This window comes from Calditrichota bacterium, assembly GCA_016867835.1.
Classification (GTDB): Bacteria; Electryoneota; AABM5-125-24; order Hatepunaeales; family Hatepunaeaceae; genus VGIQ01.
In genome coordinates, this window is the sequence record VGIQ01000009.1 from 1 (window position 1) to 42,353 (window position 42,353).

The 42,353-nt window shown below is 58.1% G+C and carries 35 protein-coding genes; 28 read left to right on the top strand and 7 right to left on the bottom strand.

All coding sequences use genetic code 11. The annotated features are described in order from the left end of the window. Positions 1-1,217: 1,217 nt before the first annotated feature. From FJY67_01960 to FJY67_02070, 23 genes are all read left to right on the top strand, one after another. Positions 1,218-1,727, top strand: a complete 510-nt coding sequence (locus FJY67_01960) for a hypothetical protein (GenBank protein MBM3328223.1) — start codon at positions 1,218-1,220, stop codon at positions 1,725-1,727. Between the two features lie 9 nt (positions 1,728-1,736). Further along, positions 1,737-3,260 carry an acetyl-CoA carboxylase biotin carboxylase subunit gene (locus FJY67_01965; protein MBM3328224.1) on the top strand — a complete coding sequence of 508 codons (1,524 nt, stop codon included), beginning with the start codon at positions 1,737-1,739 and terminating at the stop codon, positions 3,258-3,260. Then, on the top strand, positions 3,257-3,763 hold the full coding sequence (locus FJY67_01970; protein ID MBM3328225.1) for an acetyl-CoA carboxylase biotin carboxyl carrier protein subunit: 507 nt from the start codon (positions 3,257-3,259) through the stop codon (positions 3,761-3,763). Before FJY67_01965 ends, FJY67_01970 begins: the two co-directional genes overlap by 4 nt. Beyond that, positions 3,663-4,997 carry a (Fe-S)-binding protein gene (locus FJY67_01975; protein ID MBM3328226.1) on the top strand — a complete coding sequence of 445 codons (1,335 nt, stop codon included), beginning with the start codon at positions 3,663-3,665 and terminating at the stop codon, positions 4,995-4,997. Before FJY67_01970 ends, FJY67_01975 begins: the two co-directional genes overlap by 101 nt. A 142-nt stretch (positions 4,998-5,139) precedes the next feature. Next, the gene (locus tag FJY67_01980) at positions 5,140-6,276 is read left to right on the top strand and encodes an acyl-CoA dehydrogenase (GenBank protein MBM3328227.1); all 1,137 of its coding nucleotides are present in this window, start codon (positions 5,140-5,142) and stop codon (positions 6,274-6,276) included. Then, positions 6,273-7,049 carry an MBL fold metallo-hydrolase gene (locus tag FJY67_01985; protein ID MBM3328228.1) on the top strand — a complete coding sequence of 259 codons (777 nt, stop codon included), beginning with the start codon at positions 6,273-6,275 and terminating at the stop codon, positions 7,047-7,049. Before FJY67_01980 ends, FJY67_01985 begins: the two co-directional genes overlap by 4 nt. An 80-nt stretch (positions 7,050-7,129) precedes the next feature. After that, on the top strand, positions 7,130-8,326 hold the full coding sequence (locus tag FJY67_01990; GenBank protein ID MBM3328229.1) for an acetyl-CoA C-acyltransferase: 1,197 nt from the start codon (positions 7,130-7,132) through the stop codon (positions 8,324-8,326). A gap of 97 nt (positions 8,327-8,423) precedes the next feature. Beyond that, a complete protein-coding gene (locus FJY67_01995; GenBank protein ID MBM3328230.1) occupies positions 8,424-9,275 on the top strand; it encodes a 3-hydroxybutyryl-CoA dehydrogenase in 852 nt (283 codons plus the stop codon). A 26-nt stretch (positions 9,276-9,301) separates the two neighbouring features. Continuing rightward, the gene (locus tag FJY67_02000) at positions 9,302-10,447 is read left to right on the top strand and encodes an acyl-CoA dehydrogenase (GenBank protein ID MBM3328231.1); all 1,146 of its coding nucleotides are present in this window, start codon (positions 9,302-9,304) and stop codon (positions 10,445-10,447) included. 75 nt (positions 10,448-10,522) lie between these two features. Continuing rightward, entirely contained in the window at positions 10,523-11,476 is a 954-nt protein-coding gene (locus FJY67_02005; GenBank protein MBM3328232.1) for a branched-chain amino acid transaminase, read from the top strand. After that, entirely contained in the window at positions 11,445-11,990 is a 546-nt protein-coding gene (nusB, locus tag FJY67_02010) for a transcription antitermination factor NusB (protein ID MBM3328233.1), read from the top strand. The genes FJY67_02005 and nusB overlap by 32 nt, the downstream gene beginning before the upstream one ends. Then, a complete protein-coding gene (locus tag FJY67_02015) occupies positions 11,987-12,676 on the top strand; it encodes a metallophosphoesterase family protein (GenBank protein ID MBM3328234.1) in 690 nt (229 codons plus the stop codon). The genes nusB and FJY67_02015 overlap by 4 nt, the downstream gene beginning before the upstream one ends. 100 nt (positions 12,677-12,776) lie before the next feature. Beyond that, a complete protein-coding gene (gene secA / locus FJY67_02020) occupies positions 12,777-15,776 on the top strand; it encodes a preprotein translocase subunit SecA (protein MBM3328235.1) in 3,000 nt (999 codons plus the stop codon). A 25-nt stretch (positions 15,777-15,801) separates the two neighbouring features. Beyond that, on the top strand, positions 15,802-16,275 hold the full coding sequence (locus tag FJY67_02025) for a DUF494 domain-containing protein (protein MBM3328236.1): 474 nt from the start codon (positions 15,802-15,804) through the stop codon (positions 16,273-16,275). A gap of 131 nt (positions 16,276-16,406) precedes the next feature. Beyond that, a complete protein-coding gene (gene topA, locus FJY67_02030) occupies positions 16,407-18,641 on the top strand; it encodes a type I DNA topoisomerase (protein ID MBM3328237.1) in 2,235 nt (744 codons plus the stop codon). Further along, positions 18,634-19,587, top strand: a complete 954-nt coding sequence (locus FJY67_02035; GenBank protein MBM3328238.1) for a tyrosine recombinase XerC — start codon at positions 18,634-18,636, stop codon at positions 19,585-19,587. Before topA ends, FJY67_02035 begins: the two co-directional genes overlap by 8 nt. Continuing rightward, positions 19,584-19,874, top strand: coding sequence for a ribosome-associated translation inhibitor RaiA (raiA, locus tag FJY67_02040; protein MBM3328239.1), 291 nt, complete (start codon positions 19,584-19,586; stop codon positions 19,872-19,874). The genes FJY67_02035 and raiA overlap by 4 nt, the downstream gene beginning before the upstream one ends. A 57-nt stretch (positions 19,875-19,931) precedes the next feature. After that, complete coding sequence (gene hprK, locus FJY67_02045; protein ID MBM3328240.1) at positions 19,932-20,894, top strand: HPr(Ser) kinase/phosphatase; 963 nt, start codon at positions 19,932-19,934, stop codon at positions 20,892-20,894. Positions 20,895-21,191: 297 nt separating this feature from the next. Further along, positions 21,192-22,916 (top strand): adenine deaminase, encoded by a 1,725-nt coding sequence (gene ade / locus FJY67_02050; GenBank protein ID MBM3328241.1) that lies wholly within the window; start codon positions 21,192-21,194, stop codon positions 22,914-22,916. Between the two features lie 17 nt (positions 22,917-22,933). After that, on the top strand, positions 22,934-24,334 hold the full coding sequence (gene glmM, locus FJY67_02055) for a phosphoglucosamine mutase (GenBank protein ID MBM3328242.1): 1,401 nt from the start codon (positions 22,934-22,936) through the stop codon (positions 24,332-24,334). Next, positions 24,321-25,919, top strand: coding sequence for a diguanylate cyclase (locus tag FJY67_02060; GenBank protein MBM3328243.1), 1,599 nt, complete (start codon positions 24,321-24,323; stop codon positions 25,917-25,919). Before glmM ends, FJY67_02060 begins: the two co-directional genes overlap by 14 nt. A gap of 94 nt (positions 25,920-26,013) precedes the next feature. Beyond that, positions 26,014-26,478 (top strand): rhodanese-like domain-containing protein, encoded by a 465-nt coding sequence (locus FJY67_02065; protein MBM3328244.1) that lies wholly within the window; start codon positions 26,014-26,016, stop codon positions 26,476-26,478. Then, positions 26,453-29,089, top strand: a complete 2,637-nt coding sequence (locus FJY67_02070; GenBank protein ID MBM3328245.1) for a T9SS type A sorting domain-containing protein — start codon at positions 26,453-26,455, stop codon at positions 29,087-29,089. Before FJY67_02065 ends, FJY67_02070 begins: the two co-directional genes overlap by 26 nt. On the opposite strand, the gene FJY67_02075 is transcribed toward FJY67_02070, so the two are convergent. The 3 genes from FJY67_02075 to FJY67_02085 all read right to left on the bottom strand — a co-directional run bounded on the left by FJY67_02075 (position 29,077) and on the right by FJY67_02085 (position 31,447). Continuing rightward, positions 29,077-29,844 carry a TatD family deoxyribonuclease gene (locus FJY67_02075; protein MBM3328246.1) on the bottom strand — a complete coding sequence of 256 codons (768 nt, stop codon included), beginning with the start codon at positions 29,842-29,844 and terminating at the stop codon, positions 29,077-29,079. The two genes, FJY67_02070 and FJY67_02075, sit on opposite strands and share 13 nt — an antisense overlap. After that, on the bottom strand, positions 29,841-30,653 hold the full coding sequence (locus FJY67_02080) for a 1-acyl-sn-glycerol-3-phosphate acyltransferase (GenBank protein MBM3328247.1): 813 nt from the start codon (positions 30,651-30,653) through the stop codon (positions 29,841-29,843). Before FJY67_02080 ends, FJY67_02075 begins: the two co-directional genes overlap by 4 nt. A 152-nt stretch (positions 30,654-30,805) precedes the next feature. Continuing rightward, positions 30,806-31,447, bottom strand: coding sequence for a CPBP family intramembrane metalloprotease (locus tag FJY67_02085; GenBank protein ID MBM3328248.1), 642 nt, complete (start codon positions 31,445-31,447; stop codon positions 30,806-30,808). Positions 31,448-31,527: 80 nt separating this feature from the next. Between FJY67_02085 and FJY67_02090 the strand changes: the two genes are divergently transcribed. From FJY67_02090 to FJY67_02110, 5 genes are all read left to right on the top strand, one after another. Next, positions 31,528-32,190, top strand: coding sequence for a sigma-70 family RNA polymerase sigma factor (locus FJY67_02090; GenBank protein ID MBM3328249.1), 663 nt, complete (start codon positions 31,528-31,530; stop codon positions 32,188-32,190). Beyond that, complete coding sequence (locus tag FJY67_02095; protein ID MBM3328250.1) at positions 32,187-32,711, top strand: hypothetical protein; 525 nt, start codon at positions 32,187-32,189, stop codon at positions 32,709-32,711. Before FJY67_02090 ends, FJY67_02095 begins: the two co-directional genes overlap by 4 nt. A 14-nt stretch (positions 32,712-32,725) precedes the next feature. Further along, positions 32,726-33,760 carry a serine protease gene (locus FJY67_02100; GenBank protein MBM3328251.1) on the top strand — a complete coding sequence of 345 codons (1,035 nt, stop codon included), beginning with the start codon at positions 32,726-32,728 and terminating at the stop codon, positions 33,758-33,760. A gap of 107 nt (positions 33,761-33,867) precedes the next feature. After that, positions 33,868-34,929 carry a hypothetical protein gene (locus tag FJY67_02105; protein MBM3328252.1) on the top strand — a complete coding sequence of 354 codons (1,062 nt, stop codon included), beginning with the start codon at positions 33,868-33,870 and terminating at the stop codon, positions 34,927-34,929. 29 nt (positions 34,930-34,958) lie between these two features. Then, on the top strand, positions 34,959-38,645 hold the full coding sequence (locus FJY67_02110) for a T9SS type A sorting domain-containing protein (GenBank protein ID MBM3328253.1): 3,687 nt from the start codon (positions 34,959-34,961) through the stop codon (positions 38,643-38,645). A gap of 52 nt (positions 38,646-38,697) precedes the next feature. On the opposite strand, the gene lpxB is transcribed toward FJY67_02110, so the two are convergent. The 4 genes from lpxB to FJY67_02130 all read right to left on the bottom strand — a co-directional run. Next, a complete protein-coding gene (gene lpxB, locus FJY67_02115; protein ID MBM3328254.1) occupies positions 38,698-39,843 on the bottom strand; it encodes a lipid-A-disaccharide synthase in 1,146 nt (381 codons plus the stop codon). Further along, a complete protein-coding gene (locus tag FJY67_02120) occupies positions 39,824-40,495 on the bottom strand; it encodes an isoprenylcysteine carboxylmethyltransferase family protein (GenBank protein MBM3328255.1) in 672 nt (223 codons plus the stop codon). Before FJY67_02120 ends, lpxB begins: the two co-directional genes overlap by 20 nt. Further along, positions 40,413-41,417 (bottom strand): Gfo/Idh/MocA family oxidoreductase, encoded by a 1,005-nt coding sequence (locus FJY67_02125; protein MBM3328256.1) that lies wholly within the window; start codon positions 41,415-41,417, stop codon positions 40,413-40,415. Before FJY67_02125 ends, FJY67_02120 begins: the two co-directional genes overlap by 83 nt. 137 nt (positions 41,418-41,554) lie before the next feature. Then, the coding region (locus FJY67_02130; GenBank protein ID MBM3328257.1) for a sigma-70 family RNA polymerase sigma factor at positions 41,555-42,353 on the bottom strand (799 nt) is incomplete at its 5' end.

The following is a 42,353-nucleotide window of genomic DNA, read 5'->3' on the forward strand; positions in this document are numbered from 1 at the left end:
GCGGTGATGGGGGTGATGACAATAGCATCGCTTATAGTCACGCTCTCCTGCATCATTGACCCAAAGACCTGCTTCGGTTCCTGTCCAACATTCTATTTTGAAGCAGACAGCAGGGGGGGCATTCTTGCTGAAGGCTTTTCGTCGAGCATCGCCCGACCGCTTGAGGCTACCGATGTCGATGCCTTGACCGGTGTGCGTCGAAGCGGAGGAGATTTTGGACTGGTGATGACTAACGAAGCGCTCGAGACGCACCGCGTAAGGGCGCTGAATCTTCTGGCAGTGCCGGTTGAGGAAGGTGAATCTGCCTATCACGCGACTGACAGAAGGTTCTATCTGGCGGGTGCTGGAACTTCGCCGGCATCATTTGACGGACCTCTAAAGAATGGCCTCGAACTGCTGTCAAGCCTTGACGGCGAAGAGTATTTCACGCTGGCAAATGAGCGCGATCTGCTGGCTAAGGAAGAATTGTGCGTGACCTTTCCTCCGATGGAGGGTGCAGTAGGACTGGTGATCTCAACCCGCAACACCCTGCTCAATACCTATCTCTTCTATCAGGGACTGGCGCATCTGGGTTGGAGCGCCGGGGAGTTCTTTGCGCAACTGGAACGCGAGCCCCAGTCACTGAAGGCCGAATTGATGCCCCTGCACGATCTTTTCGGCCGAATTGAGGTATATGCCAGGGATTCTGAGGGCATGTGGGTCCGGCAAGGATTTGCCGGTGAGACCGGACCCATAGCCAGGGAGGTCGCACTAGTGCCGCTCTCAGGTGTAACAGGTGGCGATTCGCTACGCATCAAACTGGTCTTGTCCCAGGGATTTTGGCGCATCGACCATCTAACTGCCGTTCCCCTTCGGAGAGAGATAACACCGATTCGGTTGTCACCGGTTTCAGTGCTGTATAAAGGCGAACCCGATGACCGGGCGCTGGCATTACTCCATGATCCGAATGTCTTTCTCGATACCTATCCGGGTGATACCTATCGAATCGGGTTCGACGTTCCGGAGCGGGAAGGTGACTACGAATACTTTCTCGAAGCAACCGGCTATTACCTTGAATGGATGCGCGAGTCATGGCTCGCCGAGACCGACCTGTCGAAAGCCGGAATGATTCTGACCGATCCCCGCCGGGCGGTTCAGGATATGGCTGCTGGATTTAAAGCCATCGAATATAGAATGGAAGAGGATTTCTGGAGCAGCCGCTTTGGGAGGAACGAACGATGACCATCGCGACTATGATTGCGGCACTTCTGCTTACAGCTACGCCCGATAAGTCTGCGACGACCGGCTATGCGGTCGGAGAAGTGCCGGTGAAAGGGCGGATCATAGAAGTTACATACCATGGTTATTACGGCCGGACGTCACGCAAAGGTGAACTCCTGGCGGTAACTTCCGATTCACTCTACTTTCTGCTTAACCGCTATGTAACGGCTTTACCGCAGACGTCCATAACGAAGATCGAGATGCAGGTGCATAACATTACCGGCAGCAAGATCATGCTCTGGACGCTTGGAGGTATGCTCAGCACGGTGTCCCACGGCTTTGTGCTTGGCTTGACAGCGCCGTTATGGCTCATCGTCGGCAGTTTCTCCGCGGTCAGTGCTGCGCATGGTAGTTGGAAGGCTTACAAACTTGCGGACTGGGACAATCTTCGAGCCTTTGCCCGGTATCCGCAAGGACTCCCGGAAGGGTTTAACATGCCTCGTGGCCGGCTGCGTGTAAGGGAATAAGGGGGGAGAATTCTGGAATATCCGCCACCTGTGTCCATTCTGATTGCCAATCGCGGTGAGATCGCTGTCCGGGTGATCCGCGCCTGTCACGAACTTGGTCTAAAGGCTGTCGCTGTCTATTCGGACGCTGACCGGACTGCAATGCATGTCCGTGAAGCCGATGCCGCCTACCCCATTGGCCCGGCGGCGGCGACCGAAAGTTACCTCCGGCCGGAGGTGCTGATCGATGTCGCCCTAAAATCTAACTGCAAAGCCGTCCACCCCGGCTACGGCTTCCTGGCTGAAAACGCGGAGTTCGCCCGGCAGGTCATCGAAGCGGGGCTTGTCTATATCGGCTCTTCACCGGAATCGATCCGTCTCCTCGGCGACAAGGTTAAGTCGCGAGCGCTTATGGCAAGGGCCGGCGTCCCGCTCACGCCTGGCATCACCTCTGGCGAAGACCTCACAGACGAACGCCTCGCTGTAGAATCCGAACGGATAGGCTTTCCGGTGCTCGTTAAGGCCGCCGGCGGCGGAGGCGGCAAGGGAATGCGGATCGTCCACCACCCCGACGACCTCATCTCCGCGATCGCCGGTGCTCGTCGCGAGGCTCTGGCTGCCTTCGGCAGCGGCGCGGTTTATATAGAGAAGTTCATCACCCGACCGAGACACGTCGAGTTCCAAGTCTTCGGCGACCAGCATGGCCACCGCGTCCATCTCTTCGAACGTGAATGCTCGATTCAGCGCCGCCACCAGAAAATCATCGAGGAATCGCCATCCCCAGCCTTGGACGACGACCTTAGGCACCGGATGGGAGCGGCGGCTGTTCAGGTCATCACCGCAGCCAACTATACTAACGCGGGGACGGTCGAGTTCCTCCTCGACGAAGATCGCAGTTTCTACTTCCTTGAAGTCAACACCCGCATTCAGGTCGAGCACCCGGTTACGGAGATGGTAACCGGCATCGATCTGGTCGCCGAGCAGATCCGCGTTGCCTTCGGGGCGGAACTCTCCTTCGGCCAAAACGATCTCCATCAGCATGGCCATGCCGTCGAAGCCCGCATCTATGCCGAGGATGCCCGCCACAATTTCCTGCCTTCGGCCGGGCCGGTGCATTATCTGAAAGAACCTCGCGGCCCTGGCATTCGCTTCGACGGTGGTGTCGAATCCGGCGACGAAGTGACAGTGCACTATGACCCGATCGTCGCCAAGTTGATCGCCCATGCTCCGACCCGCAAAACCGCTGTGAACCGCCTCTCATTCGCATTGAAAGAGACCGCCATTCTTGGTCTGACAACCAACATCGACTTCCTGCTGGCTGTCCTTGAGCATCCCGCCTTCCGGAGCGGCGACCTGACGACGAATTTTATCGCCGAACACCTTGCCGGCTGGAAACCGCCGGTTTCTTCAGGCGACGAGCGGAATATAGCCCTTTTGCTGGCAGGACTTGCGGCGTCGAAGCACCTCCCTTCCGAAGTAACCGCATCGGACAGCACCCTTCCCGATCCTTGGGCTGTCCTTGGCCGGTGGGAGATAGCCTCAGGTGCACGGTGAAACTGCACCTTTCCCACTTTGGAGACCTGTTTGAAGCGACCTTCAAGCGCGATGGCGAGCGGCTCACTATCAACTCGAATGACAAAAGTCTTGAAGCGCGGCTTGTTCTTGCGCGTGATCCGCAATTCATCCTCGATGTAGGGGGACGCCTTCTAACCGGTTATGCCTTAAAACGTAACGGCCGGACCTTTGTGTCGTTTGAGGGACGAACCTGGCAGTTTGATGAAGCGACTCCCGGCACACGTTCCACAGGTGCTGCCGGAACCGGCGATCTTTCGGTGGTCTCGCCGATGCCGGGAACGGTGATTAAGGTGCACGTTTCCATTGGCGACCGGGTCGTTCGAGGGCAATCCCTTGCCATCGTGGAGGCGATGAAGATGGAAAACGAGGTTCGTTCACCCGGTGATGCATTGGTGCGGAACATCCTCGTGGCTCCCGGCCGTCAAGTCGGCTTCGGCGAAACACTGCTGGAATTGGTTCCGCCGGAGGAAGCGGTTGGCTAAACCGCTCCCGTTGGCCGAAAGCGCTGCAGTGGCCGGGGAATTGGCCAAGTGCGTAAACTGCGGACTGTGCCAATCGGTATGCCCGACCTATATCGTCGATGGTCACGAAGGCAAGACCGCGCGTGGAAAGATCGAACTTATGAAGGGGATGCTAAGCGGACGGGTCACACCGTCAAGCAGCATTGCCGACCTATTCGACGACTGCCTCACCTGCTATGCCTGCCAAAGCGTCTGCCCGGCAGGAGTCCGCACAGAAGCCCTCTGGACTGCCGCGCGTCAGGACCTTGCGCCGATCGCTTCGACACGCTCGCGCAAACACCGCCTGCTTAAGTTTACCGTAGGCTCGCCTGCATTGCTGAACGTAACGGCCCGGTTGGGAGGGTTCGCTGCCGGCTTTTCGCGCAAACATCCCGAGCGCGCCCGACTTGGCCGATTCGGTTTGCCCCTCTTTCGTGGCGCACCCTACCTACCCCGCTTACCCGATGTTGTAGAACCGGAAGGCGAGACCATTGGAACAGTTGGGCTGCTGCTCGGCTGCAGTACCAACTTTAGCGCTCCATGGGCCGCCGATGCCGCCATAAGTCTTCTTACCCGAGCCGGCTGGAGAGTCGTCATTCCCCATACACAAGGCTGCTGCGGGGCGCCGGCAATCAACAATGGCGAATGGCCACTGGCGCGTAAACTCGCGCAGCGCACTATCGCGCTATTCAGCGATCCCTCCTTCGACCGCATCACTTCCCCCGACGCCACCTGTCTGTCGGCCATTAAATCCGATTATGGTCATATCTTTGCAGGATGCGATGACAAGCCCGAGGATCTCTCCATTCTGCAAGGCAAAACCCGGCAACTTGGCAACATCGTTGCGGATGCAGCATATGGTCGCCAACTCAATTTCGGAAGGGTGCGGGCGAAGGTTACCATTCACGACTCCTGCCACGCAACGCATCTCGGCGAGCCTGCCCGGTGGCGCGAAGTCTTAGCCCGCGTGCAAGGCTTGGAACTTATCGAGATGGAGGCGAGCCGACACTGCTGCGGCTTCGGAGGAAGTTACGCTCTCTTTCACCGCGAGGTATCGACCCGCATCGCCGGTCGTAAGATGGATCAGGCCCGGGCAACCGGCGCAGCGACACTGCTCGTCGGATCGCCGGGTTGTCAAATTCGCCTGCAAAGCCTCGAAGGCGAACGGCTTGAAGTACGCTATGCCGGGGAGTTTTTAGCCGCGACTATCGTCTGAATCGAATGCCTGCCTTGCGAGCCGTGTAGGGGCAGGTTAACTTGAAATGCGGTCTTCCGGTTTCGACATTCGATGCAACCGGCCCGCAAGAGCCTCGAAAACCGTTCGAGCCTCCTTCCTGACAATCCCAACCCGAGGCCTTATGTTCCTGACCGATGAACAGCAGATGCTCCGCGACATGGTGCGTGATTTCGCGCAGAGTGAAGTGAAGCCGATCGCCGCGGAGATCGACGAAACGTGCCGGTTTCCGATGGAGAATGTCAGGAAAATGGGAGAGTTGGGCTTGCTGGGCATCGTCTTTCCCGAGCAATACGGCGGCGCCGGGATGGACTATGTCTGTTATGCTATTGCCGTGGAAGAAATTTCCCGCGTCTGTGCTTCAACCGGCATCACCCTCGCTGCGCACGTCTCGCTCGGCGTCTATCCTATCTATGCCTTTGGAAGCGAACTCCAGAAGCAAACCTGGCTGCCCCGGCTATGCACCGGTGAAATCCTCGGCGCTTTCGGCTTGACCGAACCGAATGCCGGGTCCGACGCCGCCGGAACCGAGACGACGGCGCTTCGAGGCAGCAGCGGATGGACCGTTAACGGCGCCAAGCGGTTCATTACCAACGCCTCTGTCTCCGACATCTACTCCTTAACCGCGGTAACCGATCGCGCCAAGAAAACCCATGGCATCAGCGCCTTTCTCGTGCCGCGCGGAACGCCCGGTTTTGCCGTCGAACGCAAGGAGAACAAACTTGGCATTCGCGGTTCCGACACTGCCGGACTCTCCTTTACCGACTGTCAACTGCCGGACGATGCCATTCTTGGCACCGAAGGCGAGGGCTTCAAATACTTCATGGACACCCTCAACGGCGGGCGTATTTCGATCGGGGCTATGGCTCTCGGTATTGCACAGGGCGCTTTCGATCAAGCCCTCAAGTTTTCCCAGGAGCGGCACGCCTTTGGCAAGCCGATCAGCGAGTTTCAGATGACCCAGTTCAAACTGGCCGATATGGCGACTTGGATCGAAGCCGCCCGGCATCTGATCTACCATGCGGCGGAACTAAAGCAGCGCGGCCTGCCTTTCGTCAAAGAGTCGGCAATAGCAAAACTCTACGCCTCCGAAGTGGCGACCAAAATCTGCGAAATGGCCATTCAGATTCACGGCGGTTATGGCTATTGTCAGGAGTATCCCGTCGAAAGGATGTGGCGGGACGCGAAACTGTGCGAAATAGGCGAAGGAACGAGTGAAATCCAACGGCTCGTCATCGCGCGCGAACTTCTGAAGGCATAGCGCGGTTGATTCAAGAGGGGGAGTTTGCCGTAGTCGCCGATGGCTGGCTGAAAATCGTAGCCGATGACTTTAGGGTCGGCTTGCCTGTTGGACAGAAAAGTCGGCTGTTAATCGGTCTGAATCAAGTCGTTTTGCGCTTGGCCGGTAAGGTTGTCTTAATCGACACGGGACTTGGTGACTGGCGCCGACCCGAGGATGTTGGATTGCTCGACTTTGAGCGACCTCGTAAGTTGATTTCAGGTCTTGCTGCAAATGGAGTTACCGCCTCCAGCATAGACCTCGTGATCTTCAGCCACTTGCACTACGACCACTCCGGCGGCGGCGTGAGATGGGCGGGCGACCGCTTCGTTCCGACCTTTCCAAATGCCGATTACCTGGTTCAGAATAATGAATTTCGCTTTGCGCTTGAACCCGATGATGCCCGGCGGGACGATTATTGCAAGAGCGATGTTGAGACCCTTGTCAATAATGGAAGACTTCGCATGTTGAAGGGTCCATCGGAGATCCTACCCGGTCTTGAAGTGCACCCGACAGGAGGGCATTCGCCCGGGCATCAGATTGTCGTCGCCCACCTTCCGGGCGGGACGCTTTTCTGTCCCGGCGACTTGATTTCTACCCGGCAGCATGCCAACCTGCAGGTTACGATGATCTATGACCAGGATCGGGAGCAAGTCTTGTCCGAGCGCCGAAGGTGGATTGAGAAAGCGAAAGCCGGGCGGTGGCAGGTGATCTTTTGCCATGCCCATCGCAATATGGTAGGCTGCCTGGCTTGACCCTTGCTGCTTCAACTTTGCACAAGTCCAACTGCTAATCAATCGATCGACACAATTACAATAACACATCGGATTCTCAAATGAACGACGTCGTCATTACTGCAGCCAAACGAACCCCGATCGGCTCTTTCGGAGGTGCCTTCGCGTCGCTTCCCGCCGTCCGGCTCGGTGCCGCCGCCATCAAAGGTGCGCTTGCCCAGAATAGTGTTGCTCCCGGTGAGGTCGATGAGGTCTTGATGGGAATGGTCCTGCAAGGCGGAACCGGCCAGGCGCCAGCCCGTCAGGCGGCGATCTACGCCGGGCTGCCGCATTCGGTTCCCTGCACGACGGTGCATAAGGTGTGCGGCTCGGGCTTGAAGGCGGTTATGCTCGGAGCCGACAGCGTTCGCCTTGGCCGTGCCAAGGTCGTCGTCGCCGGGGGAATGGAGTCTATGTCCAACGCGCCTTACTACCTATTGCAAGCCCGTTCCGGCTACCGGATGGGGGATGGCAAGGTGATCGACGGGATGATTTATGACGGCCTCTGGGATCCTTACGGCGATATGCATATGGGGATGTGTGGCGAGATCTGCGCCGCCGATATGAACTTCAGTCGCGCCGAGCAGGATGACTATGCAGTGCTCTCCTACAACCGGGCTATCGAAGCCCAGAAAGCCGGGAGGTTCGCCGCAGAACTGACAACAGTTGAGATCCCCCAGCGTGGAGGTGATCCGATCGTCGTCAGCGAAGACGAGGAACCGAAAAAAGTCCGCTTCGACAAAATCCCGATCCTTAAGCCCGCGTTCAAGAAGGATGGCACAATCACCGCTGCCAACGCCTCCAAACTCAACGATGGCGGTTGCGCACTGGTCTTGATGACTTCCAACGAAGCAGTGCGGCGCGGCATTAAACCGCTCGCCCGGGTTCATGGACAGGGTGGATTCGCGCAGGCGCCGGAGTGGTTTACCACAGCCCCCGATCAAGCAATACGGCGGGCTGTCGAAAACACTGTCAAGGCTGACGGCTCGCATCTAAGCCTCGACGAAGTCGATCTCTTCGAGATCAATGAGGCATTCGCTGTGGTTGCGCTGGCGAATATCAAACTGCTTGGCATCGATGCCGGGAAGGTGAATGTGAACGGCGGCGCGGTAGCGCTCGGGCATCCGATCGGCGCTTCCGGAGCGCGCATCCTGACGACACTCATCTATGCTCTGGCTGACCGAGGTAAGACCTGGGGCGTCGCCGGCATTTGCCTCGGCGGCGGCGAAGCCGTGGCATTAGTAGTGGAGAGGCTATAGGTTGACTTCTGATTTGCGACTATAGGTCACTGCGTGAGACAAGTTCGTCCGCGACCGAAATAGAACCACCGACCGATACAATTACACAGGGCTTTCAATGGACATCAAACAGATCGCCGTCATCGGAGCCGGAACGATGGGCAACGGCATTGCCCATGTCGCCGCCGCCAGCGGTATCGACGTCACACTGATCGACGTCAAGCCTGAGTTTCTCGACAAGGCACTCAAGACCATCACCGGGAATTGCGACCGGATGATCAAGAAAGGAGCCCTTACCGAGGATGATAAGAGCGCACTCCTCAGCCGGATCAAAACTGCGACCGGCCTCGACGAAACTGCCTCGGCTGATCTCGTGATCGAAGCCGTCAGTGAAAACGAATCGCTTAAACTTGGCATCTTCAAACATCTCGATGCCATTTGTCGTCCCGAGGTGATGCTCGCAAGCAACACCTCGTCGATTTCTATAACCGCCCTCGCAGCGGCGACCGGGCGCCCCGACCGGGTCATTGGGATGCACTTCATGAATCCCGTCCCGATGATGAAACTGGTTGAAGTGGTGCGCGGCATAGCCACTTCTGAGGAGACGACCGGACAGATTGCCGCCCTTTCCGAACGTCTCGGCAAGACGCCGGTAGTCGTCGAAGACTATCCCGGATTCGTCGCCAATCGCATCCTGATGCCGATGATCAACGAAGCGATATACTGCCTGATGGAAGGGGTTGCCGACGCCGATGCCATCGACACCGTGATGAAACTCGGTATGGCGCACCCGATGGGACCCTTGGCGCTCGCCGACCTGATCGGCCTCGATGTCTGCCTGGCAATCCTTGAAGTGCTCCACGACGGGCTGGGCGACGACAAGTATCGGCCCTGCCCCTTGCTGAAGAAGATGGTAACCGCCGGTCACCTTGGGCGTAAGTCCGGTCGCGGCTTCTTCGCATATAACTGATCGCTATCTCTACAGCAACACTGACGATGGACTTCACCTACACCCCGGAACAGCAGATGGTGCGAGACACCATCCGCGACTTTGCACTGGCCGAATTAGCCGCCGGTGCGGCTGAACGTGACGAAAAGGAAATCTTTCCCCACGAAGCCATCAGGAAGTTGGGCGAACTCGGCTTTATGGGCGTCACTGTGCCTCCCGAAGAAGGCGGGTCGGGTCTCGATATGATCTCCTATGCCATTGCCGTCGAGGAGTTGGCGCGAGTCGATGCCTCGTGCGCCATCATCGTATCGGTCAACAACTCGCTGGTCTGTTACCCCCTCGAAAAGTTCGCTACTCCGGAGCAGAAAGAACGCCTCCTGAAGCCCCTCGCTTCGGGAGGCAAATTGGGCGCTTTCGCCCTCTCCGAGCCAGGCTCGGGCTCCGATGCCGGGGCTATGAAGACAACTGCGGTCCGCGACGGCGATGACTACATCCTTAACGGCACCAAGAATTTCATCACCACCGGAGCAAACAGTGACGTGATGATAGTCTTTGCCGTGACCGATGCCAACAAAGGCTCACGCGGGACATCGGCCTATCTCATCGAAAAGGGGATGAAGGGGTTTGAGGTAGGAAGACATGAGAAGAAACTCGGCATCCGGGCGTCCGACTGCGTGCAGATTTCTCTGGTCGATTGCCGGGTGCCGATCGCCAATCTGCTTGGCGGCGAGGGTATGGGCTTCAAGATTGCCCTTACGACGCTCAACTCCGGCCGGATCGGAGTCGCCGCTCAGGCCCTCGGCATTGCACAGGCATCGCTCGACGAAGCCGTAAAATACAGCCAGGAGCGCAGGCAATTCGGGCAGCCGCTTTCAGCTTTCCAGATTACCCGTGCCAAGATCGCCCGGATGGCAATGGAGATTGAAGCCGCTCGATTGCTGCTTCATTCGGCTTGTGCAAGGAAGGATCGCGGCGAGTCCTTCATCAAAGAGGCAGCGATGGCCAAACTCTACTGCTCGGAATTGGCTGTCCGCACTGCGCTTGAAGCCGTCCAGATTCATGGCGGTTACGGCTACATCAAGGAGTATCCGGTCGAGCGCTATCTGCGCGATTCCAAGATCACCACGATCTATGAAGGCACCAACGAGGTGATGCACCTCGTGATTGCGGAACAGATTCTCGGGCGGGAGTGATTCCGCGCTGAACGATCATCTCATCAGGGGCGGAAGGGGCAGGCAAGGTCTGCCGTGCCGCCGGGAGGAACGCTAATGTCCGGCTTCGACGAAAGCCTTAAGATATGGTATTCGGGGCGGTGGATTGACTGGCACGAGGCAACCGTCCACGTGATGTCCCACGTCGTCCACTACGGTTCGTCCGTCTTTGAAGGCATGCGCTGCTACTCGACGCCGCAGGGATCGGTTATCTACCGCTTGGGCGACCACATCCGACGCCTCTTCAACTCAGCCAAGATCTACCGGATGGCAGTGCCCTACACCGAAGCCGATGTATGCAACGTCTGCGTCGAACTGCTTAAGGTGAATCATCAGCCGGAGTTCTACCTGCGGCCGGTGATCTTCCGCGGCTATGACAGCCTCGGTGTGGCACCCGGAAACTGCCCTATCGAGGTCGTTGTCGGCGGTTGGCGCTGGGGCAAGTATCTTGGCCCCGAAGCGCTTGCAAGCGGGGTCGATGTCTGCGTCTCGTCGTGGACTCGTATCGCGCCGAATACCCTGCCGGCGCTGGCCAAGTGCGCCGCAAACTACATGAATTCACAGTTGATCAAGATGGAAGCCCTCGCCGATGGCTACGCCGAAGGCATCGGCCTCGATGCGCAAGGCTATGTCAGTGAAGGTTCCGGCGAGAATCTATTTGTCGTCTTCAATGGTAAGATACTAACGCCTCCACTGGGCGCCTCAGTCCTACCCGGCATAACCCGCGACTCGGTCCTGGCCCTCCTGCGCGATCTCAAGGCAGAAGGGAAAATCCATCACGACATTCAGGAGTCGCTCATTCCGCGGGAAATGCTCTACATTGCCGATGAGGTCTTCTTCACCGGATCGGCAGCCGAGATCACGCCTATTCGCTCGGTCGATCGTATCACTATTGGAGGCGGTCGCTGCGGGCCGGTCACAGCGATGCTCCAGGAACGGTTCTTTGCCGTGGTGAACGGCGAGGTTCCCGACCAGCACAATTGGCTCACCCGCATTGCCTTCGACGACTAAACGCGTTCCGCCGGACCCGGCTCTGCTCCTTGAAGATGATGACGACGACGGCCTCCCGGCAGCGACCTGTCACCCCGGCGATAAGCCTACGCGTCGTTATTCCCGTGAGATCGCTCTTCGGGCCCTCTATGCACGGGAACTGAAGGGAGACAGCGCTGGCGATCTCCTTACCGACACGCTGGTAAATGCCGGCCAGCCGACCCCCGACTATGCCGTGCGACTGATTGAACTCGTGGCTGCACATCAGGTGCAGGTTGACGACTGGATCCGGAGCCGGGTCGAAAAATGGGAATTTCACCGCATCGCATTACTTGACCGCTTGATCCTAAGGCTGGCGATTACCGAGATGCTTTTTGTTCCGGATGTTCCCTTAAAGGTAGCGCTTGACGAAGCCATCGAACTGACCAAATTCTATTCGACAGACCAGAGCGGCCGTTTCGTTAACGGTATCCTCGATACACTCTCAAAGGAAGCCCGGGAAGGCAGGCTGATCACTTCTGGAGGCGCCGCATAGCCGGATTGAGACTCGCCATCATTTCAGACGTTCACAGCAACCTCCCGGCTCTCGAGGCGGTCCTTGACTCTGCTTACCGGGAAGGCTGCCAAAACGTTGTCTGTCTCGGCGATGTTGTCGGCTATGGCGCAAGTCCCATCCAATGCCTCGATCTTCTTGAAGAAAAAGGCATCCCGGTTATTTTAGGCAATCACGATGCCGCCGCCGCCGGACGCCTTAGTCTCGACTACCTTAACGAGCATGCCCGAACAGCGATCGAGTGGACGATTCATGAGATCGGTCCGGCTCGCCGGGAGCGGCTCGCCCGGTTGCCGGCAACTCTCGAAAGGGAGGGTATGCTCTTTGTTCACGCTTCCCCCTTTGAACCGCTCAACTGGCATTATATCTTTAACCAGTCTGAAGCCCGCGTCGCTTTCCGCGAGTTCGTCCAGCCTGTCTGTTTTGTCGGACACACCCATTTCCCCGTCAGTTTCCAGAATCCGTCGGACGGCCGGCGTCTCATCAACGTCGGCTCGGTCGGACAGCCGCGCGACCGCGATAACCGGGCTTGCTACGGTATCTTCGATACAACAACCGCGACTTTTCGCTGGGAACGTGTCGAATACGACATCGGAACGGCTGTCAGGGCAATAATCCAGGCTGAACTGCCTCGCTATCTGGCTGATCGGCTCCGGATGGGAGTATGATTCATTATTACCGGGACGTTGTCCTTTCAACTTTATTGTCGAAACCAGTTAAAAAATCAGGCCGCTTGCTCTCTTCTCTACTTACTCACGTGACCGCTGAATGCTGACCGGCATCTTCTCATCCCTCTTCGGTTCCAAGTACGACCGGCAGTTGAAGAAGATCTGGCCGATGGTGGCGGACATCAACCGCCACTTCGAGCACTTCCGGACGACGCTTTCCGATGACGATCTGCCGCGCCGGACTGAGGAGTTTCAGCAGCGCATTAAGGCGGGCGAGACTTCCGACGACCTCCTCCCTGAGGCGTTCGCTCTCGTGAAGGACGCCTGCCGGCGCGCCCTCGGGCGGCAATGGCTCGTCGTCGGTCAGCCGGTCGTTTGGGATATGGTGCCTTACGATGTCCAGTTGATCGGTGGAATCGTCCTCCACGAGGGCAAAATCTCCGAGATGGCGACCGGTGAAGGCAAGACCCTCGTCGCGACGATGCCGCTCTATCTGAACGCCCTTGAAGGCAGGGGCGCGCACCTGATCACGGTCAACGACTACCTCGCCCAGCGCGACTCAGACTGGATGGGCGGGATATTCCAGATGCTCGGGCTTTCGGTCGGCTGCATCCTGAACTCGATGAACTCCGCTCAGCGCAGAGCAGCCTACGCGTGCGATATCACCTATGGCACCAACAACGAGTTCGGCTTCGACTACCTGCGCGACAATATGGCAATAGCGGTCGAAGACATCGTCCAGCGAGGCCATCACTACTCAATCGTCGATGAGGTGGACTCAGTCCTGGTCGACGAAGCCCGGACGCCGCTCATCATTGCCGGTCCGGTTCGTCAGTCCACTCAACTCTACGAGCAATTGAAGCCGTCGGTTGAACGGCTGGTCCGGGCTCAGCGCGACCGCATCAGCGAGATTGTATCCGAAGCCGAGAAATTGCTCGCGAGCGACAAGGACGAAGACCAGTATGAACTGGGCCGCCTCGTCCTGAAGGCTTACCGCGCCCAACCGAAGCATAAGCGCCTCACCAAACTGACCGCCGAAGAGGGCGTCAAGGCTCTGATGCGTTCGGTAGAAAACGACTACCTGCGCGATAAAGTTCTCCACGAACTCGACGAAGAACTGCTCTTCGTCATCGACGAAAAGCAGCACACCATCGACCTGACCGATGAAGGCCGCCAGTTGCTCGCCTCCTACGAAGGTTCTGACGCCGACCTCTTTCTGCTGCCCGACCTCGCCGAAGAAATCCACGCCATCGAGAGCCGTGACGACCTCGAACCTGCCGAGCGTGAAAGGCAGCGTGACGAACTGAACGCCTCCTATGCCGTGAAAGCGGAGCGGATCCAAAACATCAGCCAGTTGCTCCGGGCCTATTCACTCTACGAAAAGGATGTCGAATACGTTGTCCAGGATGGCAAGGTCTTGATCGTCGATGAGTTCACCGGACGGCTGATGCCGGGCCGTAGATATTCGGACGGTCTGCATCAAGCCATCGAAGCCAAGGAAGGCGTCAAGATCGAGGGCGAGACCCAGACCATCGCCACCATCACCCTGCAGAATTACTTTCGCCTCTACGGCAAACTGGCTGGAATGACCGGCACCGCAGAGACTGAGGAAGGCGAGTTCTGGGACATCTATAAACTCGAAGTGGTCGTCATCCCGACCAATGAGAAGGTGCGGCGGGTCGATCAGGACGACGTCATTTTCAAGACCAAGCGCGAGAAGTTCAACGCCATCATCGAGGAGATTAAAGCCCTCCACGACGATGGCCTTCCAGTGCTGGTCGGAACAACGTCGGTCGATGTCTCCGAAACGCTCTCGCGGATGCTTCGTCGTCAGGGCATTCCGCATGACGTCCTGAACGCCAAACAGCATCAGCGCGAAGCCGAGATCGTAAAAAATGCGGGACAGCCCGGTGCAGTGACGATTGCCACAAATATGGCCGGACGGGGAACCGATATTAAATTAGGTGCCGGGGTGGTCCGCTTACCCGAGGGTAACGCGAGTCGCGACGCCGCTGAAGGCGGCTTGCAGATCATCGGCACCGAACGCCATGAATCGCGCCGGATCGACCGCCAGTTGCGAGGCCGCGCTGGACGCCAGGGCGATCCGGGGGCGTCGATCTTTTTCCTTTCGCTCGAAGACGACCTGATGCGCTTGTTCGGATCCGAACGTATCGCGGGCATTATGGACCGCCTCGGCGTAAAGGAAGGCGAAGTGATCACCCACCCGATGATCACCCGCTCCATAGAGAAGGCGCAAAAGCGGGTCGAAGCCTATCACTTCGGCATCCGCAAGCATCTCCTCGAATACGACGACGTGATGAACCAGCAGCGCGAAGTGATCTACGGACGCCGGCGGTCGCTGCTGTTCGATCCCGACATTCGGAATGTCATTTCGGATCTGGTTTCCGAGCATCTCGAGGCGATGTTCGAAGAATGCGCCAATCCCCGCGAAACGCCGGACCTTTGGAATCAGGAGGAACTTCACCACCGCCTCCGGCGTAATTTACAACTGGAGACCCCGCCGCAGAGCGAGTGGGGGAGATTCACCAAGCCGGCCGACTGGGTCGAGTATCTGACCGAAAGGGCGCTCCAGGCCTTCGACCGAAGGCGCGACCTCTATGGAAGAGAGCGGTTTGAGCCGTTCGTCAGGTGGGTGGCGCTGCGGACGGTCGATGAGAAATGGAAAGATCATCTCTATGATATGGATCGCCTTAAAGAGGGCGTCGGCCTGAGGGCTTACGGACAGCGCGATCCACTTATCGAATACAAGAAAGAGGGCTTCGAACTCTTTGCCGCGCTCCTCGAGTCGATCAACGAGGAGACGCTTCGTATTGTTTATAATGCCGTCATCCAGGAACCGGCTGCCGTCCGGCCGGTCGCACCGACGCGGGTTTCCTACCTGAAGCCTGAAGCGGTTGCAGCGCCGGTTGGAGGCGCGGGAGAAACGGATGACGACGGAGAAGGCGAACCGGTTGCCGCCGGTCCGGCCCGAAGACCTCTGCCCCGCCGCGAACCGGTGCGGGTAGTCGCTACGGTCGGCCGCAACGACCCCTGCCCCTGTGGCAGCGGGAAGAAGTTCAAAAAGTGTCACGGTGCCTGATCTCTCATCTTCACTAAGGGACAGGATGGAACGTCATATCGTCGAAATACTCGTTATCCTCATGCGCGAATACCCGGAAGGCGCTATTCGCCCCGAGGAGTTTGAACCCTTGGCCAACAACCTCATCGGCCTCGGATATACCCAAAATGAAATCGAATCGGCGCTCTTCTGGTTCTACAATCGTCAGGAAGTGAACCGCTCGACGCCGACCCAGGCCCATGGCCTAATGCCTGGTGCTGTGCGAATGCTGCACGAGGTCGAACGTTCGGTGATCACTCCCAAAGCTTACGGCTATCTCATCGAACTGAACCAACTGGGGCTGATCACTCTCGAGGAAATGGATTCCATCATCGAGCGCTCGGTTGTAATGGGTGGGCGCAAGGTCGATATCGATGACATGAAGATGTTCATAGCGGCACAGATTCTCGACCGCAGCAACGAAGCCGGATTCGTTGCACCGGGCAATTTCGCCAAAAACCCAACCGAAACCGTGCATTGAGTCCTGCCGGATCGCCGAAGAGCAAAGCCTCCCGAACCACATCGGGCCGCAGTCGCAACTCAGCCGGCCCTGCTTCAACTTCGACTCCGCCGTCGCGCCGCCCGGCTGCAACCCGGGACGGAGCGCTCGTCATTGTCGAATCGCCGACCAAGGCGCGCACGCTGACTCGCTACCTGGGGTCCGGTTATACCGTCCTAGCCAGCGGCGGGCACGTTAGAGACCTCCCGGAACGGGAGATCGGTGTCGATATCGCGCGCGGCTTCGAGCCGAAGTATGTCGAACTGCCCGACCGTGCCAAGATCGTCGGGACGCTGCGAAAAGCCGCACGGGAAGCCAAACAGATCCTGCTCGCCACCGACCCCGATCGCGAAGGCGAGGCTATAGCCTGGCACCTCTCAGAGTTGATCGGAAGGCCCCTGTCCGACTTCGGCAGAGTGCAGTTTCACGAGATTACCCGCCATGCCGTCGAAGAGGCTATAAATCACCCCGGTGCTATCGATATGCAAAAAGTCGATGCGCAGCAGGCTCGCCGGGTAATGGATCGCCTCGTCGGGTATCAAGTAAGCCCGATCCTCTGGAAGACTGTCACCGGAGGTCTCTCGGCTGGACGGGTGCAATCGGTCGCTCTGCGTATCCTCTGCGAGCGGGAAGCCGAGATCGAGGCTTTTGTTCCGACTGAGTTCTGGACCATCGATGGTCGATTCAAAGGCGGGGGGGGGGTGCCCTTCCTCGCCCGGCTCAGCGAGTTTGACGGTAAGAAGGTCGAGATCGGCGAGGAAGGGGCTGCCAAATCCGTCGTCGATCGCCTGAAGCCGCAGACTTACTCGGTCGAATCAGTCAAGAAGGTGCGCCGCAAACGTGCCCCCTATCCTCCCTACACTACCAGCACCCTTCAGCAAGATGCCGGCCGGCGGCTCGGCTTCAGCGTCAAGCGGACGATGGCGGTTGCACAACGGCTCTACGAAGGCGTCGAACTCGGCAGTCGCGGTGCCGTCGGGCTGATTACCTACATGCGCACCGACTCGATGCGCGTCTCAAGCGAAGCCATCGCTGCCGCTCGCGACTACATCGCATCGCACTTTGGAACTCCAGCGGTATCGCGCGAACCGCGGGTCTATCGCAACAAGAAAGGTGCGGTACAGGATGCTCACGAAGCGATCCGGCCGACCGACGTCAGACTTTCGCCGCAGGAACTAAAAGGGCTTCTTGGCGGTGACGAAATGAAACTCTATGACCTCATCTGGCGCCGCTTCGTAGCCACCCAGATGAAGGATGCCGAATACGACCAAACCACAGTTCGAATCCACGGCAGCGAAGGCGCCCTTTTCAAATCTACCGGCCAGGTGCTGATTCTGCCCGGATTCCTGCAGGTGATGGCCGATCTAAAGGTTTCGGATGATAAAACGGATGAGGCTGACAAGTCGGGAGAGCCTCCCGATACCGCGCTTCCGCCCGGCCTCGTCGAAGGGATGCCTCTTGCGCTACTTGATCTAATTCCGAAGCAGCGCTTCACCCAGCCGCCTCCGCACTACTCGGAAGCAAGCCTCGTTAAGGAACTCGACGAAAAAGGCATCGGCCGGCCTTCTACCTATGCCGCCATCATCTCGACTCTCTTTGACCGCACTTATGCCGAGCGTAGAGAAAAGGTCCTCCACCCGACACCACTCGGCAAGACCGTGAACCGCATCCTCGTCGATCTCTTTCCGCAGATATTCTCCGTCGAGTTCACAGCCCGGATGGAAGAGGAACTCGACCGGATAGAAGAAAAGGGGGACGAGTGGCGCAAGGTCATGGGCGATTTCTATGGCCCTTTCAGCACTGCACTGGCGGCTGCCGATAAAGCCAAGGGCGACTTGAAGAAAGAGACGCTGGAGCCGGTTGGGCGCGACTGCCCGCAGTGCGGCAGCCCGCTCGTCTATCATTTTGGCCGGCGTGGCCGGTTCATCGCCTGCACCGGATTCCCCAAATGCCGCTACAGCGAGGGCATCGAAGAGAATGCGCCTCCCGTCGAGAGCGATACGCCCTGCCCCCTTTGCGGAGGCAAAATGCTTGTCCGCAGCGGCCGGTTTGGCAAGTTCCTCGGATGCATCAACTATCCTAAATGTAAGGGTCTTCTTCCACTCAAGACCGAGCACGCTTGTCCCAGGGAGGGCTGCACCGGGCACATCGTCGAGCGACGTTCAAAGTCCGGCAAGGTTTTCTTCGGATGCTCGCACTACCCCGACTGCGATTTTGTGACCTGGGACTCACCGACGGCAGGACCTTGTTCGCAGTGTAAAGCTCCTACGCTATTCGAAAAAAAGAGTAAAGCCGGGACGCAGGTCCACTGTCGCCGCTGCGATTGGAAGGGCGAAGCCGGTGGATAGCGACCTTATTAGAGGCTTTCTGAATATTCTAAACACCCGCCGGTTCAGTCCTCACACCCTGCGCGCCTACGAGAAAGATCTGCTGGAGTTCGCCGCGTATCTGGACGAGCGCAAGAAGGATTCACTTCTCGCCGACTTCCGCATCATCCGCGATCATCTTTACAACCTGCACCGGCGCGGTCTTGCACCGCGATCGATCGGTCGCAAGTTCGCCGCCATTAAAGCCTACTATCGCCATCTGATGCGTGTTGGAAGCATATCCGACAACCCCACCCGTCCGGTTCAGGCGCCCCGCGAGCGGCGAAGCCTTCCCAAACCGCTTCCCCGTGAGGAATTGGCAAAGGCCCTTGACAGGCAGATTGAAGATGCCCTTGCCATTCGCGACCGGGCAATGGTCGAACTACTTTATGGCTGCGGGCTGCGCATATCGGAGTTGACCGGGCTAGACATCGTATCACTTAATGACAAAGTCCTCCGCGTTTACGGTAAGGGAGGCAAGGAGCGAATCACTCCGCTGCCCGGTAAGGCCATTAACGCCTTGGCAGCTTATGTTCCTGTTCGTGCAATCCTTTCAACCGGCCGGTCGGATGAGCCGGCCTTGTTCCTGAGTCGTAGTGGAAAACGGCTCACTGCGCGCGATGCCCGTCGGAGGGTCGAACTGTATCTTGACGCGCTGAGTGACGGCCGAACGCCCCATCCCCATCGCCTCCGCCATTCCTTTGCGACGCACCTCCTCGACAACGGCGCCGGCCTAAGGGAAGTGCAGGAACTGCTCGGGCACGCCAGCCCGCAAACCACCCAAATTTACACTCACGTCGGTATCGAACGGCTGCTCAAGGTCTATCGTCAGGCTCATCCGCGGGCGGGTGAGCCGGTGGAGACCACTGACGCTTTGCTCAGCCCTGTACCGACACCCACCCAGGTCAAAGCGGGAGACATAGAATGAAAGTCACCATATCCGCACGGCACTTCGAAGCCAGCGACAAACTGCAGACCTTTGCGGTCCGTGAGGTTGAGAGACTTCGCAAGTTCTTCGACGGTCAGGCGACCGCTGAGGCAATCCTCGAAGAAAATGGGTCGCAGAAGTCCGTTGAACTGCGCCTGACAATGCTCGGTAAACTGCTGCCGGCGCGGGTCGAAGGCGCCGACTTTTACGCCATTATTCCTCAGGCGGTCGAAAAGATCGCCCGGCAGGTAAAGGCTACCAAGGAAAAAGTCTATTATCCCCGATAAGATAAATTGCCAGGATAGCATTTCGCCTGAACATATGAGCACTTATCGGGGGTTTACTTGCCGCTGACCATCCGCGACTTTCTCGCGGATAACCGCGAAGCACTGGGACTTAGGCTCGTGGCCGGCAAGTCTGGTTCAGGCGCAGTCCTGACCGATGCCGAGCCGCGCCGCCCCGCATTTGCCGGACGAAAGCTTGAAGACGTCAGCCCGCCGGTTGGCGTCGTCCTGATCGGGGATGAAGACTATAAGCATCTTAGCGCGCTATCTGATGCGCAGCGCAGCCGGTTATTGCAGGGTTATATCCGTCCGCCGCTCGAGTGCATTATCCTTGCCGGTGAATACGCCAGGATAGCACCCATAAGACCGCTCGCTAACCAGCGGGGCATCGCACTGATTCAAACCTCGCTGCCTGGAACCGAAGTCCTGCGGACGCTCTTCGACTACCTTGCCCGCATGCTCGCACCGACCGAGCAAATACACGGGACTTTGGTTGATATTCATGGCACCGGCGTCCTCTTCATTGGACGCGCAGGCATCGGCAAAAGCGAAATTGCCCTTGATCTGGTCGAACGAGGGCATAGGTTGGTAGCGGACGATGTGGTGATCCTCCGGCGCTACTCGCCGGGGATTCTGATCGGCAGCGGCCCGGAGTTGCTGAAGCACTTCCTCGAGATTCGCGGCATCGGCATCATCGATGTGCGCAAGTTGTTCGGGGTTCGAGCGATCCGTCTCCAGAAACGGGTCGAGACGGTCGTCGAACTTCTCGACTGGGACGGGAGCGAAGACTACGAGCGGCTCGGCCTTGATGAGCGGACGATCAGATTCATTGGTGTCGATCTACCGTACGTGAGGCTTCCGATCTTCCCGGGCAAGAACATCACCGTGCTGGCAGAAGCCATCGCGCTCGGACTGCATCTGAAAATCTACGGTGAAAGCCCGGCGGCAGAGTTATCGAGTCGGCAATCCGAACTGATGCGCCGCCGCCGGATCGAAGGCTATCTTCGCAGCGATCCGGAGTAGAACATTTCGACATTTGGACGAGGAGTGTATAAAGGGGTGCATCAAAAATGTCATCCTGAACGAAGTGAAGGATCTCGTCTGGAATTGCCTAACTTCGGGTCGGGGTGCTTCACTGTGTTCAGCATGACAAGTTTTCTTGTTGACACTCTTTTTCAAGTGGTGGGTGGACGCCCCCGTCAGCCCACACCACACCAACACGTCTTGCGCCGGACGAAGGCGTCCGGTGTGCATAAATGAAACTCACGCACTCTTTACATATTCTATGGGGGGAAAGAACGTCTTTGGGGGAAGGGAGTAATGAACATCACGGTACTTTCGACCTGGCAAAGCCTTTTGAAGGCAGCGCGAGGCGACCATCCCGCCGATCTTCTTATTCGTAATGCGCGCATTGTTAACGTTTTCACCGGGCAGGTCGAGGAAGAATCGGTAGCGGTCCACCGCGGAGTGATCGTCGGGATTGGGGAATACGAAGCCGACCGGATAGTGGACTTGGCAGGCGCCTTTCTGGCTCCCGGCTTGATTGAAGGCCATGTCCACATTGAGAGTTCCAAACTGACGCCGGCCAGGTTCGCCCAGGTTGTGGTGCCGCGTGGGACGACGACCGTTATCGCCGATCCTCACGAGATCGCCAACGTCTTCGGAATCGATGGCATTCGGTATATGCTGCGCGGTTCACTGGGTCTGCCGCTCGACGTTTTCTATATGCTTCCATCCTGCGTTCCGGCGACGACAATGGAGACCGCCGGCGCGAAGCTCTCAGCGGATGACTTGAGACCGCTGCTAAGCGAACCGTCTGTCCGCGGAATCGGCGAATTGATGGACTTCCCCGGCGCCTTGAACGGTGATCCGAGAGTCCTTTCAAAATCCGCGCTTGCGGGTGGCAAACGGCCGGTCGATGGGCACTCGCCCGGACTAACTGGCAAGCAGTTAGCCGCCTACTTGATTGCCGGGCCAGCCACCGATCATGAGTGCAATGCGCTCGCCGAAGCCGAAGAGAAACTGGCCCGCGGGATGCGTATCATGATCCGCGAAGGCAGTGCCGCCCGCAATCTCGACGCCTTGATCGGACTGGTAACGCCGGCCAACGAACGGCGATGTCTGCTCGTCAGCGACGATCGGCGCCCCGGCGACCTGATGGAACAGGGTCATCTTGACCACTTGCTGAGACGGGCGACAGCAGCCGGTCTCGATCCGGTTACGGCGATCCGGATGGTAACGCTCAATGCCGCAGAGACATTTCATCTCTTCGACCGTGGCGGCATACGGCCTGGTTGGAAGGCCGATCTCGTCGCTTTCGACGACCTCAAGTCGTTCAAAGTGCAGGCTGTTTGGAAAGACGGCATTGAAGTCGCTCGAGATGGGCGGCTTATGGTACCATTGACCTTCGATTCAGAGCAGCGACCATCGCCATTGCCGGTTCCGCCGCTGCCGGGCGATGCTTTCGACATCCCCGACCACAGCCAGCCGGTGCGGGTGATCGGCATCGTACCGGATAAGATCATTACTGAGTCGTTGACTATGAGCTTTGACGGCATAGCCGGTCGTCTCGATTCCCATCCCGAAGAGGATGTTCTGAAATTGGCGGTGATCGAACGGCATACCGGCCAAGGTCGTATGGCACTCGGCTTCGTCAAGGGTTTGGGTTTGCGAGAGGGAGCCATAGCCTCGACTGTGGCTCACGACTCGCACAACATCATCGTCGCCGGTGCAGATGACGAGTCAATGTTTGTGGCCGTCAACCGGCTGGTAGCGCTTGGCGGAGGCCAGGTGGTGGTTCGCGACGGATTGCCGATTGCCGAAATGCCGCTGCCGATTGCCGGGCTGATGAGCAACAATGCTCCTGAGTTGGTTGCAAAGTCCGAATCGGCACTGCTAAATGCAGCAGCCAGCCTCGGAAGTCCGCTCGCCGATCCCTTGATGGCGCTCAGTTTCCTGGCTTTACCGGTGATCCCCCAACTGAAACTGACCGACCACGGCCTGGTCGATGTAGATCGGTTTGAGTTAGTATCGCTTTACTCCTAACCTGCCATGTTCCGGGAATGAACAGATTGGACGTTGTGTTTGACGGATTGATGACGAGCGTCTCGGGGGTTCGCGGCATCGTCGGCGAGGGACTGACTGTGGAGACGGTTGTTCGCTGGGCGACGGCATTCGGGGTGTTTTGCAACGGCGGACGGATTGTCCAATCGCGGGACACCCGTCCCACCGGCCCGATGATCGCGGATCTTGTCGCCGGTGCATTAGCCGCAGCCGGTTGTGACGTCGATGATGCCGGTGTTCTTCCGACTCCGGCCGGAGCGCTCGCCGTTCATCGTCGCGGCGCCGCCGGGGGGATCATCATCACCGCCAGCCATAATCCGCAGGAGTGGAACGCCATGAAGTTCGTCCGTGCCGATGGGCGAATGCTGACTGCTCCCGACTTTGCCTCCTTGAAGAGCCTATATGACCGGGCACACCTGCCTGCTGCACGTTGGGACGGCATAGGCCGCCGGATCGCCTGGAATCGAGCGGGTGAGATTTACATCGGCGCAGTGCTGGGACTTGGTCTGCTCGACCTCGACCGGATCAGACGCAAGCGGTTCCGCGTCGCATTCGACGGCGTCAACGGCGCTGGAAGTGAACTCTATCCACTTTTGCTCGAGTCCCTCGGCTGCGAAGTGAAGACAATACATTCATCGCCTGATGGTTACTTTCCGCGACCGCCTGAACCTTCACCCGATAACATTGCCGACTTGCGACGACTGGTTGTCGAGGAAAAGTGCTCAATCGGATTTGCCGTCGATCCCGACGGGGATCGTCTTGCCGTTGTCGATGAACGCGGCGCGGCACCGGGCGAGGAGCGAACCCTGGCGCTCGCCGTCGGTGAAGTCCTTCGACTCCGTCCCGGTCCGGTGGTGATAAACGCTCTCACCTCACAGGTTATTGTCGATGTGGCCGGGTCTTTTGGGGTAACCTGCCAGCGCTCCAAAGTCGGTGAGGCAAATGTGGCGGACCTCATTGCCGACACCAACGCCGTAGTCGGAGGTGAAGGCAATGGCGGTGTGATGCTTGCCGAACTTCATCTGGTGCGCGATGCCGGAGTCGGCATGGCGCTGTTGTTGAACCGGCTCGCTTCGGGCCGGAAGCCCCTGTCGGAGCACCTTGCAGTTTTGCCCGAGTATTCCATGCGCAAAGCGACCTGGCCGGTGGAGGGCTTCGATCCGGCTATATTACTTGATGAACTCGCTGCCGGATTCCCCGCTACTCAGGTCTCGCGTCTCGACGGAGTGCGTATCGAGAGCAGTGATGGCTGGGTGCAGGCAAGGTCGTCCAACACCGAGCCGATCCTGCGCATCTATTCCGAAGCCAGTCAACCCGCTGCAGCGGATGCGATGCTGAGCGATATGTTAGCCCGGATTGGTAGTTTCATCGGACGAAAGGCTTCCCGTGTTGAAACTTGATGCCGGACACATTCTTGAACTGATTGAGAGCGGTGCCGACCTGCCGACGGTAGCGCCGGTGATGCGCAGTCTGCTTGCGCTTCCGGCGTCGAAATCTGATAATGCCGCTCTCGTCGAGGTCCTTAGGGTCGATGCTACACTGGCTGCGCGGCTCCTGCGTGAAGCCAATGCTCCCGACCAGTATCAGGACGAGGTGCTGGATCTATCGACTGCCGCCGGCCGGATTGCCCGCGGCAGTCTGCGCAACCTTTTGATCGCGACCAAGTTCACCGATGACAGCGACAGTTCCGACGGGGAGTTGGTCGAACACGAACGGCTTCGCTGGCTATGGGAGCGCAATCTATGCTGCTCTCTGGCAGCCCGGTTGACTGCTGAGCGAGTAGCACCCGGTCGTCAAGACGATTATCAAACCCTCGGTCTGCTGATGCACCTCGGTCTCTTCTACGTCCTGCATCACTATCCGGCCGAGTATGGACCTTTGATAGACCGCTGGCGACTCGAAGGCGGCGTCTTACGCGACAAGGAAGAGGACGAATTCGGCGTCGATCACCATATCATTGGTCAGCAACTGGCGCGGAAATGGCGGCTCGGCGTGGCGGTGGAATGGGCGGCAAGGCACATCGCTGATTCGGACGCCCCCCCCGTCGGCGATCTTCGCATCGACATACTGCGCTTTGCGGACCATGTGGCAGCACTCTTCTACGAGCAGAATAACATTACAGGCCTGGAGCGGGCGCTCCACTTCGGCGAAGTGAATCTCGCTCTGAGTAGGGATGCCTTGCTCGGCTTGATACAGCAAATTACCCTCGAGACCGAATCGCGCGTGGCGTTGCTCGCGGTGCAGAGCGGCCGGCGGGTGCCCTATATCGAACTGTTGCAGCGAGTCAACCGCGAACTGGGTGCGGCTACGCTCAGTTATGAGCAAATGGTGCGGGAACTCGACGCCGCGATCCGCAAGGCTGAGCAATTGGCTGAGCGGCTCGAGGAGACCAATCGCAAACTGCGTAGCGCCGTCAATATCGATCCCTTGACCGGGATCCATAATCGCCGCTACTTTGAGGAATTCCTCGCGTGGAACTGGAACCGCGCCGATCGCTATGGCACGACGCTCGGCTGCCTGATGGGCGACATCGACCACTTTAAGGTGGTCAACGACACTTATGGGCACCTGACCGGCGACCGGGTTTTACAGGTTGTCGCCGAGACGCTCAAGAGTCGTCTCCGCAATACCGACGTCGTAGCTCGCTACGGCGGTGAGGAATTTGTTATCTTGCTGCCGGAGACTACCCCGACGGCGGTAGCGCATATCGCTCAGAAGTTGAACAATGCCGTCCGCGAGCAAGTCATATCCCTTCCAACGGGCGACCTCCGCGTTACGATGAGTATCGGCTATGCAATCCATCCTGCCGGTGGCGAACATACGCAATCTGCTCCAACCGATCTGATCCGGGAAGCCGATCAAAATATGTATCATGCCAAGCACAATGGCCGGGATTGCATCTGGCCGCCTGAAGCTAAATCGGGACAGTCCGGAAAGTCCCGTAAGTCCACTAAGACTCGTTCCGCGAAACCGACGGACGGGTAGATTCGTAGAACATTCTGTATCCAAACCAAACCTAACCACAGTTAGAATGAACCAGTTTCGAGGCTCTCACTCAAGCCTTCAAAAGGCAGCCACAGTGTCCATGCCTGTGATTGTCGCGCTTCTATTTGCCGTGACGGCCGGGTGTGGAAACCCCGGCGATACACCCCGGCGAGGCTTCGAGCGCGGCAAACTGCCCGAGAAGTTCGATCACCCCAAACCCGGTCGGGCTTCCTACATCGAGCCGAAGCAGTTGATAGACACCCTCAACGCCGGCGCTCAGTTGCAAATCTACTTCATCGAAGATGTTCCCCCACCCGAGCCGCTGTATGTCGTCCATCTGCCCGGGATGAACTTCATTCAGTATGGCGAGGTCTTTTCCGACTTTAACAAGCGGGACAAGTCCCGACCTTACTATTTCATATGCCTCTATGGGGACGACTCTAAACGCGCCGCCGAGAATCTCGTCAAGGATGGCTTCACCTCTTATTACCTTGATGGCGGAAGTTTTCGACTGGTGAGTGAGATGCGCAAGCATGGTTGGTCCGTTCAGTGGAGATAGGTGCAACTGTCATGATCAGCGGTCTGGAAGTCAAGGCAGCATAATGCGGAGCGTGACTCTATTGGGCTTTGCTGCTGCCGCATGGCTAATTGGATCGTTTGGTCATCCATTTCAAGCAGCGACTCCCACGCCCGATGAGGCCTATGTGCCTTATTGGATCTACTTCCACGACAAGGATTTCGGGCGCGGTGAATCGCTTGCGTCGAGGGTAGCCGATCACGCCGCCGCGCAACCGCTGCGGGCGCACATCCGTCGCACCCGGGCGGGAGCCTCGTTCGAGGTTGCGGACCTTCCAGTTCCGGACTCTTTCGTCCGATATGTTGAATCTCGCATCGGTCGAAAGGTGCGGACGGTGAGCAAATGGCTTAATGCCGTTTCGATAAACCTGAACATTGCGGAATTACAGGCTCTTGAGCGCGCTATAGGCGCTCCCGGGTCGCCCGTAGCACGCGTCGGCCCGGTTGCCCGGTGGAAGCGCGAACCCCCCATGCCCGTGATCGAACTCCCCGTCGAACCGCCTCCGCGCCGTGATCACTTCTACGAATACGGCAATTCACTTACCCAGAACCGCTTCCTGAATCTTCCTGAACTGCATGACCGGGGATACCGCGGTCGTGGCGTCCTGATCGGCCTCTGCGACACCGGCTTCGACAACCTCGAACACAACTGCTTCCGGACTATCGACATCGTCGCCACGTGGGACTTTGTCAACGACGATGAGGATATCGATAACGGCGACGACATGGGGGTGGGTGATCACGGCACCAAGACGCTCTCGATCATCGGGGGCCTCGAAGCGGAGCGGATGGTCGGTGCAGCACCGGAAGCGACCTTTCTGCTTGCCAAGACCGAAAACACCGAGTGGGAGCGGCCGGTGGAAGAGGATTACTGGATCGCCGCAATCGAGTGGATGGATGGCTTTGGGGTGGAGGTGGTTTCGTCGTCGCTTGGCTACAGCGACTGGTATGAGTATGAGGACTATAACGGCGAAACGGCACCGATCACACTTGCTGCCGACCGGGCGGTGCGAATCGGCATTGTGGTGGTCAACTCCATCGGCAACGCCGGGCTGAACAACTATCCCCGCAACAAGTTATCAGCCCCCTCGGATGGCTTTGGCGTTCTGGCGATCGGCGGAACCAACCGGGACAGCACCCATGCGCGATTCTCATCGCACGGGCCTTCCTTCGACGGGCGGATCAAGCCGGACTTCATATCCTTTGCCAACGGGACGATCTTTGCATCGTCGCGCAATCCGACCGACTACGGCGCGGGACTCGGGACTTCGTTTTCATGCCCGATGGTTGCCGGTCTCGCTGCATTGCTGATTCAAGCCAACCCCTACCTTTCGCCTACGGACATTCGCGACGCCCTCCGGGCCGCTTCGACGCAAGCCGATAACCCCGATACTTTGCGTGGTTGGGGCATTCCAGACGGCTGGCGAGCCGTGCAGAGCGTTCCGCTTGGGCGCTCCGAACAGGTTGTCCCGCTCCGGACCGGCTGGAACACTGTATCGCTCAATCGATTGACAGATGCCCGACGCTTCGAAGACTATCTTGCCGATCTCGTCGAACGTCAGAGGCTCCTCTTTGCCAAGGACGGTCAAGGGCGATTCTACAGCCCGCGGATCGGCTTCACGAACATTATCGTCTGGGAGCAAAAAGCCGGGTATCAATTACAGTTAAGCGATCCTGACACCTTACGCTACGAGAACGACCTGATCGATTACAGGGTGCCGATTTCACTTGTCGAAGGCTGGCAAATCGTCGCCTATTTTCCGGAATTTCCGCTATCTGCACCAGCCGCCTGTCAAAGTCTGATCGCCGACGATGCCTTGCACGTCATAAAGGACGACCGGGGGCGGTTCTTCTTGCCGGAATTCGATTTCAGCAATATGCCGGCAATGCGCCCGGGACGCGGATATCACATCCGCCTCCATCACGATTCTGAGTTGATCTATCCGCGCTTCAGACCGGCCTCTGATGGCAATGAAGACTACGACCCACGCTTCAGTGAGACCATAACCGTTTCAGGCGAACGCAGCATGAGCGTACTGCTGATTGGGGGCGAGGGAGAAGTCGATGGCAGCGAGGTCAGACTTGAGAGTCAGCGCGGCGAGGTGTTGGCAACAGGCTGTCTTTCAGATGGCATGTGCGGGCTGGTGGTATGGGACAGACCGGAAGGAGAGCCTATTGAGGTTAGCCTTCTATCCGGCGTTAGGAACCGTGAGCGGCCGAGATGGGAAAGAAAGACCGCTGAAGTTGAACTGGTGGAAGGTGAACTGAAGTATCAAGCCGACGGCGTTGTCGTAGCGCGGTTGAAAATTCTGGCCGATCATTCAGGAAATCGACCTTCCCAAGCAGTTGTCGTCATACCTCAACCGTTCAATGACCGGGTTCGAATATCCTTTGGAGCGGCGCCTTTATCAACGGTCAATGTGTCGCTTCACAATCTCGCCGGACAGCAACTGGTATCACTGCTTGTTTCGACCGGGACGACCGGGTTGGTAAACGCCAGTCTAAGCGCCAACGATCTACCTTCCGGCATCTACATCCTCGCCCTCGAAGGCGCAGGTCTATCCTACCGCAAGAGGCTTGTTCATTTACGGTAAAAGAGCCGCCGGGCGTTTCCGGCGGTCAATTGCTCCGACGCCTCAGCATCCAGTCCGATCAGTTCTCCAAGATATCCGGCGGTGAATTTCACAAATGCCGGTTCGTTGCGTCGTCCCCGCTTCGGAACCGGCGTTAGATAGGGGGCATCGGTTTCAACGAGTAGCCTCTCGCGAGGCACCCCGGTTGCGACTTGACCAAGATAGCCTTTCGGGTAGGTAAGGTTACCCGCAAAGGAGATGTAGAACCCGCGCAGAACGGCCGCTTCCATAAGTGCCAGGTCGCCGCTGAAACAGTGCATGACTCCGCCTTCCCGAAACCCCATCTCATCGATTGCTTTGATGATATCCACTCCAGCCAGGCGGTTATGGATGACGACCGGCTTTTGGTGCTCGCGAGCCAACTCGAGCATGTTCCGAAACAGACCTTGCTGAGCGTCCCTAAGGTCAAGTCCCTCCTTATAGTCGAGACCTATCTCACCAACCGCCAGGCATGCCGGATCACTCAGCATTTCGCCTATAACTTTCAGATCATCATCGGAAAAGTCGGCAGCCGAATGGGGATGGATGCCCGCAGTGAAGGGCAGTTCGTAGCGGTGGGCAATCTCTGCCGCAGTAAGAGCATCGTCGGCATCGAGTGCGATCACCAGGATATCGCTCACTCCCGCGTCGCGAGCGCGTTCAATGACCTCTGGAAGGTCGGGCTTGAACTCCTCGGCGGTCAGGTGGCAATGTGTATCGAAACAACTCGAACTCATTGAGATTCGACTTCAACCGCTTCGACGGATTCCGTCACCTTCAATTGTGATCCGTTATAGACTGGAACGACTCCCCAGGTCTTCTGAACGATCTCCCGCTGTTCACGAATCGCATCCATCACCTTGCCGGCGATGATGCGCCAGGTTGCCGGGCTGTTATCCATCTTGAGTTCCGTATCGAATCGGATCGGCTCCCCGATAGCGACGTAAATCTGACGACCGATGCGCGGCACGCCTTTGCCGATGGGAAGAACATGCTCAAGACCCTGGTGATACATCGGTACGACCGGCGCGCCGGACTCATAGACGATTCTCCCAATGCCGGCTTTGACCGGCCCGATGTCGCCGTTGCGGGTCCGGGTTCCTTCCGGGTAGATGTGGAGTATCCCACCTTCACGCACCGCCGCAATGAGGCGATCGACGCCCTCCTGCTGCAGACCCTTGCCTCTCAGCACCGGGATCGACTTCGTCATCCGCATGAACCAGGAGATCAGGCGATATTTATAGAAGTTCCGCTCCTCCGGAGCATGGTAGGGGAAGTAGCGATAGGGCCTAAGGAAATAGGGACCGAAGACAATTGGCCCCAGAAAGAGGTCATCAAGCAGGCTTATATGATTCGACATCAGAAAGTAAGGCCCGTCGAGGCGTTTAATACGGTCGATTCCGATTAGCCGGGTGCGATTCAAGATCCGCATCAGGAAGTGAATCGCCGGGTAGATAAGGCCGTTGATAAGAAGCCACGACTTTACCTTAAAGAGAAGCGAAGGATGGCGCGGTGGGAAGTTTCGCCCGTTCCCGATATCGTTCATTCGTCCGGTGAGTTGCTGGAATGATTGACTCTATAGAAAACCTACAAATATACGATTCATCACCTTGAGGGTGTTGTGTCATTGGTCTCTAACCTTGCAGGTGGTTGCATTTTCCTGCTCGAACGACCGGCCTGTTGCTGCCCGACCTCTGTTCACTCCTGAAGCGCGATGACTGCAAGCAGGTTGTTACCCGCATGCAGCGCAACTGCCGGATAGATCGAACTGCACCTTATTGTCAGATAACCTGCAATGAGCCCCAACAACACCAGTTGCCCGTATTGCCATGGCGTCGGGTGGAATAGTGCGAAGACGATCGCTGAGATCGCCACCGCACCGGTTGGCAAAAGACGTGTCTTCAGATGCTGCAACAGCAGTCCGCGAAAAATCATCTCTTCGACGACTGGCGCGACAATGACGATGCGCATAACGACCCCGAAACCATCCTGGATGCTTCCGATCTGCACTGAACTGCTCAACAGTCTGGCAAACTCATCCGGGGGTGATAAGAGCGAGACCATCATACGATCGATCAGTGCGATCAACACAACGCTGCCCGCTAACACTGTCACAAGTATAACCTTCCGCATACCCTTTGTCGGACCGAGCCCGAAGGAACTCACCGGCTCAAGTCCCCGGATGCGAACCCATGTGTAGCCGGCAAGAAGCGCTATTCCCGTCGTCAGGATCGCGCCATTGGGGCTGCTTCGCGTCAGCAGCGGCCCTGCGAAGAGGTAGATGACTGCCAGCATCCAAAGGAGCAGCCCGGTTTCCAGATAGAAAGCCGCCTGTTTCATTTTAGTCTCAATTCTCGTCGTTTTCAATTGGGTTCACCGGGAGTTGACAATACCTGCTCTTAACATTGTGATTCCCGTTCATGTGTCTTAAATTGCAACCGATGGATGACCAACTGCAATTGCCGCCGGAGCGTATCTCTAATGAGGAGGAAGATCCGCTCAATCCCGATGCCGACCTGATCGAACGAAGTCAGGCCGGGGACGATGCGGCCTTCCAAGTGTTGGTGGAACGTTATAGGTCCCGGGTCGGAAGCATCGCCTATCAGGTGCTCGGCAACTACGAAGACGCGCGCGATGTGGCGCAAGAGGTCTTCATCAAGTTATATCGCGGCATCGGCAGTTTCGACCCGCATAAGAAGTTCTTCACCTGGCTCTACCGGCTTACCGTAAACGCCTCCATCGACTATCTTCGTGCCAAGCGCCGTCGCTCGTATGAGAGTTCGATCGACGAGCGCCCCGAACAGTATTTCAACATCCCTTCGGCTGACAGCGACCTTGCGAGCCACGACATCGAACGTCGTGAACTTCGCCAGTTGTTCATCGACCTCGCGGCGAAACTGAATCCCAAGCAGCGGGCGGTCTTCGTCCTCTGTGACTTGCAGGGGTTCACCGCCGATGAAGTGGCCGAGATTCTGAACTGTCCGAAGGTAACCCTTAGGTGGTATTTGCACGAAGCGCGACGGCGCATACGCATCGCCATTGCGCGCGACCACCCGGAGTATTGGAGAGGCAAACCGAAATGATCTGTCTTTGGGTTCGACGCAAGATGTTGACGATGTCGGGACGGGCGCTGGCCCGGCCAGCATCGGCATGGATCCGAATACACCTCGAACGCTGCCCCGGCTGCGAAGCCGAGCGGCGCGCCTGGCTGGCGCTCGACCACGACTTGAAAGTGGCTTCATCACCTTCGCACCCACCGGTGATAGACCTCGATCGCGTCAAGACCGGGCATCGCACACTGGCCTCGACAGGCTCGCTGCGCCGGTGGCTCGACTGGATTCTGATCCCTGAGATGACCTTGCGCTGGGGAACGGTGGTCGTTGCCCTGCTCGCAATCGGACTCGGCGCAACACAGTTTGGTGGTCGAGGCTCAAGCGCGGCAACAGGCGCATTTCCCAACGATGTTGTGCTCTATCCCGATGCCGTCTTGATCCGCGAGCACCCCGACACCGGGATCCGGCTGACCCCCGGAGCCGTCAGTTTTCGCCCCGACTTTCGTAGTTCAGATGCGGGTGATTCGCAATCGACTGGGGCGTCGATTTGATTCGACGTAGTTCAATGAACCGGTCAATAGCCGCTCTTTCCGCACTGGTGGGAGTAAGTCTGTTGATTGCCGGCTGCACTGCGCGGGATCCCATGACGACGCTCCAGGACGGCGTTAGGAGCGCGATCGACGCAGCCCGGTCGGGATCGGTTTCGATCGAGGTTTCGCTCGTCGATTCGGTGGCTGAAAGTGAAGGTGAAGCTAAAAGGCTCGGTGCCGGAGTGGTCATCGACCCGTCGGGCACAATCGTCACCACCCAGAACACCGTCGAGGGGGGACGTTCGTTCGTAGTGATCTTCCTCGATGGCTGCCGGTATCGAGGGCAACCGACAGGAATCGACCGCGAGACAAACCTCGCCTTCTTAGCGACTGCACAGCATGAGCACGGCTGTTACCCCGTCACACTGGCAATCGATGTTCGTGCAGAACCGGGCACCATCGGTGTCGTCATCGGTCATACGCCAATAACACGGGGCGTAGCCGCCGCATGGGGTGTCTTAGCCTTGACTTGGATGGGCGGAGATGACTACTTAAGCGATCCACTCTATTTGATTCAAGCCGGGGACCTGCTTATGGCGAGCGGTTCCGGCGTGATCGACCTAAAGGGGCGTCTGGTTGGCATCTGTGACAACTGGATCACCGGGCATCCCGGTTCCTGGACCGTAATCCCGACTGCAACGATCGACCGTGTCGGACGGCATTTGAAAGCCAACGGGGTCATTCAGCGCGGCTGGATCGGCCTCTGCTGCAGCGAAGTGGCCGGTGGTGAAAGCCGGAGTGCAACCGCATTGCGCGTGAACGAAGTGATGCCGGGAAGCCCTGCAGCATACGCCGGAATCCTCTCCGGGTCCTTAATCACAGCCATTAGTGGAGAGCCGGTCAATAACCTTAACGACTTGCGCCGTAAGATAACTGGAGTTCGTAACGGAACTTCACTGAAGGTTAAACTGCAGATGGAAAACGGCACCGACTGCGAGGTTGAGATTGACCCGGTGCAACTCGCCGACGATCCGACCCGCGATCGCCGCTGCTCCAGTCGCTCGATCTAAGTAAAACGAGAAAGTTGCATTCCGGGAGCAAAAGAGGCTAACTTATTAATTCGGTATCTACCGGCTGAATCATAAACCACCACATCGTTGATACTCTGGAGCACTCGATGACCCGCCGCCTTGCGCTGGCCGCGCTCGCTACGACCGTTCTTCTTGCCGCCTGTGCCAAGGGGCCGGATAATATTCCCTATAACGAAGCCAAATACGCCCTCAGCCTGCTATCCCGGACGACCACCCGAGGGGTTGCTACCGACGTCTGGGTTTCGGGATCGCGGGCTTATGTTTGCGACAGCGAACAGGGGGTTACGATTTGGGATGTGTCGAATCCGGGGGCGCCGGCCTGTATCGACACGCTGAGAACTTCTGCGTCGCCGATTATAGCGCTCTACTCGCCGATGACCAACCTGCTGGTGGTCAATGAGCGCAATCCGGCAGGACTTACGCCAGCTTATGACATGACGACCAAGACCGCGGCGGCGATCCTGCCCTGGGACTCCGGCATCAGCGACATCGACATGATTGAATTCCATCCCGATACGCTCTTTCTGGCGCGGGTCGATGGCGGAAGTTCGACTCAGCGCGGTGAAGGTTTCGGGCTGGTGAAGTTGTATCGCTTTCCCGGCGGTCTCTGGGAGACCGATCTTAGGACCCGGTTCGAGCAGCCGCCTTTTGGCAACTATCGCGGACTTAAACTCTGGGGTCTGCAAAGCGACACTATCTTCGTTGCATTCGGCAGTTACGGGCTTCACGTCTTAAGGGTTGACTTTTCGACCTTCGACAACTTCCCGTTTGCCCCGATCGGTTACCTCGATACCCCCGGATCGGCGGAGGACATCGACCTTAACAGAAGCGGCACCCACGCCCTAATCGCCGACTCGCACAACGGTCTGCAGATCGTTGATGTCAGCGACCGGACGAACCCGCGCCTTGGGGCTTCGATAATTCCCGAAGGCTTCAATCAGACGATCAAGGTAATGGCGGTGGGTGACACGGCTTACTGTCTTGAAAGGCTCCGCGGCATCTGGGCGGCAGATGTCAGCATCCCGAGCCAGCCGCGATTGATAGCCGTCTATCGCACCAGTCGGCCGGAAGGACTATTCGTTACCGACAATCATACGATATATGTGGCAGACGAATACGAAGGCTTGATGATTCTTCGCTGGAGATAGGCCCGACCTCCCATCACTCAGAGGATAACATGTTTCATATCAATGACATACTAAACGCCCGTCGCGTTGCGCTGACTTTGCTCTTTTCCGCTTTCGTTGCAATGCCGCTTCATGCAGCAGACTGGTTTGCCTTAGGCAGCGGTGGTTCATCACGCGCTCCTGACTGGAACCTGCTCGAAGAATCGAGCGGACATTTGGTGGTCGAGGTTACGCATAATGGGTTCTACCTTGAGCGCATGTCAACGTCGGAAGGCGCTTTCGAGCGGATTTCCTACACCGGACGTCCGCCGGCTTCCCGAGCCGCGCTCGGATCGCCTGAACTGACGGCGGTAACGACTATGATTCGCCTTCCGGAAGGTATGACCGGCCGGGCGGAGATAGTCTCAGCGGAGTGGGAAGAAGCCGGCAATCATCGCATCTATCCTCTGCAGTTACCCCGTCGTGACGGCGAACCGGCACCGAACTTCGCCTATGATCCGAAGGTCTATGCTTCCTCTGAACAACTTCCTTCTGAATCGGTTCATCTGACTCAACCTCAAGGCTGGATGGGGGTTCCGGTGGCATCGCTCGGCGTTGTGCCGCTCCGTTACCGACCCTTGGATGGCGCTCTGCAGGTAGCCCGGCGAATGGTGATCCGGATCGAATTCGAGGCTGCCAACCTGCCGCCGCTCGTGAGACCGCGCCGGCTTGAGCCGGTGATGCAGAAGAGCCTCGAAGCGGCACTGGTCAATCCTCCGTCGCCCGATGTCCGGCCTCTCGAGAGCGATGAAAACGAACCGGTCCGGACGCTCGTGCTGGTGCGCGAGTCGGCGCTTGAAACCGTGATGCCGCTCATCGACTACTACCGCAACAGCGGCCTCCGACCCGAGATTTGGCTGATTGAAGGCGTCCCACAACCGACTACGATCAAGAACCGCATCCGGGCGATGTATGAGGAGGGCTTGCTCTATGTCCTCTTCGTCGGCGATGCCTACCCAACCAACGCCCAGCGCATCCCACAAATCCTCTGGGATCAGGATGATCCAGGTCCCCAGCAGGGCTATTCCGACGCCTTCAGCGACTCGTGGTATATCTGCCTCGATCCGGCAGTGGATGGCTACGACGACCACCTGCCCGACCTTGCCATCGGTCGAATTCCCTACGATCGCGATCAGTGGGCGCAACTTTCGATTCAGATTGCCAAGTCGGTCGAATACCGCCAGTGGGCTTTTCCGCAGCGGGACGGCGGCGAATGGCTCGACCGGTCGCTTCTGATTGCGCACAAAGAACTCTATGAAGAGGTTTACACCTACATTTCCTGCAAAGAGTGGATTGAGGGCTTCAACTACCGCCTTGACCCGCCGGAGTTCATTACCGCTTATGGGACAAGCCAGCAGGCAACCAACGCCTTCCTGCGCAATACCATCAATGGCGACGGCTACGGCATTGTCAACTACCGGGGGCACGGGCTCGCGACGACCTGGGGCGACTGGAATGTGAACTTTGAGGAATGGACTACCGGAAGTTGCACCTTGCTCAACAACCGTAACCGGCCCTTCATCCTGATTCTCTCCGCCTGCTACAACAACAACCTCGTCCGGCATAACGGCACTTCAATGGGGGAGGCGTTCCAACGTCGTCCCGGCGGATCGGTGGCGGTGCACGGTTCGACCGAATCGACTTTCACTGATGGCAACACATTCTTCGACGAGACGGTCTTCACCGCCTGGTTCCATCACGGCATCTTCGACATTGGATATGCCGGCAACTTCGCCGCGACGCAGATGGTGCAGGAGTTCGATCAGCATCGCTTCACGATGATTGGGCGGTTCAACCTCCGTTCTTATACCTGGCTGGGCGATCCGGCGCTCGAATATCGCCACGGTCGGCCGCGTGAAATGGTGCTCGAAGTTTCGGAGATTGTGCCGGTTGGGACGGAATCTATCGAAGCAAGAGTTACTGCCGCGGGTCAAGGCGTCGAAGCGGTTCGGGTAACGGCTCGCACCATCGATGATGTTAGTTATGTCGTATCGTCGACGAGCCAGGACGGCCGGGTGCTACTCAGGTTCGACCCGCCGCTTGAGGGTCCTGCCGAGTTGATCGTAGCGGCGGTCAATCGCAACGATATACCAGTTATCGACACGATTCTGATCGCCGACGGCCTTGGCGTTGTCGAAGGTCGTGTCGTTGCGGCCCGTGACAATCGGCCCGTGGCAGGAGCGACAGCAACTTTATCCCGATTCGCGTTAAGGGCCGTGACCGATGCCAACGGGCGTTACCGCATGGAGGGCATTCCGGCCGGGAACTATTCCCTCACCGCGACGGCGCCAAGATGGCTTCCGCTGTCGAGCGAAGTTGAGGTCGTCGAAGAGGAATCCCGGACGGTTGACTTCAGTATGCGCTACAGCGAGTTGGTCATCGACCGCCAGGCGGCGAACGGCAACGTCCCGGCGCAGTCGTCCATCGTATTGCCGATGCGCATTACCAACCGCGGCGATGGGCCGCTCGGCTGGACGTCGTCGCTCAACGTTCCGGGCGACTTGGCTCCGCTCACCCGCACGGAGGAATTCTACTTTTCTCTTGATGTGGATGACTCCCGCCTGCACGGCGCGGCTATGGCCGGTGAGCACTTCTATGTCGCCGGTGGCAACAATAACGCGGATCCGAACTACATCTACGTCTTCGATCGCGAGGGCCGGTATGTGCGCCGGTTCGAGCAGCCGCAAGGCGCGGCGGGACTCGGATTGCGCGACCTAGCTTGGGATGGAATCTATCTCTACGGCGTCAGCCAGAATACCATCTACCAGATGCGCACCGATGGGGAACTGATCCGCAGTTTCGCCAGTCCCTTCCCGGGCAACTTCGGTATTGCCGTTGCAGGCGACGGGACGATCTTCGTCAGTGATAACAACGTTCAGACCCGGGTCTCTCATCTCGATCGTAACGGGAATGAAATCGTCCGCTTTAACACCGGCCTCACCGTCAAAGGTCTGGCTTGGAATTATGAAGTGCCGGATGGCTATAATCTGTTTCTCTATGTTCGTCCGGCAATCGGTGGAATCCAACTCTACGCAATGCATCCCAATAGCGGCGCACTGAGGCTGATTGGCAGCCTTCCAATCGAAGTCGGCGACACGCCCATCGAGGGCTTGGAACTGACGACCGACTACGCACCGCCCTACGGCTTGACATTGCTCGGAGCCGTCGCCAATGAGGACTTGCGCCGGATCCAGACCTGGCACCTCGATTATCGCCGTTACTGGGCTCGCGTATCGCCGTCGCAGGGGAGTGTCCCATCCGGGGCTTCCGCCGATGTGAGCATCATTCTCGATGCGATTCGCCAGCGTCAAGGGTATGAACTGACCGGCGAGTTGATCCTTGCCAATGACGGCGTAGAGCCCGTCGTTAGGGTTCCGGTGCGGATGAACGTCGGGCCGGAGTCTATTGAAGATGACCTGGATAGTGGGATACCGAACGCATTCCGGTTGGCAAGCGTCCATCCCAATCCTTTCAATGCCCGACTCACGGTGGTAGTCGAACTACCCCATGCCGGACAACTAAGGGTCGGCCTCTTTGACCTCACCGGTCGAAGTGTCGGATCCGCTTTCGAGTCAAGAGTAGGACCCGGACAACAGACCTTCGCTATCAACGGTGGAGGACTGGCAAGTGGCGTCTATATCTTGGGTGTAGAGTTTGGCAGCCGGCGTGCGACACAGAAGGTCGTGTTGCTGCGTTAAACCGGCTTCAGCGAGACGAATACGGGGCTTCCTTCGGTACGGAAGCCCCGTTTCAGTTTTGTGAAGTTATCATTTGAGTGGCGATTCGGGCAGTGCGCAGCGCTGCTCCCGGTTGACCGAGCACTTCGCGGACGCGTTGGTATCCGGCAGCGATGCGGGTGCGAGTGGCGGCGTCGTTAATCAGTTGTTCCAAGATCCCGGCAAGACGCTTTGGGGTAAAATCGTGCTGGATCAGTTCGGTTACGATTCCGCCGCTGCCGATGATGTTGACGAGCGAAATCTGCTTCAGTTCGACGACCCGGCGGGCGATCAGGTAGTTGAGCGGCGACGTCCGATAGACGACGGCCTGCGGTGTTCCATAAATAGCCGCTTCGAGAGTCGCTGTTCCGGAACAGACCGCCGCCGCTGTCGCCTGGCGGAGGAGGGCACGACTATCGGCTGTAATTTCGATACCGCTGTTGCTTGCGGCTGCAAAGAGCGCAGCAGGCAGACCGGGTGCGGCAGCCAGCGCAACTCTCATGTCCGGCAGGCTCTTACGCAAGATTCTCACCGCTTCGATCATCGCCGGCAGGTTGCGCTTAAGGACGCCGGCGCGGCTGCCGGGCAGAAGTGCGAGCAGCGGCACTCCCCCTACCTCCCTTCGAGGCACATCAGAAAGTTCGTCGAGCAGCGGATGCCCGACGAAATCAGCAGCAAGCCCCCGCGACCGAAAATACTCCTCCTCAAAGGCAAGCACGACTGCCATTCGATCGATTGTCCGGCGCATTCTCTCTACTCGGCCCGGTCTCCAAGCCCAGACCTGCGGCGCGATATAATAGAGCACCTTGGGCGGATACGGAAGTAGCCGGAGCGCTTCGGCAAGATTGAGGTTGAAGCCGGGATAATCGACAAGCAGAACCAGTGCCGGGCGATTATCCCGTGCCCTGGCGATGAAATCCTTCCTCAGTCGAGCCAGGCGGGGCAGAAGTGCAGGCAGTCCGCTGAAGCCCATCACTGCCAGATCCTCAATTGTGGCCAGCAGTTCTACTCCGGCTTCCCGCATTTGGACGCCACCTGCGCCATAGAAGTGAAGTCCGGGAAGGGTCTGCTGCAAGGCTCTAATGACTGGAGCGGCGTGGAGATCGCCAGAAGCCTCACCCGCCACGACCAGAACTTCACCATCCAATATGCGATACCATTTATGGAGAAGGCAGGTAATTCATTCGCACTGCGAGCAGAAGCCACGAAAGGCCAAGCCCGAGCAGAGTTGAACGTTCTTCGATGAGTGCATCCCATAGCGAGAAGCGAGCCTGGGCATTCGATTCTGCCTTAAGACGTGGAAGAAACCGCGGAACTTCACGGCAGTAGGAGTCGTATTCGGCGCCAAAGATACGCCGGAGGATCGACTCCTCAAGCGATATGATTAGAGCATATTGCAGGGTGAAGAAGAGCGCCACTCCGATGGCAAGATGAGGAAAAAAGGCTCCCGAGCCTATCGTGAAGCCGGTATAAAGCAGCAGGTTGGCGAGGTATAGCGGATTGCGCAGCCGGGAATAGGGACCTGTCCGGGCGAGGAACGGCGCACCGACGTTGCGGGTGCGGGTCGCGCCTCCGGCATGCCTGATCGCCCAGATGCGCAGCAACTCCCCCGGGAGCGCGATAGCCAGCCCGGCAATAATGCGAACAAGTGCATAGTCCGCCCAGATCAGCGCTGCGAGCAGGAAGGGAACCGGCGTCCAGCCACGCAGCCGAAATACAAGGTCGCGCAGGTTCACGGGTGCTGCGCCTTCATCCGGAGACGGATGTGCTCGCCAGGGACGGGACGGCGGCTTCGATCTCCGCCACGACGGCTTCGGCAAGTTGCAGTGCAGCGAGTCCCTCGGCGCCGCTGACGACCGGTGATAGTCCTTCCTCGACGGTGCGCTGAAATGCCGTTAATTCAAGTCGCATGGCATCATCCTCCGGCGCATCGGGAATTTGACGCCAGACCCGTCGCCTAAGTCCTCTTAACTCCATTTCTCCAAGTGGTATGGCACCCTCAGGGATTCCTTGAGTCCCGTCATCGACGCCGATCACTTCGCAAGCGCCCTTGCCGAGGTCGAGCGATATGTATTCACTCGCGCCGAAGAGGCGCATCTTGCGCATACGCTTCAGCGATATGCGACTGGCGGTTACATTGGCGACCAGCCCCGACGGGAAGGTGAGGCGGGCATTCGCGATGTCGATGGTGGAGGTAATAACCCCTACGCCGCTCGCTTCAATGCGGGAGGGTCGCTCGCCGGCAAAGTAGAGGATGAGGTCGAGGTCATGGATCATTAGATCGTGCACCACGGCGACATCGACACCGCGAGGATTCCATTCGGCGAGCCGGTGCGCTTCTATGAAGCGCGGTCTGAGTGCCCGACCTCCCAGGCTGCGCACCGCCCGGTTGAACCGCTCGATTTGACCGACCTGTATCGGAACGCCAGCCTTCAGCGCGGCTGTGACAAGCCGCTCCCCTTCTTCGGTCGTCGCACAGATCGGCTTCTCAATGAAGAGCGGCCTACCCGCAGCGACGACCTTCATCCCGATATCGAAGTGAGAAGTCGTAGGCGACGCTACGAGCACGGCATCGGCATAATGGATTGCCTCTTCGAGTGATGATGCAATAGGTAGCCGATACTCATTTACGACCCGCGAGCATGCTGCATCGTCGGGATCGAAGACCGCGACGACTTCGACCCCCTTCATTTGGGCGAGATGCTTTAGATGCCGGCTGCCAAGATAGCCGGCGCCAATCAGCGATATCCTAATGGTCTAACCAGGGCTATAGGTTGGAGACTATGACGGACCAGTTCCCGGTTAATATAACCACGCTGCGCAAAAATCGAACGGGGCAAGCCGGATAAGGCCTGCCCCGTTGCAAGAGTCTCCATATTGAACATATGCCGTCAACTGAGATAGGCTCTTAGCGGTTTCGACCGCGAGGGATGGCTCAACTTGCGGATGGCTTTCTCCTTGATCTGGCGAACCCGCTCGCGGGTCAGTTTGAAGAGTTCGCCGATCTCTTCAAGGGTCTTCTGGTCCTTGTCGATGCCGTAATAATACTGGATTACTTCGGCTTCGCGGGGGGTGAGCGTCTTCAGAGCCCGGCGCACTTCGATCTTCTGGGATTCGACCATCAGATGCGCGTCGGGCGGGGGCTGCATCTCATTATGGATGATGTCGAGCAGGCGATTGTCTTCGCCCTGGCTGAACGGCGCATCCATCGAGAGGTGCCGGCCGGCCATTTTCATCGTATCGGTTACTTCCCAGAGGTTCATGTTCAACTCCTCGGCGATCTCCTCTGCCGACGGCTCGCGCTCGTAGGACTGCTCGAGGGTGCTGAATACCTTGCCGATCTTGTTGAGCGCACCTACGCGATTGAGCGGCAGGCGAACGACACGCGACTGCTCGGCCAGAGCCTGCAGGATCGACTGACGAATCCACCAGACGGCATAGGAGATGAACTTGAATCCCCGGGTCTCGTCGAACCGTTGAGCGGCTTTGATGAGGCCAAGGTTGCCTTCGTTGATCAAGTCGCCGAGCGAGAGCCCCTGGTTCTGATAGTGCTTGGCTACCGAGACGACAAAGCGGAGATTGGCTTTCACCAGCCGGTCGTGTGCTGCGAGGCATTCGGCTTTGGTATATTTGAGCACCCCGGTGGCAACAAACTCAGGGTCTTCGTCAGGCTTGTAGTTTATTCTCCGT

Excerpts from the sequence above, each read along its gene's own strand:
- FJY67_01960 (MBM3328223.1), top strand. The coding sequence starts at position 1,218 with ATGACCATCGCGACTATGATTGCGGCACTTCTGCTTACAGCTACGCCC.
- FJY67_01980 (MBM3328227.1), top strand. The coding sequence starts at position 5,140 with ATGTTCCTGACCGATGAACAGCAGATGCTCCGCGACATGGTGCGTGAT.
- FJY67_01990 (MBM3328229.1), top strand. The coding sequence starts at position 7,130 with ATGAACGACGTCGTCATTACTGCAGCCAAACGAACCCCGATCGGCTCT.
- FJY67_01995 (MBM3328230.1), top strand. The coding sequence starts at position 8,424 with ATGGACATCAAACAGATCGCCGTCATCGGAGCCGGAACGATGGGCAAC.
- FJY67_02000 (MBM3328231.1), top strand. The coding sequence starts at position 9,302 with ATGGACTTCACCTACACCCCGGAACAGCAGATGGTGCGAGACACCATC.
- FJY67_02005 (MBM3328232.1), top strand. The coding sequence starts at position 10,523 with ATGTCCGGCTTCGACGAAAGCCTTAAGATATGGTATTCGGGGCGGTGG.
- secA (MBM3328235.1), top strand. The coding sequence starts at position 12,777 with ATGCTGACCGGCATCTTCTCATCCCTCTTCGGTTCCAAGTACGACCGG.
- FJY67_02025 (MBM3328236.1), top strand. The coding sequence starts at position 15,802 with ATGGAACGTCATATCGTCGAAATACTCGTTATCCTCATGCGCGAATAC.
- raiA (MBM3328239.1), top strand. The coding sequence starts at position 19,584 with ATGAAAGTCACCATATCCGCACGGCACTTCGAAGCCAGCGACAAACTG.
- ade (MBM3328241.1), top strand. The coding sequence starts at position 21,192 with ATGAACATCACGGTACTTTCGACCTGGCAAAGCCTTTTGAAGGCAGCG.
- glmM (MBM3328242.1), top strand. The coding sequence starts at position 22,934 with ATGAACAGATTGGACGTTGTGTTTGACGGATTGATGACGAGCGTCTCG.
- FJY67_02070 (MBM3328245.1), top strand. The coding sequence starts at position 26,453 with ATGGTTGGTCCGTTCAGTGGAGATAGGTGCAACTGTCATGATCAGCGG.
- FJY67_02075 (MBM3328246.1), bottom strand. The coding sequence starts at position 29,844 with ATGAGTTCGAGTTGTTTCGATACACATTGCCACCTGACCGCCGAGGAG.
- FJY67_02080 (MBM3328247.1), bottom strand. The coding sequence starts at position 30,653 with ATGAACGATATCGGGAACGGGCGAAACTTCCCACCGCGCCATCCTTCG.
- FJY67_02085 (MBM3328248.1), bottom strand. The coding sequence starts at position 31,447 with ATGAAACAGGCGGCTTTCTATCTGGAAACCGGGCTGCTCCTTTGGATG.
- FJY67_02090 (MBM3328249.1), top strand. The coding sequence starts at position 31,528 with ATGTGTCTTAAATTGCAACCGATGGATGACCAACTGCAATTGCCGCCG.
- FJY67_02095 (MBM3328250.1), top strand. The coding sequence starts at position 32,187 with ATGATCTGTCTTTGGGTTCGACGCAAGATGTTGACGATGTCGGGACGG.
- FJY67_02100 (MBM3328251.1), top strand. The coding sequence starts at position 32,726 with ATGAACCGGTCAATAGCCGCTCTTTCCGCACTGGTGGGAGTAAGTCTG.
- FJY67_02105 (MBM3328252.1), top strand. The coding sequence starts at position 33,868 with ATGACCCGCCGCCTTGCGCTGGCCGCGCTCGCTACGACCGTTCTTCTT.
- FJY67_02110 (MBM3328253.1), top strand. The coding sequence starts at position 34,959 with ATGTTTCATATCAATGACATACTAAACGCCCGTCGCGTTGCGCTGACT.